The organism is Zeaxanthinibacter enoshimensis, assembly GCF_004362865.1.
GTDB classification, from domain to species: Bacteria; Bacteroidota; Bacteroidia; order Flavobacteriales; family Flavobacteriaceae; genus Zeaxanthinibacter; species Zeaxanthinibacter enoshimensis.
Genome location: NZ_SNYI01000002.1, coordinates 710,099 through 767,556, shown reverse-complemented (window position 1 = coordinate 767,556; position 57,458 = coordinate 710,099). Strand labels below are relative to the sequence as shown.

Genomic DNA, 57,458 nt, shown 5'->3' with positions numbered 1-57,458 from the left:
TCTTCCCGCTGGACGGGCAGGAGCATGCCCTGAAGGTTACCAACAGTGTACAGGAATGGTGCGGACAGGTATTCGCACAGATCAACAACAGGGAGCAGTACGAGGTAAGTGCCTATTCCTATTTTGAATCGGAAGGGGACCAGGAGCTGAAACTGGACAAGGATGTATTGGAAAATGAATTATGGACCCAACTCCGGGTTGACCCGGAAAGCCTCCCCACCGGGGAAATTTTGGCCATTCCGGCATTGGAATACCTGAGACTGGCCCACCGGGAATTAAAAGCATATCCCGCTAATGCCAGTCTGACTAAAAACAGAGAGTTCATGGTTTACGAACTGGAATACCCGGAACTACAACGCACGCTGAAGATCACGTACAACCCGGATTTCCCCTACGTGATAGAAGGTTGGTCTGAGACCTATAAAAGTGGTTTTGGTGATGCTGCTCAAATGATGACCTCCAGTGCAAAAAAAATAAAAACAATGAAAATCCCTTATTGGCAGAGAAACAGGAATAAGGATGTAATTTTGCGGGATAGCCTTGGATTAAAATAATTTATGAAAGAATTACTATTCACCTTTAAGAACGAATTAGCCAGTACGGGGGTCATCCTGTTGCTGGTGCTGGTCCTGAAATACGGAATTACAAAAACAGTACGCAAGGTTGGCAGGATCAGTGACATCCACGAGATCCGGACCCGCCTCATTATCAAATATCTTTCGTTCGGCATAACCTTCCTGGGTATTGTGGCTATAATATTCGTCTGGGGAGTTAACATCCGGGATATCGGGTTAGTATTCTCCTCCATTTTCGCGGTTATCGGGGTGGCACTTTTCGCTTCCTGGTCTATCATCAGTAATGTGACTGCAGGAGTTATCCTGTTTTTCACTTTCCCGTTCAAGATCGGCGACCGGATAAAGATCTTTGATAAGGAGATCGATTATGAAGGCAGCCTCCTGATAGAGGATATCCGTGCATACCACATCCACCTCAGGAAAGATAATGGCGAACTTATGACATACCCCAACAACCTCCTGCTCCAAAAGGCTGTTTCACTTATAGGTACATATGACCATTCCCGTGACGGCAGCGATGCCCTGTAACTGTTAAAGAAGTTTTAAATGAAAAAGCTTCGCTGTTAAAGTTTCTATATTTGATTACCAACAAAACCTGACCCAACATGCGCATTCTCCTGGTTTTCCTTTTTGGATTACATTGTCTATCTCTGCCTATCCTGGCCCAGGCACCCCCACCACAAGCTTCGTCCGATATTTACCAGAGCCTTAAAGAACTGAATTTCCTGGGAAGAGCCCTTTATATTGCTGCACACCCGGATGATGAGAATACCCGCCTGATCGCTTACCTGTCTAAGGAACAGAAGGCAAGGACAGCCTACCTTTCTGTTACCCGCGGAGATGGAGGGCAAAACCTGATAGGTCCGGAATTACGAGAACTGCTCGGGGTTTTAAGAACACAGGAATTACTGGCAGCCCGCCGCGTGGACGGTGGGGAACAATACTTCACCCGGGCCAATGATTTCGGTTATTCCAAGCATCCAGATGAGACATTGAGAATCTGGGATAAAGAAGCTGTTCTGGGTGATGTCGTATGGGTGATACGCAATTTTCAACCTGATGTCATTATCAACCGTTTTGATCACAGGACACCAGGATCTACCCACGGGCACCATACATCTTCCGCTATGTTAAGCACAGAAGCTTTTGACCTGGCAGGGGACCCATCATCATACCCTGATCAGTTGGATAAAGTAGACCCGTGGCAACCCAAAAGACTTTTCTTTAACACATCCTGGTGGTTTTACGGAAGCCAGGAGAATTTTGAAAAAGCGGATAAATCGAATATGATCACCTTTGATACCGGGATCTACTACCCGGTGCTAGGAAAATCCAACAACGAGATTGCAGCCCAGGCCAGCAGCCAACATCTCAGCCAGGGGTTTGGTCGGATGCTGCAACGCGGATCAGAAAACGAGTATATAGAATTACTGAAAGGGGATTCTTTCAGCTCAGCAAAGAACCTGTTCGAAGGAGTTGACACCAGTTGGTCCCGGATAGAAGGTGGCAGGGAAATTGGCGAGATATTGTACCCTGTTGAAGCGAATTTCAATTTCAAGGATCCATCAACCCATCTGCCGGAACTGATCAAAGCCCATAAATTATTGAGCAGCCTGGAAGAGGGCAGCTGGAAAACCCAAAAGCTAAAGGAGCTGGAAGCAATTATCCTTTCGGTAAGCGGATTGTTCCTGGAAGCTGTGGCCGATGAACCAAGCAGTTACCCCGGGGGAACAGTGGCCGTGGAACTGGAGGTCCTCAACCGCAGTAAGAACCGGGTTAGCCTGTCCTCAGTAGCCCTGACTTCGATCCCTGAAAAATCTTATAACAAACTCCTGGAAGACAACCAGAAATTCTCTGAAACCCTATCCCTGGAAATACCGGGAGATGCATCCTACACAAGTCCTTACTGGCTGAATGAGAAAGGGAGCCTCGGGATGTACAAGGTGGAAGACAGGTCAATGATCGGGCAACCCGAAACCCCGAGAGAATTCAAAGCAATTTTCACCCTCGATATTGAAGGATATCAGATCCGGGTAACCCGGCCCATTATTCACAAATACTCGGAACCGGATAAAGGTGAGATCTACAGGCCTTTTGAAATATTACCGGAAGTAACAGCCCGGTTCAGTGAACCTGTATTTATCTACACCAACGGGTACCCCCATTTGATCCCGGTACGAATCAGAGCCAACCGGGATAACCTGAAAGGCAGCATCGCGCTGGAAACTAAAGACGGTTGGAAAACAGAAGAAACAAGTATTCCCTTTGAAATAGCCAATAAAGGCGACGAGATCACAGTTAATTTTTCACTTAGCTCCCCAACCACGGAGAGTGAAAGCGAGATTAAACCTGTTATCAGTATCGAGGGGAAAAAGCTCAGCCGCGAACTGGTTACCATCGATTATGACCATATCCCCACCCAGTCTGTACTCTTACCTGCCAGTGCCAAAGTCGTACGATTGGATATCAGGAAAGCCGGTGAGAATATAGGGTATATTGAAGGGGCGGGCGACATGGTTCCCGAGAGCCTGCGACAGATCGGGTACAAGGTGAGTATGATAGATCCTGCAACCATTCAAACGGGTAGTCTAGATAAATATGACGCTATTGTGGTTGGTATCCGGGCGTACAATGTCGTGGATGAACTAAGGTTTAAGCAACCGTTTTTGTTTGATTATGTAAAGAAAGGAGGCAACCTTATCCTGCAGTATAACACAGCCGGGCGCAGGGATGCCGATATGGATTACTTAGCACCTTATCCCCTTCAGCTCTCCCGTGACCGTGTATCTGATGAAAATGCCCCGGTAGAGATCATCGCGCCGGAACATCCATTGGTCAATAAACCTAATACCATCAGTCAGAAAGATTTTGAAGGCTGGGTACAGGAACGAGGGCTCTACTTCCCGGGCTCATGGGACAAGGCCTTTACGCCTATCCTCTCCATGCATGATCCGGGGGAATCACCTAAAAAAGGTTCCCTATTGGTGGCCCCTTACGGAAAAGGCCATTATATTTACACTGGCTTGAGTTTCTTCAGGGAACTCCCCGCCGGCGTCCCCGGGGCCTACAAGTTATTTGCCAATATGTTATCACTGGGCAACAAGTCCAGGACTGAAAAACAGGCCACAAAAGGTTAGCATGGAAGAAAAATTCGTCTGGAAAAAAGCGTATAGCTGGGTATTGATACTAAACGCCGTATACATACTGATTTTCTATTACCTAATGACGACCTTCAGCTGATATGGCAACACTGGACTGGTTCATATTAGCGACAACCCTGATCTTCATCGTAGCCTACGGGGTATGGAAGACAAAGGGGAGTAAAGATGTAAAGGATTACGTTCTCGCCGGTAACACCTCCCGCTGGTGGACCATCGGTTTATCGGTAATGGCTACCCAGGCTAGTGCCATCACCTTCCTCTCTACCCCTGGACAGGCATTCCACGACGGGATGGGCTTTGTTCAATTCTATTTTGGGCTCCCCCTGGCAATGATCATCATCTGCATGGTCTTTATCCCTATTTATCACAGGCTTAAAGTATATACGGCCTACGAATTCCTCGAAAACCGTTTTGACCTTAAAACCAGGACCCTGGCCGCTATTCTTTTCCTGGTACAAAGAGGTATGGCTGCCGGGATCACCATCTTTGCCCCTTCTATTATCCTTTCGGCAGTCCTGGGATGGAACCTCAGAACTCTGAATATCATAATAGGTATCTTGGTGATCATATACACGGTTACGGGCGGTACAAGGGCAGTCAGTGTTACCCAGAAACAACAGATGTTCATCATCATGTCCGGGATGTTCGTAGCATTCTTCTTTATCCTCGGCTACCTGCCGGAGGATATCAGCTTTGGAAAGGCGCTAAAAATTGCCGGGGCCAATGGTAAATTACAGATCCTGAATTTTGACCTGGATACAGACAGCAGGTATACGATCTGGAGCGGTTTAACCGGTGGACTTTTCCTGATGCTGGCATATTTTGGAACCGACCAAAGCCAGGTACAGCGCTATCTCAGTGGGAAATCGGTTCGTGAAATGCAACTTGGACTGATCTTCAACGGGGTCTTAAAAATTCCGATGCAATTCTTTATACTCCTCGTCGGGATCATGGTGTTTGTTTTTTATCAATACAACAGTTCTCCCCTGAACTTTAACCCCGCCGCGACCAATGCTGTAATGGAATCTCCTTATGCAGAAGATTACCAAATGCTCATCGAGGGACACCGGGAGATAGAACAGGATAAGAAAATAGCCCAGGACCAATTTGCTTCGGCCCTGGAAATAAAAGAATACGCGGCGATCATGGAGGCCGAAAAAAGGATCTCCGAGATCAATGAAAAGGAAAAGAACAACCGGGCGGCTGCAAGGACGCTGATCAATAAGGCTGATAATGCGGTAGAGACCAATGATAAGGACTATGTGTTTATCCATTTTATCCTGCACCAGTTGCCAAGGGGACTGATCGGACTCTTATTGGCAGTTATCCTTTCGGCTGCCATGTCCTCTACAGCTTCCGAACTTAATGCACTGGGCACTATCAGTGCGCTGGATCTCTACAAGCGATATAAACCCGGTGAATTTACCCAGGAACACTTTGTAAAGGTGTCTAAATTCTTCACCCTGGTCTGGGGTATCATAGCCATAATAATCGCCTGCGTGGCCAACCTGTTCGACAACCTGATACAGTTAGTGAATATCATTGGTTCTATCTTCTACGGGAATGTACTGGGAATCTTCCTGCTTGCCTTCTTCTTTAAGTATGTTAAGGGGAACGCAGTATTTATTGCCGCCCTGGTGACCCAGGTGATCGTGATCGTCGGATGGTACTGGGACTGGATGTCTTACCTCTGGCTCAATGCCTTTGGATGTGCACTGGTGATACTGATTGCCTTCGTCCTGGAAGGATTTGATCGCCTGCTGAAGAACCCTCCCATAGAGACATAAAAAAACCCGGGCAAAACCCGGGCTTTTCAATGATTTTAGTGAAAGTTTACATTGCACCCCACTCCTTGAGCGAATCCTGGTTTAACTTCACGTAATCCTGATTTCCTGCTTTCTTAGCCACAGCAAGGGATTTCTTTGCAGCTTCTATAGCTTTGTCTTTCTTTCCTAACTTGGCATAGATAAGGGATTGTTTCCTCATGATCCAAAACCCGTCAGGATTCATTTCCACTGCCTTATCTATCCATTTGCTAGCCTTTTCCAGGTCTTTACCTTCTTCCAGGTAGTAGCTGGCAGCAGCGTAATAGTCATTCGCACCAGGTCCGTTCATTACCCGATCGATGCTGGCCATAGCCTTTTCCTGGGTTGGTACCGTGAAAGGAACTCCCACATAAGTATTATCCCAGATAATTCCCAGGGTAGCACCGTTGTTATGAAGGTCATCTAAAGTGATCGTAAACGTCTCAACATCCATTTCCATGCTATGAACCTCTGCAGTTGTTTTGGCAGCAACTTTTGCATCATCCCATGATTGGGGAGTACCCCAGTTGTTGGTATCCGAATAGAAAATAACTTCCCAGTTTTGTTCACCCGGTTTGGTGAAAATTGCATAGGTACCTGCTTTCAGGGTCTGGTCGCCGATCTTTACATCATCGCTGAAGGTGATCTTGGTATTTTCATTGGCACCGGTACGCCATAATTCGTTATAAGGAACCAGGTTCCCAAAAATAGTTCTGCCGCGCATCGAAGGACGGGAATATTCTACGGTGACATCGGTGAGTCCTACTTTCTGTTCAAGGGTAGAAGTCGGACTGGGCGCTGGTGCCGAGATCTGGGCACTCATGCCCAAGGTCAGTAGTACAGTGGACAGGAATAAAGTAATTCTTTTCATTTTGTTTGAAATTAGTTCGTATACCTACAAATCTAGTTATAATGCGAGGCTGCATTTGTTAAGGAATCCTTAAATAAAGGACGGGACCCTCCGCCAGATGTGGTGTTATGGGGCTTTGTGCAGACCATACAGGTTGGGAGCTGACCTACTACTCTTTTACTGCTAATTAATTGCTCCCTGCAGAACTGTCTTCGGTGTCTATCATATACAGGTTGGCATCAAAGGCGGTGAAATTTTCTGAAGAGAGATAGTAGCGGTTGGGTCCTGCAGTAGCTATCCCTTCAACTTGAGAAAAATTAATATCCAGTCTTTTTTTGCGGACCTCCCCTGCAAAAATGTCCTCCGCTTTCATACCGGAAACCCTGGCTACAAAAGGTTGTAACAATTGGGAATAACCGGAAAGGTATATGACGTCAGATTCAGCGTTGTACGTGGCTCCCGTGACCAACCCGTTAATAGTGAAGGTACCGACATGACTTGCAGTATGTTTGCCGGGTGAATTGGGAATAGTATATGCTCGGGTAGTTTCGGTTCTCCACGACTTGGTAAATACCAGGAGTTGGTCGTTAAATGCCACAATGGCTTCGGCATCCCAGTCACTGCGCCCTACTCTTTTTAAATCCGTGTGATCCTCATAGGTAAATTCAATGCGATCTGCAGTGATTTCGGACTGCCTCTCAAGATCCGTTTTGGCAACCCTGTAGATGACAAGGTCTTCCCGATCTCCAAAAGTATTCCCAATATCTGCAATGTAAACATAGTCCGTATCCTCATCCATGTCTTCCCAATCACGATTTTCAGCATTCAGAATATCCACTGCACGGATCACCTCCCCTGTCTTTTCATCTATCTGGTAGATTTGGGCTTTCCTGCCGGAATCATTATGGGTATACAATTTTCCGTCAAAATAAGCCAGGCCTGATGTTTCCTTTACTTGCGACGGCAGCTTTGCCACAAGCCGGGTAGGCTGCTGTAACTGCAGGGAAGTTACGATCCAGAGATAAACCAAAAATGGTAGCATAGCAGGCATTGGTCAAATTTGGGCAAAATTACGAATTCATCAACCAAGGTGCCAACAGCTACGCCCTTAGCACCTTATATTTAAGAGCAGTTTAACGACTTCTTACTGCAACCAGGAGTTCAACTTATACATATTTACTATTTGTTTAACATTTATTATTTTTTATTGAACAATAATCCTGTTAATTTTATTCCCAAATAGTGTTATGTACCAGATCAGATCCCTGCAGGCAGTACCCATCACCCCGGGCAAGGCCTGGGACTTTCTATCAGACCCGGCAAACCTCAAAAAACTCACCCCTGAACACATGGGGTTTCATATCCTGTCCGGATCTGAAAGGCCTATGTTTCCCGGACAGATAATCGAATATAAAATTTCACCCTTCCGGGGGATCACCACCCGCTGGGTAACCGAAATATCTCATGTGCAGGAGGCAGAATACTTCGTGGACGAGCAGCGTTTTGGACCTTATGCCTTCTGGCACCATAAACACATTATTCATCCCTCCCCGGAAGGAGTCCTGATGGAAGATATAGTGGATTATAAATTACCCCTGGGGCCACTCGGCAAGCTGGCCCATTCCCTACTGGTCAGGAAACAATTAAAGCGCATCTTCGATTACCGGTCAGAAAAGCTCATTGAAATGTTCGGATCTATCCCCGGACACTCAAGCACACTGGAATTAAAAACGATTTAAAGAAATGGAAAAGAAAATATTGATGATAGGTGGTTCACACGGGATCGGGAAATCGATCGTGGAAGAACTGCAGGGAGAAAATGAACTTCACGTAGCTTCAAGAAGCAATGATGGCCTGGAAGGTTTTGATATTCAATATCACAAGTTTGACGTACTGGAAGATGAACTGGATACTTCCTCCCTACCCGACCAATTTGACGGGTTCATTTACTGCCCGGGCAGTATCACCCTGAAACCTTTCAAAATGCTGAAAATGGAGGACTTCCGTTCAGAAATGGAACTTAATTTTTTTAGTTTGGTCAAGGTCTTACAGGATGTAATGCCTAAAATGGCCGAAGGGGGCTCAGTAGTACTTTTCAGTACCGTGGCCGTGGGAACAGGGATGCCGTACCATGCCAGTATTGCCGCCGCCAAAGGTGCTATCGAAGGATTTGCCAGGGCTATGGCTGCAGAGTACGCTCCGAAGATCCGGGTAAATGTGATCGCTCCCTCCCTCGTTGATACACCTTTATCCTCGAGATTGTTAAGCAACGAGAAAAAACAGGAGGCTATGGCAGACAGACATCCCCTGAAAAGATTCGGGAAACCTTCCGATATAGCTTCCATGGCCACCTTCCTGCTGAGTGATAACAGCAGTTGGATGACCGGGCAAACCCTTGGTGTGGATGGCGGAATGGGCGTATTAAATCTCAATTAAATGAATGAACCACTTTCCATATTCTGGTTCAGGCGAGACCTCAGGCTTGACGATAACATCGGTTTTTACCATGCCTTGAAATCCTCTAACCCTGTCTTGCCAGTATTTATCTTTGACGAGGAAATCATAGACAGCCTGCCAAAAGATGATGCCCGTGTAACCTTCATTTACGAGCGGCTTCAAAAAATGAGGAAGGAGCTACAGGAAGAATACGTCAGTTCTATTGCAATATTCCATGGCAACCCGCTACAGGTATTTAAAGAACTCCTCAGGGAATACCAGGTCAGGGAAGTATATACCAATCATGACTACGAGCCCTATGCGAAGAAGAGGGACAAAGAAATCGCTGATCTGCTCGAGGGACAGGAGATCCGGTTTCGGACTTTTAAGGACCAGGTGATCTTTGAAAAGGACGAAGTAGTGAAAGACGATGGTGATCCCTATGTGGTGTATACACCTTATATGAAAAAATGGAAATCCATCTTTGATGCGGATAAACACCTGGAAATATATTACACGAGTTCCTATATGGACAACCTTGTAAAACACAGCCGCTTGCCCAACCTTTCGCTGGGGGATATGGATTTTCAGACATCTGCCATACAAGTACCTGATTACGATGTCACCCCTACCCTTATCGATCAATACGAGGACACCCGGAATTACCCTGCAGAGGACGGCACCTCACACTTAGGACCCCACCTGAGGTTCGGAACGGTTTCGGTAAGGAAAATGGTTAAGAAGGCTTTGAACAGTAAAAACGAGACCTTCCTGAATGAACTCATCTGGCGGGAATTCTTTATGCAAATCCTGTGGCATTTTCCACATACGGCTACAGATGCATTTAAGAAAAAGTACGACAGGATCAAATGGCGCAACAATGAATCGGAATTCGAAAAATGGAAGAGCGGGCAAACCGGGTACCAACTCGTCGATGCCGGGATGCGACAGTTAAATAAGACCGGGTATATGCATAACCGGGTTCGAATGCTGGTCTCCAGTTTTCTATGCAAACATTTACTGATCGACTGGCGTTGGGGGGAAGCCTATTTCGCAGAAAAACTCCTGGATTACGAGATGAGCAGCAATGTCGGAAACTGGCAGTGGGCCGCAGGCAGCGGTGTTGATGCAGCACCTTACTTCCGTATCTTTAATCCTATGACACAGGTAGATAAATTTGATAAACAGCGGGAGTACATTCGGGAATTCGTCCCGGAAGTAGATACCGATAACTACCCGGAGAAGATGGTAGATCACAAGGTAGCCCGGGAGCGCTGCCTGGCGACCTACAAGGAGGCATTGGACTGATTTATTCAGCCACAGATATTTCAGCTTACCCAACCAGGCCTGATTTTTTCATCACAGATTTTAGTATATTTAAAATCCATAAATCCCCAAGGTTTCGGTATTATTGAGGTAAGATTCTCATTACCAGACAGAAGATTATTTTCTACCGGGATTCATGGAAAATAATACTTTACTAACTACTAACACTTTTATGTAAAACCGATGAAAAAAATAGTACTCCCTCTTTTGCTGTTGACGGCCTCCCTGGTCTCTGCACAAAAAATGTCTTCCAATAAAAAAGCAATCGTAGCTTCCGTTGAAAAACACAAAGCGGAATTGGTCAGGATCAGCGATTCGATCTGGGGGCTCGCCGAGACCGCTTTTGAAGAAGACCAATCCAGTAAGCTCCTCGCCGATTACGCAGAAAAGAATGGCTTTACCGTAGAACGCGGGGTGGCTGGGATGCCTACAGCTTTCGTAGCCACCTACGGATCAGGAAGTCCTGTTATCGGGGTTTTGGGCGAATTTGATGCGCTGCCCGGCATTTCCCAGAAAGCGCAACCCACGAAGGAGCCTTTGAATGAAGGGGCAGCAGGACATGGCTGCGGTCATAATCTATTCGGAGCAGGGAGCCTTGGGGCTGCCATAGCCGCAAAAGAACTGATCGAAGCAGGAAAACTCTCAGGAACCGTGAAATTCTTCGGAACCCCTTCTGAAGAAAAGTTCTTCGGAAAAATATGGATGGTCAGGGAAGGCCTGTGGGACGATGTCGATGTTAACCTGAGCTGGCACCCGGGCGCTAATACCGAAGCGGATGTTCAGAGTTCACTGGCACTGGTCGATTTTAAAGTTGAGTTTTTCGGCCAAGCGGCACATGCATCCGCAGACCCCTGGAACGGGCGCTCGGCCTCAGACGCTTTGGAGCTTTATACCACGGGGATCAACTACTACAGGGAGCACATAAAACCAACCGTGCGCATACATTACCATATCCAGGATGGCGGGCAGGTGGTAAACGTGGTGCCTGATTATTCCAAGTTATGGGTACGAGTGCGCGATACCAAGCGCAGCGGTATGATGCCGGTATACGAACAGGTTCGCAAAATGGCCGAAGGAGCCGCAATCATGGCTAATGTGGATTACAAGATCTCTTTGATCTCCGGGATCTACGAGGTCCTGGTAAACCGGGCCGGGGGCGAAGCAATGCAGAAGAACCTGGAACTGCTCGGTCCTATCAAGTATACGGAGGAAGAAGAAGCATTTGGAAAGAAAATACAAGAGGTCACCGGGAAACCACAACTGGGGATGGACAGTGAGATCAAGCCGCTGCTTGAAACCAAAGAACACCCGGGTGGGGGCTCTACCGATGTGGGTGATGTCAGCTGGAATGTACCTAACATTAACCTGAGTGTAACCACTGCGCCTAAGGATACTCCATGGCACTCATGGGCGGTTGTGGCCTGTGGTGGGATGAGCATCGGTCACAAGGGAATGGTATATGCTGCAAAAGCCATGGGCATGACCATGGTAGACCTGTTTGAGAATCCTAAGCTGGTAGAAGCTGTCAAAAAGGAGTATAAAGAGAGAAAAGGTGACGAGGTCTACGAGGCAATTGTTCCTGACGGACCGCCGCCAATCGATACAAAATAATATATATGCCTGACCAAGAAAGAGAGTTAATTAATAACCAGGACGCCGGGCGCTATGAATTTCATATAGATGGATCCACTCCCTTCGTGGAATACAACATGAAAGGCGATACTATCTTTCTAATGCATACCGAAGTGCCCGATGAACTGGAAGGACAGGGAATCGGATCAAAACTTGCAAAGGCCGTCCTTGAGGATATTCACAAAAAAGGTTTAAACATAAAAGTGGGATGCCCTTTCATCTCTCATTATATGCAGAAATCAAAACAATGAAGGTTCCGTTTTCTGCTGAAAATTAATTTTCAACAAAATACCAGATGAAAAAATTCATCCTCCTGCTGGTCTGCTTCTCTGCTTTTACAGCCTATTCGCAGACCTTCAGTTTTACGTATGATCATTATTCCTGCATTGTGGAAGATGTGAAAAAAACCGGGGATTTCTATGCGGATGTCCTCCAACTGAAAGAAATACCACACCCCGACAGGGCACCGGGTTTCAGATGGTTCCGAATCAACGGGAATACCCAGTTACACCTGATCCAGAAAGACAGCGTGATCAGAACGGATAGTAAAAGTGTCCATCTTTGCCTAGCCACACGTGAATTGGACGAATTTATAGCCTACCTGGAATCCAGGGATATTCCCTATTGGGATTGGCCGGGTGAAAAAGGTAAAGTAACCCTTCGTTCTGACGGAGTAAGGCAGATCTACCTTAAGGATCCCGAGGATAACTGGGTTGAGATAAATACCGCAGAACACTAATAAACCTGATCAAATATGTCCTCCAAGATAAAACGCATATACCCTATGGGATTTCCCTGGCAAACCCAGGACCCGTTCCTGTTCTGTGTATACCACCTGGATCATTATCCAAAAGGAAATGGTGAAATGGGACCTGATAGCTCCCTGCAGGGCAGGGACCTGGGCAACGATTTTGCCGGTAAAGACGGCTGGAGCATGTATCATGGGAAAACCATCCCGGGGTTTCCATACCACCCGCACCGCGGTTTTGAGACCATCACCATAGTCAACAAGGGATTTTGTGATCATTCAGATTCTCTTGGTGCAGCAGGCCGTTTTGGACAGGGAGATGTACAGTGGATGACTGCCGGGAAAGGGGTTAACCATTCAGAAATGTTTCCCCTGCTGCACGATGACCGGGATAATCCGCTTGAATTATTCCAGATATGGCTGAATCTTCCTCGCGAAAAAAAGTTTGTAGAGCCGCACTTTAAAATGCTCTGGCATGAGGAGATCCCGGTTATAGAAAGAAAAGGGTATAGTGTAAAAGTGATCAGTGGATCTTTTAATGATACTAAAGCTCCGGATCCTGCACCGGATTCCTGGGCTGCAGATCCTAATAACCATGTGGCAATATGGAATATCCACCTGGAACCCGGTGCAGAGTTCAGGCTGCCCGGTGCTGCGCAGGGGGTAAACAGGAACTTGTACTATTACGAAGGAGAGGGATTGGAAATAGATGGCGAACCGCACGAGAAAGGTAAAGCAGCAGAATTGGAACCGGAAGCCGAAATTCTGATCAGGAATGGTGATCAAAGCTCCTATTTACTCTTATTACAAGGCCGACCCATTGCTGAGCCGGTTGTTAAATATGGTCCTTTTGTCATGAACACCCAGGCCGAGATCCAGCAAGCCATGCAGGAGTATCGCCTGACCCAGTTCGGGGGTTGGCCCTGGCGGCATCCCGACCCGGTACATGGAAAGGAAGAGGGAAGATTTGCCCTCTACCCGGATGGAAAAAAGGTTGTGAAATAAATTAATAGATGTTGATCAGATCCTTGTGATCTTAGCACCGATAGCTCTTAACCTGCCTTCAATATCCTCGTACCCGCGATCTATCTGTTCAATGTTATGAATAGTCGATACCCCTTTGGCGGATAAAGCAGCTATCAGTAACGAGATTCCCGCCCTGATATCAGGTGAGGTCATGGTCGTAGCCTTTAGCGTGGATTTAAAGTTATGCCCGATCACTACTGCCCTGTGTGGATCGCATAAAATTATCTTAGCCCCCATATCCAGCAGTTTATCTACAAAGAATAAACGGCTTTCAAACATTTTCTGGTGAATGATCACTTCTCCTTTTGCTTGTGTGGCCATTACGAGGATAATACTCAGTAAGTCGGGCGTAAGTCCCGGCCAGGGAGCATCGGCGATAGTGAGGATAGAACCGTCAATATAATTCTGTATCTCGTACCCGTCCGGTTGCTCAGGTATATAAATATCATCTCCTTTCCGCTGCAGGTCGATTCCCAGTTTACGGAAAACATCAGGGATCTGTCCCAGGTCATCCCAGCTAACGTTTTTTATCGTCAGTTCGCTGCGGGTCATTGCTGCAAGGCCTATCCAGCTACCGATTTCTATCATATCCGGAAGCATGGTGTGCTCTGTGCCCCCTAAGGCTTTCACCCCTTCTATCTCGAGGAGGTTAGAACCGATTCCTTTGATCTTGGCACCCATACGGTTCAGCATCTTGCAAAGCTGCTGCAGGTAGGGTTCACAGGCTGCATTATATATGGTAGTGGTTCCCTCGGCAAGGACTGCGGCCATTACTATATTTGCCGTACCGGTGACTGAAGCTTCATCAAGGAGCATATACGTCCCTTTCAGTTTTTTTGCTTCTACCCCGTAGAAATGTTCTTCCTTGTTATAACGGAACTTTGCTCCGAGGTTGATAAAACCGGTAAAGTGGGTATCAAGTCGTCGGCGTCCGATCTTATCACCACCTGGTTTGGGGATATATCCCTTACCGAAACGGGCAAGCAATGGGCCTACTAACATGATGGAACCTCTTAAGCCCCTGCCGTCTATCTTGAATTGCTCGGACTGCAGGTAATCCAGGTTGATGTCATCAGCCACGAAAGAATATGACCCTTTACCTTTTTTCTGGATCTTGACCCCGAGGTCTTCCAGCAAAGCGATCAGTTTATTCACATCCACGATATCCGGAATGTTGTGAATAACTACTTTTTCAGGTGTCAGCAATACAGCACACAGTATTTGAAGCGCTTCGTTTTTGGCACCTTGGGGTGTTATCTCTCCATGGAGCTTAATCCCTCCTTCTATTCTGAAAGTTCCCATACGTTAGATGAAAATGTTGTTTAATACCGCTTTTTTCCGCGGCCACCGGTTCTTTGACTCTTTTTACCAGAGTTGTTGCTCCTGTTAGATTTTGTAGGCTTATTCTTTAAGAACTGACCGCTCTCGGTTAGGTTCTCCCCATCAGAGGCCAGGTCGATCTGCCCATCACTCAATTCGTAAAGATGGGCAAAAATAGCCTGGTCGTCTACCACGTCTTTGTTCCAGTTCAGGTAACATTTTTTCATGTGGTTGGCGATGGCATACTCAAGGCCGTCTCTCTTATCCCCTTTTTCCCAGCTTACAGCCACATCGATCATTCGCTTGATATTGTTCCCGTAGAAACGATATTTAGGATGATTCTGTGGGTATTCCAAGGGATCAGGACGTTGTTGCAACAGCTCTTTGGAGGTTATCGGGAAAGGAGAGTCCACATCCAGTTTAAAATCAGACATAATGAACAACTGATCCCATAGTTTGTGCTGAAAATCGGGCACATCCCTGAGGTGAGGCTGCAGGTTCCCCATCACACTGATGATCGCCTGCGCTACTTTATTCCGTTCTTCTTTATCTTCAATGGATACGGCATAGTCTACCATTTTCTGGAAATGACGACCATATTCTGGAATAATGAGCTGTGAGCGCTCAGTATTGTATTCTAAGTTTTCTACGAGATTCAAATTGTAAAATTTAAGCTTAAATTATTTGCCGGAAGTAATTCGACTGTTGCAAAGTAACAAAATAATACAAGAATTACCAGCTTATAAAGAGATTACCCCTTCTACTTCTCCGACTTCCTTGTATTTGCTGATCACCTCGTCCGGGTTTTGCAGATGTATGGTAACAGACAGGCTGGTGTATTTTCCTTTACTCGACTTCCTGGATTCTATTACAGCCCCCGTATTATCGAATATACGCTGGATGCGTTCTATCTTTTCCGGGTCACTCGGTACAATGAATTTATAGAGGTAATCGGTTGGCCAGGTGTGAGTTGTAGTTAATTCCTCTTTAAGCCTGCTGTAAAATTCTTCTGGATTATCCTTACTCATGCTTTTCTTTTTGCAAATATATCGATTCGCCCCCAATTTTTCCGGCTTGATACGTTTGATTACTTTTGCAGCGATATACCTACTACATTGAATCCAAAAAAAATAGTTATTACCGGAGCACCGGGCACGGGGAAATCTTCCGTGATCCACCAGTTGGAAGACTGGGGATACTTCTGTTTCCACGAGATCATCAGGAGTATGACCCTGGAGGCCAAGAAAGCCGGTAAAATCGATCAGCAGCTAACTAATCCGCTGGCCTTTGTTGACGATCCTTACCAATTTAACCTTCAGCTTTTGAAAGGGAGGTTATCTCACTATAAGGAAGGAGCTTTATTAGACCACAACCTTGTATTTTTCGACCGGGGAATCCCGGATGTCCTGGCGTATATGGATTACTTTGGACAGGAGTATGACAATCAGTTTTTAGAGACAGCCAGGAGTAATCGTTATGATACGGTCTTCCTTCTTCCCCCCTGGAAAGAAATTTATGTTACCGATAACGAACGCATGGAAACATTTGAAGAAGCCGTAGCTCTTCATCACGCGCTAAAAGACAGGTACCAGGCACTTGGATACGAAACCCGGATAGTTCCTGAAGGCAGCGTTAAGGAGCGTACAGAACTGATCCTGGATACCCTAAAGTCGGAGCACTGATGCCAACGCCGGGAGAATTACTCAAAACCTATTGGAATTACCCGGAATTCAGAGGATCCCAGGAGGCAATCATCAATGCTGTCCTCAGTGGGCATGATGTACTTGCGCTGCTCCCTACAGGTGGTGGCAAATCTGTATGTTACCAGGTACCTGCCCTTGCCTCGGAAGGGATCTGTATCGTAGTTTCCCCCCTTGTAGCGCTTATTCATGACCAGGTAGACAGCCTGAAGCGCAAAGGGATCAAAGCCTTATCCCTGACGGGCGGGCTGCCATTTGAAGAGGTAATAAACCGGCTGGACAATTGCCTGTACGGGAATTACAAGTTCTTATACCTCTCCCCTGAACGACTGCAGCAAGACCTGGTGATGGAACGTATTACCCAGATGAATGTAAGCCTGGTCGCCATAGATGAAGCACACTGTATTTCACAATGGGGAAACGATTTCAGGCCAGCGTACCTGGGATGCTCAGTAATCCGGGAACTGAAACCCGGTGTTCCCCTGATGGCCCTGACCGCTACGGCAACTCCAAGGGTAGCACAGGATATTATAACAAATCTTCAACTTTCCGATCACCGTGTATTTAAAGATAGTTTTTACAGGGAAAACATTATATACCGGGTATTGTGGGAAGAGGATAAACATTACAGGCTGAAACAACTCTGCCAGGACACCGGGGGCAGTGTGATCGTTTACGTCCGCAGCCGGAGACAGTCCGAGGAACTGTCGGCTTTCCTGAACGCTAACGGCCAGAGCAGCGGATTCTTCCACGGCGGCCTGCCCACCAAGGAGAAAACAGCAAAACTCAATGCGTGGTTACATGGACGAACGCGGATCATGGTGGCTACTAACGCATTCGGGATGGGGATCGATAAACCTGACGTATCCCTCGTGGTTCACTACCAACTCCCGGACAGTATCGAGAATTATTTCCAGGAGGCAGGCCGGGCCGGCAGAGATGGGAATATTGCCCATGCTGTACTGCTGACCAATAAGACGGATGAAAAACAGCTGAAACGACAATTCCTGGAGACACTCCCGGGCATCGATTTTTTAAAACACCTGTACCAGAAACTGAACAATTATTTCCAGATCCCCTATGGGGATGGCAGTAATACCACGCATAACTTTCAATTTAATTCGTTTTGCGAAACTTACAAGCTCAACCCGGGACTCACTTATAATGGATTACAGATCCTGGACCAGCAATCGGTGATCTCGTTGTCGCAGCATTTTAACAGGCAGACAGAGGTACAGTTTATCAGTTCCAAGGGACAGATCATGGCGTATATGGAGCAGCACCGGGGTCAGGCCGCTGTCATCCAGGTTATCCTCAGGACGTACGGTGGAATAACGGATTACAATACCAGGATCAACGAGGTACTCATTGGCAGGAAGGCAGGTGTGCCCGAAGGAATAGTGACAAAGATCCTGAAACAGTTATATACAGATGGACTCATAGAATACAAATCCATAGTGGGTGACTTGCAGCTCACCTTCCTGGTACCGAGAGAGGACGATCGTACCATCCATACCTTTGCTAAAGAAGTCAAGGAGCACCAGCAACAGAAAACACTGAATGTTGAAGCTATGCTCAGGTACGTAAATGACGATCGCCATTGCCGGAGCAGGCAGCTGTTGCATTATTTCGGGGAAAAGACAAAGACAAATTGTGGACAATGTGATGTTTGCTTGTCCAGGTCGCCTCGTAAGCAGTGGACTGATCGTGAGAAGATTGCCGACCAGATAAAACTACAGCTTCAGCAAAGTAATTTAACTTCACGTAGTCTCCTGCATCGTCTCAGCTTTGAGGAACAGGAAGTAATTGATACATTGCGGGAAATGCTGGAAGACGGTTTAATAGGCATTAATAATAAGAATCAATATTATTTACATTAAATGAATACACTGAAGATCATCTATATGGGCACCCCGGAATTCGCGGTTGCCCCTTTAGACCTTTTAATTAAGAATGGGCACAACATCTGCGCAGTGGTCACTGCACCGGACAGGCCGGCAGGCAGAGGCCGTAAAGTCCAGGAATCGGCTGTTAAAAAATATGCGCTGGAACAGGACATTAGGATATTACAACCGACTAATCTTAAAAGCGAAACGTTCATCCGGGAATTGAACGAGCTGGATGCAGACCTGCAGATCGTAGTGGCTTTCCGTATGCTGCCAAAAGTGGTATGGCAGCACCCCAGATATGGAACTTTTAACCTGCATGCCTCCCTCCTGCCCGATTACCGTGGAGCAGCTCCTATTAACTGGGCCGTAATGAACGGGGAAGAAAAAACAGGGGTAACCACTTTTTTTATCGATGAAGAAATAGATACCGGGGAGATCATCCTGCAGCAAGAAACCCCGATAGGACCTCATGAAAGTGCAGGTGAACTTCACGATCGATTAATGGACCTGGGAGCTAGCCTGGTACTTGAAACGGTTGAAGAGATCGAAAAAGGTTCAGTAAAAACTATCACCCAGAAAGCGGCTACAGAACTCAAAGAAGCCCCTAAGCTGAACAAAGAGAATACTCGTATTCAATGGACAGCACCAATTTATGACATCTATAATCACATCCGCGGGCTGAGTCCTTACCCGGCTGCATGGTCCCAACTGACGAACGGGGACGAGGTACTTAATGTAAAGATCTATGAAGCGGTCGCTGAAGAAGCGCAGCACAACCTGGATACCGGTACTGTAATTACGGATAAGAAAGAATTAAAGATAGCCGTTAAGGGGGGGTATATATCGGTACAGGAAATACAGATGCCGGGGAAGAAACGACTCCGAATCCAGGAGGTTCTCAATGGCTATAAATTCTATAAAAATGCCAAAATGAGCTAAAGTCCCGTACTCATTGACCTCAGAGAATATCGATGAAATGCTGACTTTATCAACAATGGCCCGAAGTTATTAACAAATACCGCGATTTACCCCCGTTTTACTTGCGTTAACCGCAAATCCGTATAAATTTGTTTAAGCTTTGATATTTTAACAACAATTAATTTCTTTAAATTATGAACAAGACAGAATTAATCGATGCAATGGCAGCAGATGCCGGTATTACTAAGGCAGCAGCAAAAAAAGCATTAGAATCCTTTTTAGGAAATGTAGAGAAGTCTCTTAAGAAAGGAAACAGAGTTTCTCTAGTTGGTTTTGGATCCTGGTCAGTATCCAGAAGAAATGCAAGAGAAGGAAGAAACCCTTCAACTGGTAAGACAATCCAGATTGCAGCCAAAAACGTAGTAAAGTTTAAAGCCGGTTCAGAACTGAGCGACGCTGTAAACTAAGCCATCCTCCAAAAAATATATAAAGCACTTCTTCCGGAAGTGCTTTTTTCGTTTAAGAGGGTTTGTGATAATTAAAGATTTTATCTTATTTTTAAAAAGTACATATACTGCAACCATGGTAGGACTTAAGCCGAATAAAGGAAATTTACTGATAGCGGAGCCGGCCCTGACCGGTGATGTATCCTTTAACAGGTCTGTCGTCCTGCTCGCTGAGCACAACGACCAGGGCTCTGTTGGTTTTATCCTGAACAAACCCCTGGACTACGACATCAGTGACCTTATTGCCGAGATCCATGTACCCTTCCAGGTATTTAATGGCGGCCCTGTAGAACAAGACAACCTGTACTTTATACACAAGGTTCCTCACCTGATAGAAAACAGTGTAGAGATATCTGACGGTATTTACTGGGGAGGAAATTTTGACACCACCGTGGAACTGATCAATAATAAAACCATCACCAGCAAGGATATCCGGTTCTTTCTTGGGTATTCGGGGTGGGCCTCCCTGCAACTGGACCAGGAATTACTGTCCAAATCCTGGATTGTACTTCCCAACCAGTACGAGGCAAGTATTATTGAAAAATCGACCAATGCCTTCTGGAGAGAGAAGATGATGGAATTAGGCGGCGACTATGTCTTATGGTCCAATGCCCCGGAAAACCCCAGTCTTAATTAGCCCAGGCGCGCAACAGCATTTAATTTCCCGATCAGGTCAGCGGCTACTTTATTACCGTATTCTGCTTTCCTGTATTTGGTGACTGGCCTGATGCCCATAATACTGTTCGTTATGAACAGCTCGTCAGCTTTCTGCAGCTCAAAGGGCGACACAGCCGACTCTTCCAGCTCGTAATCCTCCAATTTACCGATAAGCTCAATAAGTTTTTTACGGATAATCCCGTTCAGGCAACCATCTTCTAAAGGAGCGGTCTTTATAGTATTACCGTGTACCACGAACAGGTTCCCGTTCAGAGCTTCCACGATATGCTTGTGCTGGTTAATGATCAGACAATTGTCATAACCATTCTCTGAAGCGAAAACGCTTCCGACCACATTGAGAAGTTTATTAGCGGTCTTCAGGGTTGAAAGGGGATCAGCATTCAGGGTATAATCCTTGAACAATTCTATTTCATAGTCGCCTCCCGGCAAAACATAGAAAGGCTGCTCTAAGGTCTCGGCCTCTACCAGGAATGAAGTGTCGTTGTTATCAGGCAGGTATCTGCCACCATCTTTTCGGAAAACAGTAAGCCTCACCCGGGCAGGTGCCTTATCCAGGTCTTTTGATCTCAATGTTTTCTGGATCTCTTCTTCCAGGAATTCCATAGTGAAACTCATTGGAATTTCCATTCTTAACATGCGCATGGACGCCATCAGCCGGAGGTAGTGGTCTTCCCAGAAATAGAGTTTGCCGTTAACAGCCCTCATGGTTTCAAACAGCGCGTCCCCGTAACGAAGTCCTCGGTTGGTATGGGTAAGTATTTTAGATTCCTCGGGATGTAACTGCCCGTCAAAATTGAACATAAAAAAAGCCTTGAAAAAATTCAAGGCCAAAGATACGGCTAATTGAAGGATTTCCTATTTGGATCCAAGAACCTGTTTCAGGTCTGATACCAGGTTGGTCCAGAGTAATTTTGCCTCCTCCACCTCGTCTTCCTCGGCAAAATCGGTGATAAAGAGCGAAACATCTTTAGTGATCTCATCAACGATGATCTTCATCTCGAAAAAAGAATCGTCGTCGCTTTCTTCCCAGGCAAATTTCACAAACTCGTCACTCTTTCTTTTTAACAGTCGCGCTTCTTCTTCAGACCCGTCCCAAATAAAATTGAATACCTCTCCCCTGGAGTTCACGTTATCGGCAAACCACTCGGATAAACCTGAAGGTGTAGAAAGGTATTGATATAATAATTGAGGCGATGCCTGAATGACGAATTCAAGCTGGAATTTCTCCTTATCATTCATTGTATTGGCTGATTTACTTCGGGCAATATATAGAAATCTGTATGATAAAAAAATAATTAAATAGGAATATTTTTGCTTCCTTAAATTTTGATGAACAAAAAATTAACCTTTATATTTGCAGCCCTTTCGGCGAGGTAGCTCAGGTGGTTAGAGCGCAGGATTCATAACCCTGAGGTCGGGAGTTCAAGTCTCCCTCTCGCTACTGTAAAACGGATCACTTTTGTGGTCCGTTTTTTTTATGCATTGATGCAACCGTTTAAGATTCCGAGTGGGGGTAGACGGTATAATACGGTTAATTGAATAGAGCAGACAGGAACCAGGTGGCGCAACGATAAGATTCAAGGTGGTGGAAGGTCAGTTCGGGAGGGGTGAAAACAAGAAAACCTTCAGATTTCTCCAAAGGTTTTCTGACTTAGGTCTCAGTATTTTACTACTGAAGTTTAAGTCTTACTAAAGTAGTTCAAGGATTGAACATAAGCAAATGTTATTTGAACTTTAACACCGATTTAGGAAATGGTGACAGATGGACGGATAGCACACAGGCAGCTACCTCAACAAATGTTCTAACGTCAATCCAACCCTTAATATCATTACCCCACCTAGCCCCTCCTGGCTCATCTGTTTTCCCAAATTCGATTATATTAGTACCCATGCAACCAACCACTTCTGATTTGTCTTCTTCCTCAAGGGGACGGATCATGCTTCTGGATGTTTACCGAGGTTTTGCGCTACTAGGAATCTTCGTGGTAAATATCGTGATCATGAATTCCACCTACCTGAACCAGGACAATTTCCTATCGCAGTTTAATGGATTTTGGGACCAGGCAGCACAGCGGGCTCTTCAGTTGTTCTTTTATACCAAATTTTTCCCGATCTTCTCCCTGCTCTTTGGCCTGGGAATCTCAATGCAGGCATTACGATTGATTGAAAAAGAAGAATACACCTATACATTTTTCGCAAGAAGGATGTTCGGGCTTTTACTATTCGGTGTTTTACATATACTGTTGCTCTGGTCCGGGGATGTACTTCATATTTATGCCATTCTGGGTTTCTTCGTTCCTCTCCTGTTACGGCTTCCGGGCCGCCTGCTTTTGTTATCCGCATTAATCCTCCTGATCTATCCTAGTTATGACCCGATACTCGAACATATATTCAATAGTTTGGGAGTGCTGCCTGGCAGTATGATCGAGACGTATGATGCAGCTTCGGTAAGGGAGGTGATCCGCGAACAGGGTTTCGTAAGCCAGCTTTCACTGAGGTTAGCAGAGTATAAGGCAAACCTTCCCATGCTATTAGGTTTCCTGGCACCACTTGCATTTTCCATGTTCCTGCTAGGATTGTACCTGGGTAAAAAAAAGTGGCACACGGCCCTAGAAGAATTAGCCGAAAAAATTATGCACCCGATGCTTATTTTATTCCTGATCACCAATGGTTACAGGCTGCTTTTCCTGTTTGTCTTGCCTGGGTTGGATTTTTACCGGGATCCGGGGGTGAGACCATTATTGATCAAAGCGATGGTAGTTTCAGATGTATTTATGGGCTTGTTTTATCTTTGGCTAATAGGATGGTTATGGAAGTACGAGGTTACCAGAAGAATCCTGAGCCCATTAAGGTATGCGGGGAGAATGGCGCTTACAAATTACCTGTTTCAAAGTGTGATTGGCGTCTTCCTGTTTACATCCTTTGGACTAGGTTTATATGAAACCCTTAGCCCTTCCCAAACGCTGATCATCGCGATCCTCATTTTTGTAGTGCAGGTATTACTGAGTCGGTGGTGGTTAACTTTCTTTCGATATGGTCCGTTGGAATGGATCTGGAGGTGTTTTTCATACAGGGAGATATTAAGCTTGCGCAGGGTAAAAATCAAGACCATCCAGCGATAAGATTTTATAGTTACAAGGCTCACTATTGTCACGGGGTTACGACAGCAGGCTTTACAATCCGCAATGACCATTCCCTTTCAAACTATCAAAACTACTCAGACAGTTCTAAAGCAACTTAAAATTGATCGGGATACTGTACGGCACCTTTACCGGTCTGCCCCTTTGTTTACCGGGGGTCATCCGGGGCAGGGAAGCGATAATACGCTCCGCTTCCTTTTCCAGCAGCTTATCAGGACCCCTGCTGCGGATGTCGGTGACATAACCATCGGTATTAATAACAAACTGTACGTATACCCTGCCCTGAATTGCCATTTCCGCGGCAATTGGGGGATACTGGAAGTGTTTTCGGACATGTAGCTGTATCTTCTCCTGGAAGCACTGCCGGATCTCCTCCTTGGTACCTTCCTCGCATCCGGGGAATACCGGTACATCTTCGATCACTGCGAAAGGTACTGTGATCTCTTCCTCTTCTTCATCCACTATCACCTCGTCCACACTCATTACACGTTCGGCAACAGCGGTTTCCTGGTCCACTTCTGTACTCAGGATAAGTGTTTCTTCTATTTCCTTGGTATCCTCAACGATCTCGATCACCACCGGGGTTGCAGGCATTACAGGCGGTGGGGGTAACAGCAGGCTTTTGGTCACCGGCACCTCTTCGTCCAGGTCCGGTTCTTCCAGGTAAGACATGACTATTTCATTCTTGACAGTCTCATAACTTTTGTACTCCAGAGCCCTCCACACCACAAAGAGCACTATGGCAAGTCCTATCACAAAATAGAGCCCGCTGTAACGGTCCAGATCTGCCTTGGGATTCTTTTTAACTTGCATGACCTCAAAATTTGACATTTAAGTTAGTATGCAAATAGCTTTAAAACACTGATTTTGGTCAGTCCTGAACTGAGTTATATGCAAAACGGGGTAAAGCACCCTCCCCTCCCCGGTTATAAGGTACATGTGGCCCATGCAGGAAGCTTGCAGGGGCGGTTAAGTTTTTTTGTGAAAAGGAAGTGCCGGAATTATGAGCCGGGGTATAACACCCTCACCTCCCCGGTTGTAAGGTACATGGGGCCAATGCAGGAAGCTTGCAGGGGCGGTTAATAATTTTCCATGCCGAAAAAGGAGTACCTAGAATTCTTACCGGGGTAAAGTACCCTCCCCTCCCCGGTTATAAGGTACATGAGGCCAATGCAGGAAGCTTGCAGGGGCAGTTAGTAATTTTCCACGCCGAAAAAGGAGTACCTGGAATTCTTCCCGGGGTAAAGTACCCTCCCCTCCCCGGTTTTAAAATACAGTTGTCCAATGCAGCATGCATGCAGGGGTGTTTTATTTTTTTTTTGGTTTCCCTTCTTAATGGCAGTGTAGTTCTATTGTTGAATACTAGTGTAACTGAGGATTCACAATTAACCGCCCACCCACATGCTGCGATCCCCGGATATTTAATTGTCCGCATTTTATAAATAAAGTACCTTTATTCTATGAAGAATATCATCTCGGAGAGGGTAGCCGACTTCCTGAAAAAATACCCGCCGTTTAATGAACTCCACGAAAAGGACCTGCTGCTGCTATCACAGGAGGTGACCATCGTTCACAGGGACAAGGGCCAGGTTGTTTTTTCCGGGGGCGAAACAGCACATCCCCATTTTTACGTGGTGCATAAGGGCGCGGTAGAACTGAGGAACGAAGGCAATAACGAGGTGATCGACCTTTGCGATGAAGGAGATATCTTCGGACTCCGGCCTCTCCTTGCCCGGGAAGAATACATTTTGCAGGCCAAAGCTTACGAAGAAAGTATACTGTATGCCATTCCTATCGAGACCTTTAAACCCTATACCCAGACCTATGAAGAGATAGGCAACTTCCTGATCGAAAGCTTTGCCTCCAATACCCGAAGCCCATATGCTAAAATGAAGGCCGAACAGGTGGCAGTGGCAATCGGTGGCGACCAGACCTTGGACCAGTCGTCCCGCATGCTCGATTTTCAACCCATCAGTTTCACCAAGAAACCGGTCTGCTGTAAACCTAAGACGACTGCTAAGGAAGTGGCCGAAATCATGACCAGCAAGAAAGTTGGTTCCGTCCTGGTGGTCGAAGATAAATTACCCCTGGGAATCATCACCGATAAAGATCTCAGGAATAACATAGTCACAGGGAAGTTACCGGTTACGGCAGAAGCCAGTAAGATCATGAGCAGCCCGGTAATTACCTATCCCGCTAACCTCACCGTCACCCAGGCCCAGATGGCTATGATGAAGGCAGGGATAAGTCATTTATGCCTTACCGAGGACGGCACCCCGGATTCCAGGATAGTCGGGGTGATCTCAAAGAACGACCTGATCGTTGCACTAGGGAACAACCCGTCTGTTCTGATCAAAGCAGTAAAGAGAGCCACAAAGGTTAAACAAGTGAAGGCCGCGCATAAAGGGATCATGCGGTTGCTGCAGGGATACCTGGACAACAATATCCCCATGTCTATCACCCTCAAGATCATTTCTGAACTCAATGATGCATGTGTTAAACAACTCATCCATATCTGTCTTGAAAAGATGCACGCCCCTCCCCCAGTACCTTTTGCCTGGCTGGCCATGGGAAGCCAGGGCCGGCGGGAACAATTACTGAAGACAGACCAGGATAATGCTATCATTTACCAGGATACAGAACCGGGAAAGGAAGAGGCTACCCAAAATTACTTCCTTAAGTTCGCTTCCAAGGTAAATAAGGCACTGCAACAGCTGGGTTATGAATATTGCCCGGCAGAAATGATGGCTTCTAACAGTAACTGGTGTATGAGCCTCATGGCATGGAAAAGCACCGTAAGCGGCTGGATATCAAACCCCGGGAAGGAGCAGGTATTGCTATCCTCCATTTTTTTCGATTACAATACCGTTTATGGGGATACAAAATTGGCTGATCAATTATCCCAACACATTTTCGAAGCGACTAAAGATTATCCCAACTTCTTTTACCACCTGGCCGAGGGGGCCCTGCAGAACCCTTCACCCTCCGGGTTTTTCAGGGACTTCCTGGTAGAACAGGATGGGGCCCATAAAGATTTTTTCGACCTGAAGAGAAGGGCACTCATGCCCCTGACTGATGCTGCACGGGTGCTGATCCTTTCTCAGCATATCAAATCGATCAGCGGTACGGTAGAACGCTACGAGAAAATGGCCGAACTGGAGGAGAATAACAGGGAACTGTACCTTTCCTGTTCCTACGCCACCAAAGCCCTGCTTAAATTCCGGGCTAAGCAGGGGATGTTGCATCACGACTCCGGGCGATTCATCGCCCTGAACACCCTGACCAAGGAAGAAAAGATCAAGCTCAAGCGTACTTTTAAAACCATCAAGGAGATTCAGACCCTGATCGCTGTACGCTTTAAGGTTTCAAATAAGGTGGTATGAACAAGACCAGTTTCTCAAGGTTCTTTTACCGGCTCTGGCGATCCATCACAGAGGCCTACAGCGATGATCTATATCAGGACCCCTGGAAGTTTGAATACGTAGTCCTGGATACAGAAACCACGGGCTTTGATTACTATACGGACCGGATCTTATGCATCGGTGCCCTGAAACTGAGGGAAGACAGGATCAACGTGAACGACTGCCTGGAGATCTACCTGGAACAACAGCACTACAACCGTGATTCTACCGAAGTTCATGGGATACTGAAGAACGAGGGAAAGGATTGTCTCGGGGAAAAGGAAGCCATGATCAAACTGATCAATTATATAGGGGATGCCATTATTGTGGCGCATCACACCCGCTTTGATATGACCATGATCAATAAAGCACTTAAACGACAGGGATTGCCCACATTAAAAAACAGGACATTAGATACTTCAAAGATGTATCGAAAAACCCTGATCGCCTCCCCCTTGCTCAAAAAAAAACCATCATATTCCCTGGACGAACTAGCTGACAAATTCAATCTCTCTAAAAAAGACAGGCATACGGCATTGGGCGATGCTTACATCACGGCCCTGGCCTTCATCCGGATAGTTAAAATACTGAGAAAGAAATACCTGAACCTTACGGTCATGGACCTGATGTAATTTACAGACTGTTTAGTGCTTCAAGTAATTAAGCACATTTTTACGGATACGCTCCTGGATATCAGATACATTCGACTTCACAAAAGTCTCCCCGGTTATCTTTTCGTACAACTCGATATAACGTTCGGAGACCGTTTCGATATAGTCATCCGGCATTTCCGGTAAGGTCTGTCCTTCCAGTCCCTGGAAGTTATGGCTGATGAGCCACTGCCTGACAAATTCTTTAGAAAGCTGTTTTTGGGGTTCCCCTTTCGCCTGCCTTTCCTCGTAACCATCAGCATAAAAATAACGGGAAGAATCAGGGGTATGGATCTCGTCGATCAATAGAATACGCCCATCCTTAGCTTTCCCGAACTCGTACTTGGTATCTACCAGGATCAGTCCTCTTTCTGCAGCGATCTCCGTTCCCCGCTTAAATAATGCCCGGGTATATTCCTCTAATTGCTTGTAATCTTCTTCCGAGACAATTCCGCGTTGCAGTATGGCCTCCCTGCTGATATCCTCGTCATGATCTCCCTGTTCTGCCTTGGTGGCGGGTGTAATAATAGGCTCAGGGAAAGCGTCGTTCTCTTTCATCCCCTCGGGCATGGCAACCCCGCAGAGGATACGTTTCCCCGCCTTGTATTCCCGCGCTGCATGTCCCGAAAGGTAGCCCCGGATCACCATTTCTACCTTGAAAGGCTCACAGGCATGTCCTACGGCCACATTAGGATCTGGCGTTGCGAGCAGCCAGTTTGGAACAATGTCCTTTGTAGCATTCATCATCTTGGTAGCGATCTGGTTAAGGATCTGTCCTTTAAAGGGGATTCCTTTAGGCATCACTACATCAAATGCTGATAACCTGTCCGTGGCGATCATTACCAGGATGTCTTTCTCTAATTGGTATACTTCCCGGACCTTGCCCTTATAAACCGAAACCTGACCTGGAAACTTGTAATCTGTAGAGGTAAGCGTATGTTTCATCAGTTCTGGTGCTCAATATTCTTATAGGCATCAATTACCTTTTTAACCAGTTTATGACGGATGACGTCCTTGTCGTCTAATTGGATCATCCCTATGCCTTCTACGTCTTTCAGGATCAGCAAGGCCTCTTTAAGACCAGAGATCACCCTGCGGGGCAGGTCGATCTGGCCGGGATCTCCCGTAATGATGAACTTGGCATCTTTTCCCATCCGGGTCAGGAACATCTTCATTTGGGCGTGAGTGGTATTCTGTGCCTCGTCTAGGATGACGAAGGCGTGATCCAGGGTACGACCTCGCATAAATGCCATTGGGGCTATCTGTATGGTACCGTTCTCAATGTACTGGGTCAGCCTTTCCGCTGGGATCATATCCCGGAGGGCGTCGTACAAGGGTTGCATGTATGGGTCCAATTTCTCCTTGAGGTCACCAGGAAGGAATCCCAGGTTCTCCCCGGCTTCTACGGCCGGTCTTGTAAGAATGATACGTTTTACCTGTTTATTTTTTAAAGCTCTGACTGCCAGGGCGACCCCGGTATAGGTTTTCCCGGTTCCTGCAGGACCGGTAGCAAAGACCATATCGTTCTTCATACTCAGATCAACCAGTTTACGCTGGTTTGCAGTCTCGGCCTTTATCATCCTGCCGTTCACACCATGTACGAGAATATCCCCGCTTCTGGCAGACGATTCGTAATCCTCTTTCCCTTCAGCCGTCAGTACACGCTCAATGACATTCTCATCGATCTTGTTGTACTTGGCAAAATGGGTGGTTAGCATGTGGAAACGCTTGTCAAATTCATCCAGGCGTTCTTCATCCCCGTATACTTTAATCTTACTTCCTCGCGCCACGATCTTCAGCTGTGGAAAATGCTTTTTCAGTAAGTTAATGTTCTCATTCTGGTGCCCGAAAAACTCTCTGGGACTGATCTCGGTAAGTTCTAAGCTAAGTTCGTTCAAAGATGGATTTTTTATAGATAGTTACCCACAAATAATATTTCGCGCAGCACTATATTTGTGTAATTTTGTTAAAACAAACTTAACCAAATTTTGGTTTGAATCACCAAAAAAATATCAACAGTCTTGCATGGCAATCATTACATTAACAACTGATTTTGGAACTAAAGATCATTTTGTAGGAGCCATAAAAGGAACCATATACAGGGAACTTGAAGATGCAAAAATTGTAGATATTTCTCATAACATCAGCCCCTTCAACATACAGGAGTGTGCCTATATCCTTAAAAACTCTTATAAAGCCTTCCCGGAAGGAACTATCCATATCGTTGGAGTTGACTCTGAACCGACCACGGAGAACAAACACCTGGCGGTGCTGGTAGACGGTCATTACTTTATCGCTGCCAATAACGGGGTGATCAGCCTGATCACGGCCAGTATCAAACCAGATAAAGTGGTTGAAATTAAAATTCCCAATCCCGCTCATGGCTCCTTCCCGGTACTCGATGTCTTTGTGCAGGTGGCATGCCATATAGCAAGGGGTGGCACCCTGGACGTTGTTGGAAAGAATTTCAACGAACTGAGAGAGCTAAAGGAATTCTCGCCGAGAATAACCAATGATGGTAAGACTATCGTGGGCAGTGTAATTTATATTGATAACTACGGGAACGTGATCAGCAACATACAACGCAGCCTCTTTGATGCCTACCGGGCAGGCCGTAAATTTGAATTGCAGGCACGCAACAAACGCCTGTACGAAGTTCATAACAAATACAGTGATATAATAAACTTTGAGCTGGAACCACAGAGCCGGAAAGGCCCGGGAGACCTGCTTGCCCTGTTTAATTCTGCCGGTTACATTGAACTTGCGATCTATAAGAGCGACCTGAATACCGTGGGTGGGGCATCCAGCCTGCTGGGTCTCAACTACAGGGATACCATCATTGTAAACTTTTTATAAATGTTCATTAGGATAGTAAAACTGACATTCAAGAAGGAAAATATTGCTAGTTTTGAGCAACTTTTTGAACAGACAAAGCACCGGATCAGGAACTTTGAGGGTTGTCTTTTCCTGGAACTGTACAGGGACAAGGAAAAAGAAGGGGTTTTCTTTACCTACAGCAAGTGGGAAAGCCCTGCCCACCTGGAACAATACAGGAAATCTGATTTTTTTAAACAAGTCTGGGGCCAGACAAAGCCCCTGTTCAGGGAAAAGGCCGAGGCCTGGAGTGTTGACCCTGTCAAAACGTTAACTTAAGTTCATGCTCGCTATCTTTAAACGGGAAATATTCTCTTTTTTCACCACCCCGGTCGCCTACCTGGTAATCGGGCTGTTCCTCCTGCTCAATGGCTTGTTCCTTTGGGTGTTTGGTGGCTCCTACAATATTTTTGAATATGGCTTTGCAGATCTGAGCCCATTCTTCCTGCTCTCCCCATGGGTGCTCCTATTACTGATCCCGGCTATCACCATGAAGAGTTTCGCGGAAGAGAAAAAACTGGGAACCCTGGAACTGCTGTACATTAAACCCATTTCCTTAAGCCAGATTGTACTGGGTAAATTCTCAGGTGCCCTGGCCCTCGTTATCCTGGCGCTTCTCCCCACCCTCTTGTACGTCGCTGCCATTTCTGAATTGAGTATAGACGGCAGCAGTCCGGATACCGGGGTGTTAACCGGCTCCTATATCGGGCTTTTATTACTGGCTGCGAATTACACCGCCATCGGGATGTTCACCTCTACCCTCACCGAAAACCAGGTTGTTGCTTTTATACTAGGCCTGGCCTTGTGTTTCCTGGCTTACTACGGATTTGAAGGCCTGGCGGGCTTGTTTAGTGAAGGCGATTCCGTTCTCGCCATTCAACAGCTTGGCATGCAGGCACATTTTGACAGTATGGCCAGGGGCGTTCTCGATTCCAGGGATCTATTGTATTTCCTGGCTGCAACATTTCTATTCCTGTCTTTAGCTATTGTGCGACTCCAAAACCAGAGAAAATAATGGTAAAAAGTAAATGGAACCTGGCCCTTACAGCCCTCGTGATCTTCGTACTGGTGCTTATCCTGGGTAATTTCTGGCATTTCAGGATCGATATGACAGAAGACCAGCGTTTTACGCTTTCCCAACCCTCGCTTGATCGGGTAAGGGCATTTGAGGGGCCCGTTGTTGTAGATGTGCTGCTGAGCGGCAACCTGCCCCCGGAATTTGCCCGTCTACAGGTCGAAACCCGGCAGGTGCTGGAGTCTTTTGCCTCCGAGAACCCGCAGGTAAAATTCAACTTTGTCGATCCTCTCGAAGATCCCGGAACTGCCGAAGCAACCCTGGCCAATTTACAGGGACTTGGATTAACCCCGGTCAATGTCACGGTCGAAGACGGTAGTAAGATGTCGCAGGAATTAGTATTCCCGTGGGCTATGGTGAATTACAAAGAGAAGACCGTAAGGGTCCCTCTATTAAAGAACAAACTGGGAGCGGATATGGAACAGCGGATCACGGGCTCGGTGCAGAACCTCGAATACGCATTTGCTGATGCTTTCACCAAACTTCTTGTAAAGGATAAAAAACGGATCGCGGTACTTAAGGGGAACGGGGAGTCGGCAGACATGAGGATCGCAGACCTCCTGGGAAACTTAAGAGAATATTACAACCTGGCAGCTATCACCCTTGATTCTGTTGCTACAAATCCCCAGGCTACCCTGGACGAACTCCGCAATTATGACCTCGCCCTGGTAGCAAAACCCAGGGAGCCCTTCACGGATGCTGAAAAATATGTTTTAGATCAATACATCGTAGGCGGGGGAAAATCACTGTGGTTAATTGACCCTGTAGCGATGGAGCTTGACAGTCTGTTCAATGAACAGGGCACTGCTATTGCCATTCCCAGGGACCTGAACCTGGACGATCTCTTTTTCAGGTACGGGGTACGACTCAACCCTGTGCTGGTGAACGACCTGTACTTTACCCAGATCGTCCTGGCGAGCGGGGAAGGATCCGGGTCCCAGTATAATCCAGTGCCCTGGTATTATAATCCTATGGTCTTCTCGGCCAACGATCATCCTGTTAACACCAACCTGGAGGCACTCCGCATGCAATTCGCCAGTACTATTGATACCCTGGCCACCGGGCCAGAAAAGACCATACTCTACAGCAGCTCTCCCCTCTCCAGGATTGACGGCGCGCCCTTGCAGATCAGCCTGGATATGATCAATACCCCCCCGGACAAGGATCGATATCTTCCCGGGAACTTCCCCTTGGCTGTATTGCTCGAAGGTGAATTCCCTTCTGCCTACGCCAACCGGGTGAAGCCTGTGGAACTGAATAATCCGGTTACCCGAGGAGGACAAAGTAAAATGATCGTCATCGCCGACGGGGACCTCGTAGAAAACCAGGTACGCAACGGGAGACCCCTGGAACTCGGTTATGATAAGTGGACCAATAATTTCTACGGGAACAAGGATTTCCTGATTAACAGTGTGAATTACCTGCTCGATGACAGCGGACTTATAAACATCCGAAGCAAGAAAATAGAGATCCCCATCCTCGACCAGGAGCAGGTTGCAGAACAGAAAGCCAGGTGGCAGCTCATAAACATCGGACTTCCCATCGGCATCATCCTGTTGCTCGGACTGGGAGGCAACTGGCTGCGGAGAAAAAAATACAGTCGCTAAGTGTTGATAAGTTTGTTTTACACACTAACACAATTGGGATATATTTGCTTAATTGCAATTCCAAAAAATATAACGGTACATACTTCGTATTCGCAATATTTGAATTAAAAATCACTCATGAAATTTCTTGTTTCCAGTACTTATTTATTAAAACAACTACAAGTTTTAGGAGGCGTTATTAACAATAGTAACACCCTGCCCATTCTCGATAATTTCCTATTTGATCTCAAGGGTAACCAGCTTACAGTCTCCGCTTCGGACCTGGAAACTACCATGAGTACCATCCTGGAAGTAGAATCTGATTCTGAAGGAGTGATCGCGGTACCGGCACGACTGCTGTTAGACACCCTGAAAACCTTTCCGGAACAGCCTTTGTCGTTCGTAGTAGAGGACAACAATACGGTAGAGATCAGCAGCAACCACGGTAAGTATGCCCTGGCTTATGCTGATGGGGCCGAATTCCCGAAAGCAGTTGAGCTATCTAACCCGAGTTCCACTACCATTATGGGGGATATCCTGGCAACAGCGATAACAAAAACCCTTTTTGCTGCAGGAAACGATGATCTGCGCCCGGTGATGAGCGGAGTATTCTTCCAGTTCTCCACCGAAAGTCTCACCTTTGTGGCTACAGACGCCCATAAACTGGTAAAATACCAGCGGAAAGATGTAACAGCATCAGAGGTGGCCGAATTCATTATGCCTAAGAAACCATTAAACCTGCTGAAAGGTATACTGGCCGGCAGCGAAGAAGAGGTAAAAATAGAATACAACGACAGTAACGCGAAGTTCAGTTTTGAGAATACTGAACTTATCTGCAGGCTGATCGATGGAAAGTATCCGAATTACGAAGCGGTTATCCCAAAAGAGAACCCGAACAAGCTGACCATCTCCAGGAACCAATTCCTGAGCTCGGTAAGAAGGGTTTCTATTTTCTCCAATAAGACCACCCACCAGATCCGTTTGAAGATCGCCGGGGCCGAACTGAATATTTCAGCCGAGGATATAGATTACAGCAACAAGGCCGAAGAACGCCTTACCTGTACCTACCAGGGTGACGACATGCAGATCGGGTTCAATTCGCGCTTCCTCGTAGAAATGCTGGGGAACCTCAGCGCAGACGAAGTGTCACTGGAAATGAGCCTCCCGAACCGGGCGGGTATCCTTACCCCAATTGACGGACTGGATGAAGGGGAGCACGTAACCATGCTTGTAATGCCAGTAATGCTCAACAATTAAGAGAAGTCCCGGATAAAATATAAAATCCTGTTCATGGTGTATGAACTGGATTTTTTGCTTTAAGAAATGAAGGGGATCGTCAGGAAATAGGTGGGTTCTTCCCCATTGCTGGCTCGTACCGCGTTTACTATAGGGAGTATAAATCCTAGGATAGCAGCTCCTATTAATGTCAGTATTCCTAATCCCAACAAAAGGATCGCGGGGATACTCAGGATCACATACAGCAATAAACTCAATTGCAGGTTCACAGCGGCCTTCCCGTGTACATCCATCCCTTCTACCTTATCCGTGCTGGTCAGCCAAATGATCAAAGGAACAATCAGCCCGCCAAACCCGATCACGTAACATAACAATTGTGTTAAATGGGTGATCACAAGTAAAGAGGTGTCTTTTCTAAGCCCGGTTTGGTTAACAACTTCCATTTTGATAAGTATTAAGTGAATAATCAGTTACTTATATGACGCAGCTGTTGCAGTTTTGTTACAAGCTATGCCCGATTTCACCGCTGAATGCTTTTCCCTACTTTTGTGTAAAATTTATTTTATGGTGCAGAATGATACAATTGTCGCATTAGCTACTCCTTCCGGGGCCGGGGCAATTGCCGTGATCCGGGTTTCTGGGAGCGATTCTCTGGCTATAGCTTCAGGGCTTTTCCGATCTGTCAGCGGGAAGAAGCTCGCTGTACAGAAAACCCATACCATTCATCTGGGACATATCGTGGACGGGAACCGCACCATAGACCAGGTCCTGGTCTCTGTTTTCAAAAACCCGAATTCCTATACCGGGGAAGATGTGGTAGAGATCTCCTGCCATGGTTCTCCCTATATCCAGCAGGAGATCCTGCAGTTATTTCTCAGGAATGGATGCAGGATGGCACAAGCCGGGGAATTCACCCTGAGAGCCTTCCTTAACGGCAAAATGGACCTCAGCCAGGCAGAGGCGGTGGCAGACCTGATCGCCTCGGAGAACGAGGCCTCGCACCAGGTGGCCATACAGCAGATGCGTGGAGGTTTCAGCAACGAGATCGCAATGCTGAGGGAAGAGTTGCTCAATTTTGCTTCCCTGATGGAACTGGAGCTCGATTTTGCAGAAGAAGATGTGGAATTCGCCGATCGTAGCCAGTTTAAAGCCCTCATTAGTAAAATAGAAGAAGTGCTGAAGCGGTTGATCGATTCGTTTGCTGTAGGCAACGTGATCAAGAATGGAATTCCTATTGCCATAGTTGGTGCTCCCAATGTCGGGAAGTCAACGCTTCTCAATGCCTTGTTGAAAGAAGAGCGCGCCATAGTATCTGAGATCGCGGGTACCACCAGGGACACCATAGAAGACGAGATCTCTATTGGCGGGATCGGTTTCCGTTTTATAGATACCGCGGGGATCCGGGAGACTACCGATGTAGTTGAAGGAATCGGGATACAGAGAACCTTTGAAAAGGTCGATAAGGCACAGGTAGTCATTTACCTGTTCGACAGTTCAGATACCGATGAAAATGCAAAGGTAGAAGTGGAAAAGATCAGGAATAAATACCCGCAGAAACCGCTGATCGTGATCATGAACAAATCAGACCTGCTCAGTGAAGAGCAGAAAAAGCATTGGAAACAGCAGGTACCTGAAGGTCATTTTATGTCGGCCAGTACAGGCGAGGGGGTTGAAGAACTAAAAGAGCAATTGCTCAATTTTGTCAATACCGGTGCCTTGCGGAATAACGAGACCATTGTCACCAATAGCAGGCATTACGATGCCTTGTTAAAGGCCTTGGAAGCAACCCAGAAGGTGCGTATGGGCATGGAAGACGACTTACCCGGCGATCTGCTCGCCATCGATATCCGGCAGGTCCTCTACCATTTTGGGGAGATCACCGGGGAGATCAGCACGGACGACCTGCTCGGGAATATTTTTGCAAACTTCTGTATCGGGAAGTAATATCTCCACTATTCTAATTATTATAAATTGATTCGAACGCTTTCCAGGCCTTCCAGGATCCTTCTTCGTTTTGGGCCGGCCTTTTCGGCCAGGGTGTACTGGACTTCAGCCTCGGAATACCTGCCCCTGGCGACTAACCAGTCTGCATAAAGCTCCCGGGTAGGTTTCTGGATTGGAGGCGGACCATAGTTATAACTGATACTCTCCTCAAGTTCTATGGATCTCAGCAGGTGTTCTTCAGCCTCTGTATGACTTCCGGCCAGATCTTCCCGTAATGCCAGGAGCTGTTGTTGCCTGGCCTGGGCGGAAACAATATCTGACGGCGTTGCCTCAGCCCGTGTAACGTTAGAACACAGAGTGGAAGCCGCATTTCCCTGTACATAGGTTTCCCGCTTTATATCGTATTCCATTAATGTAATGATACTATCCATGAGCATCGTATCCTTTGCACCATATCCTTTCATCCCTTCTAAGAAGTTGTACTGGGTCCGGACAGATATATTCAGGTCGGAAATTTGTACCGGGATACCTGCTATGGGACTATCCCATTCATCGGTCTCATTCAGGTAAGTCCCTTTTAAGAAGACCATATGTACCCGTGCCCTGGGCGAAGGTTTTTCATTCATGTATTGCTGCATGTCCAGGACCATCTTCCGGGCTTCTGCCCTGTTATCCTGCTGTAAATACCCATACTCCAGCCAGTGGTAGGCATGGTATCCCCGGGCGTCATTATCCAACTGCTTCCGCTTCATCCTGTTCAAACTGGCCTGGTAGGAGTCGATATTAGACGATACAACCCGGTCCCACATCCCCATGGCCACGTAAATATGGGAAGGCATATGCAAGGCGTGACTGGCATCAGGGGCTACCTTCGCATAGGCATTAGCAGCTTCCAGGGCCAGGGCGGCGTGTTTAGGGTCATCGTAAGAGTGGATCGTATAATGCAAGGCTCCCGGGTGTTCAGGATTTTCAGCCAGGATCCCCAGCGCAATCTTAGCTCCCTTCCCGTAGAGTTCTTCATCGCGCCCGTCCGGAACAGAACCCAGCAGTGATAAGGCATAAAACGCAGCGACCTCATGGTTGTCAGGATATTTTTTCAACAAGCGTTCCATATATTGCGAATAGGCCACATCCCGTTCTGCTTTTTCTTTATTTGCAGCAAACAGGATCTTTACGGCCTGAATGAAATCCTGCTCTAGTTCTGATGCATCGTTATAAGTTCTGATGGAATCTAATCTCTTTAATACCCCTACCCCCTGCTCATAGTCCTGTTCGGACCAAAGGCTGTGGTTATAGGTCATCACTTCTCCCCAATAAGCCATGGGCATTTCTGGATCCAGTCTTTGTGCTTCGCGGAAGGATTCCCGGGCATCCTCGTATTCGAATGAATGCAATAACAGGAGTCCCCTTTCAAATTCAGAAACGGCTTCTGAGCTCCCGCTGACTTCGAGATTAACCATCCCGAGGAATTCTGTTTTAGGTGTATCTCTTTTACAGCTTAAAAAGAGTATTGCAGCAGTGAGTATTACAATGAATTTCATGGCCCTGGACTTTATTCAGCTGAAGAACTGATTATTACCATAAAGTTACTGATTTATTCAGGAGAAAAACACCAGTTCACCCCACGGAACTCAGAGTAAAGGCAGGTTAAGATTTGTTGATTCCAGGTGATGAGGTTGAAGAGCTGAAAGAACAACTGCCAATTTTGTAAATACCGGTGCCTTGCGGAATACCAAAACCATAAATCATAGATTCGATCGAAGGACACGCTTACCTCCATCACTCGTAACTATAACCTGGTTACCTAATCACGAATAATATCGTGGCAGGCCTAAAATAAAAACCCCCGGCTATTAGCCAGGGGATGTATAATTAGTTTTGTTAAAGGTTTAATTGCCTTGGCTCAGTGAAAAACTACCGTCACCTGAAAAATTAGTAAGGGTAATAGTAACGCTCCAGATTCCGGATACTCCGGCTTCAGTAACTCCTGAGAAGGAATCCTGGTCAGCGTTTCCGCTGAGGTTACGGTCCAAGACGATCATACCTTCTGCATCTTGTACAACCATTCGGAAACTTCCGTCAACTCCAGCAGTGATATCTGCATTGTACTCTGCGGTGGCACTGGAGTTGTTCCAGATAAAGGTTCGGTCTGCATTGCCGCCGGTACCGGTGAAATCACCATCTACATCGCCGTTAAAGTCATCACCGTCTTCAAAGAGAACGGTACCATTAACTCGCACTTGAGCCATGGCGTCATCTTCTTTGCTGCAGCTCACCGATGTTACGGCCAGAGCGCCAACAAATAATACTAAGTAAAATTTTAAAAATCGCATAATGGGTTAATTTGGGGTTTAAGCAATAACAACTAAAACGAAAAAAACCCTACTAAATTGCACTAATAAATTTCCTTAAACTGTATTATCACAATATTTGTGATGACCTAATTCAGCATCCGGAAATCCTTGGGGGACTGTCCCACCCGCTTTTTAAAAAGCCTGCTGAAATGTTGCGGATATTTAAATCCCAGTTCGTATGCGATCTCGCTGACCGACTTGCTGTGATCAAAAACCTTTTCCTTGGCCACCTCGATAAGTTTGGTTTGAATGTATTCCTGGGCAGACTTTTCAGTTTCCTTTTTCACCAAGTCACCAAAGTAATTGGGAGACAAGTGTAGTTTGTCGGCAAAATAGCGTACGGAAGGCAGTCCGTGGGTTTTAGGTTTCTCCGAAGAAAGATACTCGTTCAGCAGAACATCAAATTTTTTCAAAGAACCTTGGTTCACAACTTCGCGCGTCAAAAACTGCCGATCATAGAACCGAAGGCAATAATCCAAGAATAGTTCTATGTTGGCCACGATCAGTTTTTTGCTATGCTTGTCCAGGTTCTGTTCCAGTTCGAACTGGATCTTGTCCAAAACGCTTAAAATTACCTTTCGTTCCTTAGTGGATAGGTGCAAGGCCTCGTGAGTGGAATACGAAAAAAAATTGTACTGGTGCATTTTCTTGGCCAATTCGGTACCCAATAATAGGTCGGGATGAAAGAGCAGCGCATATCCCTTAGGAACATAATCGGGATCGTAGTCGCCCAGTTCCACTAGTTGTCCCGGTCCCATGAAGACTAGTGTGCCCTCATCATAATCATAGTCCTTGCCACCATATTGTAGCTTACAGCCCTTGGCATCCTTTAGAAAAACGGCATAACAATGATAACGAAAGGCCTCATAAGGTTCATTGGTATATTTGGTTAGGTCCACTTTATCAAAATCCACAATACTAACCAAAGGATGTAACACTTCATAATGTCGCAATTTGCAATAGTCCGATACTGCTTTGATTTCCAAAATGTTATTCATTTCACTTTCGATTTTAAACTAAAGATAAGCGATTGATTTACAATAAATCAAGAGGCTTAGCGAAAAGCCGTAATAATGGTATGATTATCCGTAATCTAGGTACTTAAATTTGACCTTGACGGTCTTACTTTCGTGTCATGGAATACAAAACCTGTAGAGTATAACAAAGAAAGTATGAAAACAATATTGATTATAACATCGAAATATGATAGGTCAACCGTATTGTTGACTTTCCTTGCTTTTTTTCTGGCAATGGCACATTTGCAGAGCCAGATAATCACTGAAAGCACGGAAACCAAAAAGTATCAAGCAAAGGCGCCCTCGACACAGGCTTTTGGAGCGGAGGCCTTTGATCCGTCTGACAAAACCACCTTGCGATGGCTTGGCATGGGGGGCTTTTTCATAAACAGTAGGGGCACTACCATGATGGTTGACCCACTCCTCAAAGGTTTTGATATGCCTGTAATGATAGAATATCCAATAAAAACCGAAGAGGTTCCCAATTTAGATGCCGTATTGGTCACCCATGCGGATAATGATCATTATAGTGTACCAACAACTAACGATTTGTCAGAAGTTACCAAGTCTTACCACAGTACCCAATTTGTCGGCTCGTTGTTAAGAAATGAAGGGTTGCCGGGCATGGGCCATGATATTGGCGCTGTTTTTAAGGTTGGACCCGTACAGATAACGGTAACCCCTGTAGACCACGCATGGCAAAATGCCTATCCGGGTACAAGCCCAAGAAATTTTAAGGATGAGGATTCCTGTGGATTTTGGATAGAAACCCCTGACGGGACCATTTGGGCAACCGGAGATTCCAAATTGATGCCCGAACACCTAACCATGCCCACACCCGATGCAATTCTATTTGATTGGTCGGATAGCGAATGGCATTTTACCTTTAAAGGTGCCGTAAAATTGGCAAATGCCTACCCGAATACCATCTTGCTTCTCAATCATTGGGGGTCGGTTGACGCTCCCGATTTCCCTCCCTTTAATGCCGATCCGAAAGACCTGAATGACGTGGTGGTTAATCCGGAAAGGATTGTGGTATTGGCGCCCGGGGAACCATTTACCCTCGAACGCATAAAAAAGTAATAATGATGAAGTATTTTCTTTTGCTTGCATTTGGTATTTTATTTGCAGCCTGCGATGGTTCAAACTCTGTGCAACAGGTCAATATGAAAGCTGACACGGTATTGATGGGCGTTTTTAAAACCGGGGATGTTGATAAGCTAGATAGAATCATTGCCGATGACATTTTAAATCATTCAAGAGGGGGGCAAGTTGGCCTCGATAACCTAAAGCTTTTAATAAACGGCTTTCATCTGAACATGAAGAATCCTAAGATGGAGGTAATAAGAAAAATGGCCAATGATGACTATGTTTCGGATTCGGTGCGTTTTATCGGTGGCAACCCTACTGTTGTAATCGAAAGTATTGAGGTTACACGTTCTTACGATGGTTTGGCGAAATGGACATTGGTTTTTTCCAAGCTTGCAGGATAAGCCGTAAAAATGAAAAACACTTTACACATACTACTATTCTTATTTTTGGGGATAGCCATCGGAAAAGCTCAAAAAGAGGGCGGGAAATTCCTTGATGATTTTCGGGGAACGGCCAGCGTCACCCATAACGGTATCTCTTTGGTACCCTCTTTTTCCTTGGGCGATCCGGCTTTGCTTTTCGATTTAAAGTCTACCAAAGGAAGATTGAGTTTTGAACCAGATATGCGTTTTGCCCTTGAAGGTAAACCCTGGTCATTCCTATTCTGGTTTCGTTACAAAGCCATTGAAAAGGACCGGTTCTCCTTCCGCATCGGAGCTCACCCCGCACTGAATTTCAGAACAGTCTCAGTTCTCAGGGACGGGCAGTCCGAAGACATCCTGGAATCCCGACGTTACCTTGCGCTCGAATTAGTACCGAATTATAAGATTTCCGAGCAGGTAAGTTTCGGTGTATACTATTTACGTGGCCAGGGATTTGACGCGGGAATTAAAACCACTAATTTTTTGGTACTGAATACGACACTGACTTATATTTCTATCACGGATGACCTCTATTTAAATATATCACCCCAGGTATATTACCTGACGACCGATGCCTTAAAAGGGTTTTATACAGTCGCTTTTCTGACCCTGGGCAAAAGAGATTTTCCTTTCTCCCTTTCCGCCATTCTGAACAAGGCAATCGATACCGAAATTGCACCTGAAGAAAGTTTCACTTGGAATGTATCCTTGAATTATAGTTTTGGAGGGACAGGGAGGAAAATTACCGGAAATCAAAACCAATAAGTTTGAAGGCTAAAAAATTACCTTATTGCTAATCTTATAGCTCATATTCATGAGTCTTAAAATTAATCAGATAGTAAACGAAGCGACTCCCTTTTAGTTTCATAAGCGTTTTGTAAACCTTTATATTTATACTATGAGGCAGTAATTGACATATCACCAGGATTATCTGTAATTAGGGTAGACAAAACCGTAATCAGGGTAAACATAGCGGTTTCAACAATCCTTATTTTTATGGATGCACAAGCATTATGCTTTTGTATTAGATGAATAGACTTAAAATATTTCATATGAAATATCTAAAACCAATACTGTGTCTGTTATTCTTTTCAGCGCTATTTGGGTTTTCTGAGAACTTGAAAGCGCAAGACGGTACAGAATCCACCTCCCAAATAGATAGTAAACAACGTTCGTTAATAACCATTGCTTCATTGACTGCAAAGGGCGACCTGGACGACCTGGAAGCTGCCCTGACTACAGGACTTGAGACCGGGATGACCGTAAACGAGATCAAAGAGGTCATGGTACATCTCTATGCCTATTGCGGCTTTCCCCGCAGTTTGCGAGGTTTACGGACTTTTATAAAAGTCCTGGAGGAACGGAAAGCCAGGGGTATCGAAGATAGAATGGGAGCCGAGGCCTCACCTGTACAGGACGACCGCACTAAATATGAGCGGGGAAAAGCCAATCTGGAAGCCTTATTAAAGACAAAACTGGATGGCCCTGGTACTGATTATGCACAATTTGCTCCTATCATCGAAGTCTTTTTAAAAGAACATCTATTTGCCGATATTTTTGATCGAGATGTGCTGAATTACCAGCAAAGAGAACTAGTCACCATTTCTGTTTTGATGACCATAGGTGGGGTGGAACCCATGTTGCGCTCCCATATGAATATATGTCTGATACAGGGGCTTACTCCTTATCAATTAGAAGAAGCAATAAACTTACTTGAGCAACACCTGGAGAAAGAGAAGATCCAATCGGCCCGGGAAGTCTTAAGCTCTTTATTAAAATAATTTTAAGCCTCGTTTTATGAGAAGCAAATTACTGTTACCTGTCGCCCTAATCGCTATGATGCTCATCTCCTGTAAACAAGAAGAAGATGCAAACCTGGCCGAAAATGACACGACCGAGATCTTTCCGAAAGGAGAAAAAATTACCAATAGTAATTTCGTAGGTGATGCCTGGGTACAAATGCTTATTACTGCCGATAGCATTAATCGGAATTCCGTTGGCAATGTAACCTTTGCCCCCGGAGCCCGTACAAACTGGCATTCCCATCCCAACGGGCAAATTATCCTGGCTCTAGAGGGTACAGGATATTACCAGGAAAAAGGTAGCAAAAAGAGGATACTTCGTAAAGGAGATGTCGTAAAGTGCCCGGCAAACCTCCCTCATTGGCACGGCGCCGGTCCTGATTCGGAATTTGTTCAATTAGCCATCACCAGCCGGGTAAGCGGACCCACTGAATGGCTGGAGGCTGTTACGGACGAGCAATACAGATCAGATCATACCAAAGATTAAATAAAATTAATTCCCGCAATGAAAAAGAACAGGTACAACACCCCGGTACAACAAAAAAAACGGGCCATTGCGTTTGGCGCATTATTATTGTGCGTGTTCTTGGGAAATGCCCAAACACAACCCATCAGCATACATGAACAAGGCAGCTTTGCAGTTGGGGGTAAGGTAAAGACCAGCCCCGGTAGCTTTGACCCTATTGCCCATGGGGCATTCAACCCCGCGGATCAAAGCACAGAAGGACAGACCCTTCACGGCGACCACGCCACGGTCCTCTACCAAATACCAGTAAATGCTAATGAATTGCCCATGGTTTTCTGGCACGGCTATGGCCAGTCTATGCGTACCTGGCAGACCACCCCTGATGGCAGGGAAGGTTTTCAAAGTATATTTTTACGTCGTGGTTTCCCGGTCTATTTGCTGGACCAGCCTCGAAGAGGTCTTTCCGGACGGAGTACAGAACCCACAACCATTAATGCTTCGACAGATGACCAGCTTTGGTTTGGTATTTTCAGGTTGGGTATGGGTACGGAATTCTATCCGGACGTCCAGTTTTCTAAGGATCCGGAAGCACTAAACCAGTATTTTAGGCAAATTACTCCTGATACGGGTCCGCTGGACATTAATGTTAACATTGACGCAGTATCCGCACTCTTCGATAAAATCGGCGAGGGTATCCTGGTAACCCACTCCCACAGCGGAGGGCAGGGATGGATGACCGCAATTAAAACCCCGAATATCAAGGCAATTGTATCTTATGAGCCCGGAAGTAATTTTGTATTTCCCGAGGGCGAGGTGCCGGAAACCATTCCGTATATGGGAGGTGCATTGAGTGCCAGAGGAGTACCACTACGCGATTTTAAAAAACTGACCGAAATACCCATCGTAATCTATTACGGCGATAATATTCCTAATGAACCCGTGGAAAACCCGGCACAGGAACAATGGCGCGCTGCGGTCACCATGGCCAAATTATGGAGGGATACCGTCAATAAACACGGTGGTGATGTGACCCTGGTGCAACTTCCGGATGTCGGTCTTAAAGGTAATACCCATTTCCCTATGTCGGATCTGAATAATCAAGAAGTGGCTGAGCTGTTGTCCGGTTGGTTGAAGGAAAAGGGGCTCGATAAGCATTAAAATGTTGTATAAATTAAAAATGAAGCAAATGAAAAGAATATCTTATTTCTTGATATTATTAATAGCAATCGGTCAATCCTTACTGGCCCAGGAATCCATTTTTCCCAGGGGTATAAAAGCCCCGAACGTTCACCATACCGGCGATATCTGGCTTAGCCATTTAATTGATGCTGATGACACTTTTGACTGGAATGTTGCCCAGGCGGTATCCGCCCCCGGGGCAAAGCTGGACTGGCACCTGCATCCCAAAGGGCAGCAATTATTGATCACCCATGGAGTAGGATATTATCAGGAAAAAGGAAAAGAGGTACAGGTGGTTCGCGCTGGCGATGTGGTCAAATGCCTACCTGGTGTGGAGCACTGGCACGGAGCAGCTCCAAACAGCCCGGTTACATATTTAGCCATCAGTGGGAATGCACCTACGCAATGGACGGAGAAATTGACTGACGAAGCCTATAATGCCATTCCGGTACCCGAAGAGAGAAGTGCAGGCGTAAAAGAAAAAATCAAGAATTTGTCCAAACAGAAATGGCAGTGGATGGCGGATAAAAATGTCGATAGCTTGGCTGTACTTTTTCCACGATAAGTCAAAGTTTGTGCACATGAGCGGATCCTGGAAAAAGGAAAGGGAATTGGAAATTATTGAATCCGGTAGTATCTGGTATAAAAATGCAGAGGTGCATGATGTTGCAGTAGAGATTTTCGGAGATGACACTGCCGTACTCTGGAACCGGATCACGCTCACGGCCAACGTAAGGGGAAATGATGTTGAGAACGAGTTTACCGTAACGGAATTCTATCGAAAGGAAGGTGAAGATTGGAAATTACTGGACCTGACCTTCAGCAGTGTACGGGACACCCATGAAATTGAACATTAATTAAAAAACACTATGATGAATAAAAACCTGATTTTAGGTGCCCTTATGGCTTTTTTAAGCATAACAGTCGCTATGGCGCAATCCACGGACATTGAACAGGAAATCAAAGAACTCTCCGCCCAAAAATGGCAATGGATGGCCGACAAGGATGCGGACAAGCTTGCCGAACTGTTTCATGATAAGGCAAAATTCGTACACATGGGCGGTACCTGGGGAAAGGACCGGGAAGTGGACATCATCCGAAGTGGTGGAATACATTATAAAAAGGCGGAGATCCATGAGACCATGGTAGAAGTGTTGAATGACAAGACCGCTATTCTTTGGAATCGAATTACTTTGTTGGCTGTCGTGGGTAATAATGAAGTAACCAACCCTTTTATGGTTACGGAGGTCTATGTAAAGGAAAATGGCACATGGAAATTGGCCGACCTGACCTTCAGCAAAATCCTTCAAACCAGCGAATGATATACACGTGCTGAAGAAGATCCATTTTCTGATATACTTATTGGTCACTATCTCTTTTTTCGCACAGAACAAAGGGGTAATCTCAGAAGATATTCTGATCGTTTACCTGTCTCGTACCAATAATACTAAAGCAATAGCAGAACTTATACAGGAACAGTTGGGTGGAGATCTCGTGGCCATTGAATTAGAGACGCCCTACCCCGAGGACTACGATGCCATCGTAAAGCAGGTAGCAAGGGAAAATGCCACTGGTTACTTACCTCCCCTGAAAACCAGGATAGATTTGGATAAGTATTCCACCATTTTTATTGGATTTCCCACCTGGGGCATGCAGTTACCACCTCCTGTGAAATCCTTTTTGGTTAATAACGATCTAGGAGGGAAAACGGTGGTTCCCTTTAATACAAACGCCGGTTATGGTGTTGGCAGTAGTTTCAGGACGGTAAATGAACTTTGTGTGGACTGCAAAATCCTTAAAGGCTTCCAAATAAAAGGGGGTGTAGAACGCGATGGAATTTTGCTGGCAATTAAAGATGAGAAAAGAGAACAGGCCAGGAAGCTGGTACAGGCATGGCTGGCTGAAATCAGTCCTGGTATCCCGAGGTAATACTCATGAAATAATTTAACATTATTTACCTCAAATTCAATAGCTTATCTGCGCTGACCTTTAAGAAAAATTCATAATTTAATAGAAACAATTACAACCATGGCAAACTACACCTTAAACATCAACGGGAAATCCCGGGAAGTGGACGTTGATCCCTCAACACCCATGCTCTGGGTATTGCGAGACCATGTGAAACTGGTCGGCACAAAATACGGATGTGGGATCGCGCAATGCGGCGCCTGTACCGTTCATCTGGACGACACCGCTGTCAGATCCTGCCAAATTCCTGTTTCGGCAGTTGGAGACAAGAAGATCACCACCATAGAAGGCTTATCAGAAAACGGGGACCACCCGGTACAGCAAGCCTGGCTGGAGATTGATGTTCCCCAATGCGGCTACTGCCAGGCCGGGCAGATCATGTCTGCCAGTGCCCTGTTAAAAAGAAATCCCAGTCCTACAGACTCCGAGATTGACACCGCCATGGATGGAAACATTTGTCGCTGCGGCACCTATACCCGTATCAAAAAAGCTATCAAAACAGCTGCCGGGAACCTATCCTGATCCACTTAAAAAACAACCATCATGACATTAATTAAAACACATATCGGACGAAGGGCATTTATTAGGAATACCAGCCTTGCCGGCGGTGGACTGGTTCTTGGATTCAGTTTCCTGAATTCCTGCAAGCAGGGACAGGCAGAAACAATGGCCGTAAGAGACATGCCCAAGGAGTGGTTCGAGATTAATGGCTACCTCAAAATAGGTGAAAATGGCCTGGTTACCATTATGTCTCCTAACCCGGAGATCGGGCAGAATGTTAAAACCTCAATGCCCATGATCGTTGCTGATGAGCTCGAGGTCGACTGGAATGATGTGATCGTGGAACAGGCTCCTCTTAATACCAATCTCTACAGTTGGCAGGTAGCCGGCGGCAGCAGGTCTATCAGCAGTTCCTGGCAGAACCTGAGAATGGCCGGTGCCACGGCGAGGCATATGCTGAAAGAAGCAGCCGCTAAGGCCTGGCAGGTCCCTGTAGATGAAATAGAAGCCAAATCAGGGGTGCTTTCCCATGAGGCCAGCGGAAAATCTGCAGGATACGGGGAAATGGCTTCGGCTGCCTCCCTTGAAGAAGTGCCGGAGGAGGTTGAACTGAAAGACAGGTCCGAATTCTCGATCATCGGATCGTCCAGGAAGAATGTCGACGGGAAAAAAATTGTCACAGGACAGCCCTTATTTGGGATAGATGTTCAAAGAGAAGGAATGCTGATCGCTACCCTGGCGCACCCCCCTGCTTTTGGAATGCAGTTAAAATCACTTGATGCTGAAGCAGCTAAAAAAATGCCCGGCATTCGTGATGTTTTTGCGATAAAACTATTTGATGACGATTTTAAACGCAGTGCCTTTCACCATACCGCTTTTAATTCGGTTGTCGCCGTTGTAGGAGAAAGCACCTGGGAGGTCATGCAGGCTAAAAAAGCATTAAATATTGAATGGGAGAAGGCCCCCAGTACTTCGGTAGAAATGTCGATGTTCGGGAACGATATGAAAGTCAATTACCCGGCCGGACTGGAAAGTACTGCCAGCCATCGCCAGCAAATGGAAGAGCTGAATTCCAAAAAAGGAAGAGTCGTCCGTAAAGATGGAAAGCCCGAAGCAGCTTTTAAAAATGCCGCTAAAATTATAGAAAGAAGTTATACCTGTCCCTTCCTTGCACACAATACTATGGAGCCGATGAACTTCTTTGCACATGTCACAGAAGACCATGCAGAACTGCTGGGCCCTACCCAGACTCCTGAATGGATGGAACCAGCTATTGCCGAACTCCTAGGACTCCCACTGGAAAATATCGATATTAATATGACCCGGCAGGGAGGTGGATTTGGTCGCAGGCTTTATGGACACTTTATGATCGAAGCCGCAGCCATTTCCCAAAAAGCAAAAGCCCCAGTAAAACTGGTATACAGCCGGGAAGATGATATGTCTCAGGGCACTTACAGGCCTGCCTATTATGCCACGTACCGGGCTGCACTTGATGCCGATAACAATCTGACAGCACTACATGTGAAGACCGGTGGCATCCCCGAAAGTCCGTTGTTTGCCAACCGGTTCCCGGCCGGCGCATTGGATAATTACCTGGCGGAAGACTGGACAATAGAATCCAATATTACTACCGGTGCTTTCAGGGCACCGAGATCTAATTTCATCGCCGGGGCCGAACAGTCATTTCTTGACGAAGTGGCTGAAGCGGCAGGGAAGGATCCTATCGAATTCAGGTTAGAACTATTGAAAAAAGCACAGGAAGATCCAGTTGGCGAAAATAACGATTATGATCCTGCACGCTATGCCGGGGTACTGGAACTTGTAAGGGAAAAATCGAACTGGAATACCTCCCGGGATATGCATCGCGGGGTCTCCGCTTATTTCTGCCACAACAGTTATGTGGCCCAGGTTCTGGATATCGCCATGGAGAATGATAAGCCGGTAGTACAAAAGGTCACTACCGCCATAGATTGTGGTATCGTGGTCAACCCGGATGCTGCGAAGAATTTAGCCGAAGGTGGCGTGGTAGATGGTATAGGACATGCGATGTACAGCGCCATTACCTTTAAGGACGGAGCCCCTGAACAGACAAATTTTGACAAGTACCGGTTGATCAGGCACAGTGAAGCCCCAAGGGAAATCGAAACTTACTTCGTGGATAACGGAATTGACCCGACCGGCCTGGGTGAACCTCCCTTCCCTCCTGTTATGGGTGCTTTAGCTAATGCCTTGTACAAAGCGACCGGCAGAAGACATTATCATCAGCCGTTTATTACGGATAAACCACCAATTGTGGGGTAAAATAATGAGATCGACCCGGTTCATTTAAAGCTATTCTTTAATAAATGAAGGTAACTAGCTATTAGTCAATTATTTAACAGGATAAAGAGGCTGTAAAAAAATCGATTGACGGGAACTAGTATCCTGCTAGTTTTGTGAAAGGGGGATGCAGATACGGAATTCAGTACCCTGCCCTTCTTCACTGCTGGCGCTGATCACCCCGTTGTGGTTTTCCACGATCTTCTTAACAATAGAAAGCCCGATCCCAGTACCAATATACCTGTCTTTCGGATGAAGTCGCTGGAATACCTCGAAAATGCGGTCTGCGTACTTCTGTTCAAACCCGATCCCGTTGTCCCTGACCATGATGCAACAATATTCCGATTCCGGCTCAGCCTTGTTGTGGTTTAATTTTTTGCCTTTAATGACAGTACCTTCAATGTGAATTTCCGGAGTTCTATCCGGGCTACGGAATTTAAGGGAATTGGAAATTAAATTAAAGAGTAATTGCTGGAATTGGAATGGAATGACGGGTGCAGTAGGTAATTCCCCGATCACTATTCTGGCGTCCTGTGCTTCCAGTTCTTCCTGCAGGGTTCCTGTAACTTGTTCTGCCAGTTCAGCCAGATCTGTCCGTTCAAAGTTCCTTTCTTCGGTACTGGTCCTGGAATAAGCCAGAAGATCCTGGATAAGGGCCTGCATCCGCTCCGCAGCCTGCTGCATCCTGTTAAATTTATCCTTACTTTTATCGGTCAGGTTCTCAAAGTCCAATGACATGATCTGGGAACTGAAGGTCTGGATCTTCCTTAAAGGTTCCTGCAGGTCATGACTGGAGATATATGCAAATGCCTCCAGTTCTTTGTTCATTTCACCCAGGACCTTGTTGGATTCTGCCAGGGCCTTTGTTCTTTCGGCCACTTCATCCTCAAGTTTCCGGGTAAAAGCTTTCTGGTCATCAATATTGACTCCTGTGCCAATATAACCCGCAAGTTTATCATCTTCATACCTGGGAACTGCCCTGATGTGGAACCAGTTATATTCCCCGGTAGCAGCTTCTTTAACCCGGTGTTCGTATTCAAAGGGTTCCCTGGACTGGCTGGCCTCCTGGAAGGTCTTTACGATCACAGGCAGGTCATCCGGATGCACAACATCTTGCCATACCTTACCGAGGAATTGTGATAGATCACTCAGCCCGATATAATTGAGCATTTGCCCGTTCGCATATTCTACATTAAGACCGGTATCAGCCATCCATACCCAGACAGGGGATTGTTCTGCGAGCAGCCGGAATCTCAGTTCACTTGCCATCAGCAGGTTTTCAGCTTTCCTGCGTTCAGAAATATCCCTGGCAATTGCGTGCATATAAGCTTTACCACCCAGGGTGATCCCTGTAAGCGTAACCTCTACGGGATATGTCTCCCCCTGCTTGTTGATATGCGTGGTTTCGAACAGGGGAATCGAATTCTTTTGTGCCTCTTTGAATAATTCTCGGAATCCCTCCAGGTCAAATACAGTATCAACATCGGGAACTTTCAGAGTTCTGGCTTCCTCTTCAGTATATCCCCATTTTTCTAATGCCGCCTCGTTCAGGTATTTAAAAGAGCCGTCTTCCCTCATCAGGATAAAGGGATCGATAGCGTTTTCAGCTATGATCTTAAAGAGTTCGAAGCTATGCTCTATCTCTTTTCTTTCCGTAATATCCGTAAATATCCCGATATAGCCCGCAAAGCTGCCGTCAGGTTTAAAACGGGGTGTGGCATTGGCTAAAATCCAGCGATAATTACCATCTGCGGATTTGACTCTGACTTCCCCGTAAAAGGAGCTCTTTTCTCAAAGGAACCAAAATACAATGATGAAAAAGGCTCAAGATCTTCCGGGTGCACGAAATTTGTCCATCCTGTCCCGGTAAGCTCATCCATTTCTGCACCAGTAAGTTTGGTCCATGCAGGGTTAAAATAGGTAGCTTCACCAGTCTCATCCCCAGTGACGATATACAAATCCGTATCCTCGGCCATACTGCGGAAACGTCGCTCACTGTTCCTGAGATCTTGCTGGCGTTGAACCAAAGCGGTAGTTTCACTACATACGGTCAATACCGCCGTAATCTCCCCTTTCTCATTGTGAACAGGCGAGTAACTGAAGGTCCAGTACATGTTTTCCACTACCCCGTTCCGGTAAAACGGGATCAATTGATTTTCACGGTATACTTTCCCTTCCCCCTTACTTACTTGTCGTAATAAAGGTTCGATTTCCGGCCATATTTCGGGCCAGGCCTCTTTCCCCTTCATTCCCAGGATAGAGGGATGTTTTCCAGTCTTCCCGAGGCTTGGTCTGTATGCATCATTATAGAAGCATAAATAATCATCTCCCCAGAAAAGGAACATAGGAAATTCTGAATTCAGCACTATATCCAGGGTCACTTTAAGCTCATTAGGCCATTGTTCAGGATCACCTAAACCGGTTTTTTCCCAATCCAGGGACCTGGTAAGCCTGGCCATCTCACCTTCACCATGTAAAAAATAAGGGGTGTTAGTTGTTTCAGACATAATTCGCTAACTGGGAGATTTATTTAAAGAAATATTGAAAGACATTTTGGGGTGTTGTCAAATTTTACAGCTTATTAAAAATACTTCCAAGGATTATACCCTTTACAGTGTTAATGACAAGATTGTAAACATACTAAAATACGAAGTCTGTAATACTTCCCGTAAAGCTGTCCCATTGAAAATTGACACGATAGAATAATATTTTATTGGTTTCTAAAATAGTAACCTTGAATCGATGAACCCATTAAGCTTTTGAGTCCTTAGCTTCATGTTGGTCAAAGATGTACTTTTTAATAATATTTTACGTCCAATGAATTAGGTAGAATTATGGTGAACTGGGTTCCTTGTTTGAGACGCGTATTGGCAAGGATGCGGCCGTTATGGAGCTCGACAATCTTCTTACAATAAGCCAGTCCCAATCCTCTCCCACTGTTTTCATGAAATTTTTGCAACAAACCAAAGATCCGATCATTAACGTTCGGCGGGAATCCTGAGGCATTATCTTTGAACTGGATTTGTAGAAAATCAATATAACGGTAGGCTCCAGTAAGTGATTTGTAGTAATTATCGGTTACGATCTCCGATTTTATCTCTACTTCGACAGGCCGGTCCGGGTCCCTGAACTGCCATGCATTGGCGAGCAATTCCCGGAAAACCCGTGTGAGTAAGGTGATATCCCCGAATACCCTGCTCTCCTTGATGCCCTCGAGGTTCACTTTAATTTCATCGTTACCTATCCTGCTGTGAGCCGCACCAATAATTTCTTCGAGATCACCTTCGGCGGCATCATTCATCCTGTCTTCCAGGGAATGAAAACTTTGTAAGCGGGCGATCAGTTCATGGGCGTATTCTGACAACCTGAGAAGTTTTACCAGGTAGGTCTGTAATTCAGGATTTAGTTCTTTCTTATCGATCTTGCCTTCTAAAAGACCGGCAAAGAGCCGGACTTTCCTCATAGGCTCCTGCAGATCATGTGATAAGATCTTATTGAATTCCACATGTTCCCGGTTAATACGCTTTAAGTCATGGAGTTGGCGCTCCAGTAGGTCCTGGTTCCTTTCGAGCTTGGACTTCATATCCAGCAACAGTACATTTTCCTTAAGTGCCGTCTCGGCGGCTTCTTTGGCCTCTATAATACTTTTCTCGAATTTATTACGCTTCTCGATCTGGATTCCCGCAGCGTGGATCACGCGTTTACCTTCCTTTTCTTCTAAGGTAAGATTGATCAGTACCGGAAAATCCTGTTCTTGCTTGGTGTTGAAGGATAAAAACATCTCGTTCACCTTATGCTGCATCATCAGCATCGGCAAAAAATGTGTTTTAAAAAAAATACGGCTGCCTTTGGTCAGTATATCTTCAAACCTGAAATCAGGAATCAGTTCATCCCGTTCATAACCTAACGATCTTAAAAGAATATCGTTTATGTCCGTTAAATAACCGTCTACCGTAAAGCTGAATAAATAACAGGGGAATTGTGTCGAAGCTTCATTCATGAGATCGCCAGCTCCGTTTCCAGGTAACGCGAAATACATTCGATCGTTTCCTCGGGATGACTCATGTGAGGGCAGTGCCCGGTAGCATCCATATAATAAATTGTACTGTTTTCTAACTTATCATTTACGTACTCACCCACCTCTTTGGGGGCAATATCATCCTCGGAGCATTGGAGTACCAGGCTTGGTACCTTGACTTTGGACAGGTCTTCTCGGTTGTCTGAGAAAAAGGTGATCCTGGCAAAATTCTGGGTGATCTCTTTGTCCATTGAACAGAAACTTTTTTCAAGTTCTTCGGTCAGGCCGGGTTGCTCCTGGTTCTTCATCACCACAGGGGCCAGGAAACTTGCCCACCCAACATAATTATTATCCATAACTTCCATCAGCCCTTCAAGATCTTTCTCTTCAAATCCACCACGATAGCCCGGTTTATTAATATAACATGGAGATGGACAAACCAGTATTAATGAGCGGAAATAATCCGGTCGCTTTATAGAAGCCAGCATTCCTACCATAGAGCTGACGGAATGACCGACGAGAATAACATCCTTTAAATTGAGACTTTCACAAATTTCGATAATATCCTGGGCATAGCCGTGCAGCGAACTGTAGCGCTCCTCGGTGAACTGGGATATATCTGACTTTCCACATCCCACGTAATCAAAGAGAACGATCTTGTAATCTTTTTCATAAGCAGGAATTATGTAACGCCACATGGTCTGATCACATCCGAAACCATGCGCAAACATCAGTACCTGGGTACCTTCACCCAGCACTCTCACATTATTTCTTTTAATTACATCCATCGCCTGTCATTTAGAATATTAAAGATAATAGATTACCTAATTTAAGGATTCTTCAAAGTTCATTTTTTTAAACAAAATTTCAAGATTTGCGACCAAATATATTTACAATCTTACATTAAACAGAAGATATCTCTTACATATCACTATGAAAGTCGCAAAACGGAAAAATTTATTCAACTTTTAGCTCCATTGAGCCATGTTAATTACTTGTGGATTAATGCTTTACACCTGAAGCCACTTTTGAACCTTTCGGTCCAAACCAAAAATCAGCTATTATTGATCTCTACTCGCAGCTTTATCAAGGATCCGAATTCTTCGTTCGTATATCATAAAAAAAGAGGGCAACTGCCCTCTTTAAATATTGCAGGTAATCAGGGATTACCGTGTACCGTCTTTACTCATATGTGGCTGAAGTGATGCTTCGTACTCTTCCATATCTTTACGGATCATCATTTTCATCTCTTCATCCTCCATCATTCTTCTAAGGATCTCTTTCCTGAATTCAGAATCTTCGGACATTCTGACTATGACCATGTCAACCATTTCCGGGTCATTAGCGAAGTCATCCCTGAGGTCGGCCATAACGGCTTCCCTGAAATCCTGATCCTCCATCAGTTTGTCTTTTACGTTAAGGCATAACTGTGGGTTCTCATTTAGTTTCTCCTGCATCAGAGCTTTCATTCGCTGTTGCAGTTCCGGTTGATCGGCAACCAGGGATTTTACTTTTCCGCTCTCCATCATATCCAGGTGATCTTTGATAAGGATCAGTTCGGCCTGTCTTATATTATGAGCTTTTTCCAACAGGTCTGTAAAATTATCTTCATCCGAGACAATGGTCTGGAACATCCTGTTCTTATAATCCTCGTCTTCTAATTGCTCTGCGGTCGATTTGTTCGCACCACAGCTCGCCATTAATAAGGCGGTACCTGAGATCAATAAAGTATTTCTGAATAGTTTCATTTTTATAATTTTAGGTTAATAGAATTCCGGGACACCTTACAGCATCCTTGATCAGTGCACGGGTTTTAACCAGTGCTCAGTTTGTCCTTGTAAACGAAGTTTACACAGGAAAAAATATTTTAACTCTTTGGTGTGATTGTTTCTTTAATGGATCCACAGTTGGCCATCTTTTCCCCGAAATAAGGGTTTCGGATTTCTTTGGAATCTGAAAGCCAGTAGCCTCCCTTATTATTGAATGCCATAGGACAGTACTGCTTATAGATCTGGCCATTCTGCAGGTTGTCGTAGATCAGTGGCTCCAGTTCATGGGTAAATTCGGAGAACAGCTGTCGTTGTGTGTCTATATCCTTTGCCCTGGAGATATCTGCAGCAAGATTTTCAAGTTCGGGTTGCTGTTCATCAAATCCTCTTGCCATGTTCGCCGCAGCTACAGAAACGGCATCCTGGTCTCCCTCGAAAAGAGCGTTTTTCACCTCGAGGTAATGATGAAAGACAGCACCATCTAAGCCTGTATCAAAAGAAGTTTCGGCCATGTCTGTAGTCATTTCCCCCATGGTGTCAATTTCTGATTCTTCAACCGTCACTTTTTTTTCATCCTTCTCCTCTTTACAAGATAATACTGTGAGAGGGATCAATAAGAATAAAGCGAGTCGCGATACTGTTTTCATGTGTTCTTTTTATTTGATGGCAATATGTTGAAATTATACCAGGAGTACGTTCTTTATTGGCGCAAATCTTAATGGTATATAAAGACACCTCTTTTTTTTAAGGGTTTTTAACAATTGAGACTTACAGCAAGAAAACCTATTTTTGCAGCTGAATTGCAACCACCATGATTCACTTATTCAGTAAAAAGCATTTCCTGGTCGACCAGCTGGAAAATTTTGTTGATATACACAACCATATTCTCCCGGGGATAGATGACGGTGCTAAGACTGTAGAAGATTCCCTGGCGCTTATTAAAGGGTTCTCAGAATTTGGAGTTAAAAACTTCGTGGCCACCCCGCACATCATGCACAACTACTACCCCAATACAAAAGAGAGTATTGAGAAGGCGCATGGTAAGGTGAAAAATGAGTTGGTGGAAATGGGTATGGATGATATTGAGCTTGGCTTTGCCGCCGAGCATATGATCGATGAGAACTTTATTCCCCTGGTAGAGAAAGGAGATATTCTGCCCCTGAGAAAAGGTTATCTGCTGGTAGAGATGTCTTACCTGCAGCCGCCTATTCATTTTGACGAGGCTATCGTTAAGGTAGCCAGCAACCACCAGTTTCCAGTACTCGCACATCCGGAGCGATATGCCTTTTTGCATCAACGGTTCGGGAAGTATAAAAAATTCAGGGCCGAGGGCATTTTATTCCAGCTGAACCTCTTAAGCTTAAGTAATTACTACGGTAAGGAAATACCGAAAATCGCTCACAGGCTGTTGGAAGAAAATATGATCGATTTTATTGGGTCTGATGTTCACAATATGCAGCAATTACAGTCTTTAAAAGAAGTGACCATTTCCAGGAAGATCCAGAAAATGGTCACGCCGGTGATTCACAAGACTATTGAAACCTTTTATTAGAATTATTTCTTTACCACCAATTGTTTATAGAATGAATTCCCATCTTCCGTAAGGAATTGCAGGTGGTAGGTTCCTTCTTCCAGGCCATCCACTTTAACTTCATGTTGTTGAATTCCGGTTCCGGCCCTCCCATTTAACTTCTGTGTTCTCACTAATCGCCCTGATGCGTCAAAGATCAGGATTTGTTCCAGTCGTGGGATATTCTGATCGAGAACTACATTGGCTAACTCAGACGTCGGGTTCGGATACAGTTCCAGCTTGTATATGTCCTTATTGAGGGTGATGATCAGGGGATCTGTCACAGCGGATTTGGCTGCATTATTATTACAGTTAGAGGCTGCATTACCTGTCCCATTGGGCACACTACCTGTCTTGGTGACGTACACTTTATCCAGGCCAACCCCATCTTCACGATGGCCAAAATCGATGGTGTTTATTCCATCCACCAGGTTATAGGTTACAAAATTTGTACGCTGTTCCTGGTTATGCACCTGGTGCCAGCTGAAGAAATCACCTCCAGGAAT

Annotated in this window: 59 protein-coding genes and 1 tRNA gene (1 of these 60 cut by a window edge); 39 read left to right on the top strand and 21 right to left on the bottom strand. The window is 45.7% G+C overall.

What is annotated here, in order from left to right:
- From CLV82_RS09555 to CLV82_RS09540, 4 genes are all read left to right on the top strand, one after another.
- Window positions 1-554: the 3' portion of a septum formation inhibitor Maf gene (locus CLV82_RS09555; protein ID WP_243744181.1), read on the top strand. It extends 406 nt beyond the left edge of the window; the window shows 554 of its 960 coding nt (coding positions 407-960); its start codon lies beyond the left edge, outside the window; its stop codon occupies window positions 552-554.
- Between the two features lie 3 nt (window positions 555-557).
- A complete protein-coding gene (locus CLV82_RS09550; protein WP_133644076.1) occupies window positions 558-1,103 on the top strand; it encodes a mechanosensitive ion channel domain-containing protein in 546 nt (181 codons plus the stop codon).
- Between the two features lie 77 nt (window positions 1,104-1,180).
- Entirely contained in the window at window positions 1,181-3,712 is a 2,532-nt protein-coding gene (locus CLV82_RS09545; protein WP_133644075.1) for a PIG-L family deacetylase, read from the top strand.
- A 104-nt stretch (window positions 3,713-3,816) separates the two neighbouring features.
- The gene (locus CLV82_RS09540) at window positions 3,817-5,523 is read left to right on the top strand and encodes a sodium:solute symporter family transporter (RefSeq protein WP_133644074.1); all 1,707 of its coding nucleotides are present in this window, start codon (window positions 3,817-3,819) and stop codon (window positions 5,521-5,523) included.
- Between the two features lie 46 nt (window positions 5,524-5,569).
- Here CLV82_RS09540 and CLV82_RS09535 read toward each other — a convergent pair whose 3' ends face one another.
- Entirely contained in the window at window positions 5,570-6,412 is an 843-nt protein-coding gene (locus CLV82_RS09535; protein ID WP_133644073.1) for a DUF2911 domain-containing protein, read from the bottom strand.
- Between the two features lie 166 nt (window positions 6,413-6,578).
- Window positions 6,579-7,433: a hypothetical protein gene (locus CLV82_RS09530; protein WP_133644072.1), complete on the bottom strand. Its 855-nt coding sequence runs from the start codon at window positions 7,431-7,433 to the stop codon at window positions 6,579-6,581.
- Window positions 7,434-7,638: 205 nt separating this feature from the next.
- Between CLV82_RS09530 and CLV82_RS09525 the strand changes: the two genes are divergently transcribed.
- From CLV82_RS09525 to CLV82_RS09495, 7 genes are all read left to right on the top strand, one after another.
- On the top strand, window positions 7,639-8,130 hold the full coding sequence (locus CLV82_RS09525; RefSeq protein ID WP_133644071.1) for an SRPBCC family protein: 492 nt from the start codon (window positions 7,639-7,641) through the stop codon (window positions 8,128-8,130).
- 4 nt (window positions 8,131-8,134) lie between these two features.
- On the top strand, window positions 8,135-8,827 hold the full coding sequence (locus CLV82_RS09520; protein ID WP_133644070.1) for an SDR family NAD(P)-dependent oxidoreductase: 693 nt from the start codon (window positions 8,135-8,137) through the stop codon (window positions 8,825-8,827).
- On the top strand, window positions 8,828-10,135 hold the full coding sequence (locus tag CLV82_RS09515) for a cryptochrome/photolyase family protein (protein ID WP_133644069.1): 1,308 nt from the start codon (window positions 8,828-8,830) through the stop codon (window positions 10,133-10,135).
- A 201-nt stretch (window positions 10,136-10,336) separates the two neighbouring features.
- On the top strand, window positions 10,337-11,764 hold the full coding sequence (locus tag CLV82_RS09510) for an amidohydrolase (protein WP_133644068.1): 1,428 nt from the start codon (window positions 10,337-10,339) through the stop codon (window positions 11,762-11,764).
- Window positions 11,765-11,769: 5 nt separating this feature from the next.
- Window positions 11,770-12,036: a GNAT family N-acetyltransferase gene (locus CLV82_RS09505; RefSeq protein ID WP_133644067.1), complete on the top strand. Its 267-nt coding sequence runs from the start codon at window positions 11,770-11,772 to the stop codon at window positions 12,034-12,036.
- A gap of 44 nt (window positions 12,037-12,080) precedes the next feature.
- The gene (locus CLV82_RS09500) at window positions 12,081-12,524 is read left to right on the top strand and encodes a VOC family protein (RefSeq protein WP_133644066.1); all 444 of its coding nucleotides are present in this window, start codon (window positions 12,081-12,083) and stop codon (window positions 12,522-12,524) included.
- A gap of 15 nt (window positions 12,525-12,539) precedes the next feature.
- Window positions 12,540-13,538, top strand: a complete 999-nt coding sequence (locus CLV82_RS09495; protein ID WP_133644065.1) for a pirin family protein — start codon at window positions 12,540-12,542, stop codon at window positions 13,536-13,538.
- Between the two features lie 15 nt (window positions 13,539-13,553).
- Here CLV82_RS09495 and murA read toward each other — a convergent pair whose 3' ends face one another.
- The 3 genes from murA to CLV82_RS09480 all read right to left on the bottom strand — a co-directional run bounded on the left by murA (window position 13,554) and on the right by CLV82_RS09480 (window position 15,907).
- On the bottom strand, window positions 13,554-14,861 hold the full coding sequence (gene murA / locus CLV82_RS09490; protein WP_133644064.1) for a UDP-N-acetylglucosamine 1-carboxyvinyltransferase: 1,308 nt from the start codon (window positions 14,859-14,861) through the stop codon (window positions 13,554-13,556).
- A gap of 20 nt (window positions 14,862-14,881) precedes the next feature.
- Window positions 14,882-15,538, bottom strand: a complete 657-nt coding sequence (locus CLV82_RS09485) for a DUF4290 domain-containing protein (RefSeq protein ID WP_133644063.1) — start codon at window positions 15,536-15,538, stop codon at window positions 14,882-14,884.
- A gap of 81 nt (window positions 15,539-15,619) precedes the next feature.
- Entirely contained in the window at window positions 15,620-15,907 is a 288-nt protein-coding gene (locus CLV82_RS09480) for a DUF493 domain-containing protein (protein ID WP_133644062.1), read from the bottom strand.
- Between the two features lie 87 nt (window positions 15,908-15,994).
- On the opposite strand from CLV82_RS09480, the gene CLV82_RS09475 reads away from it, so the two are divergent.
- From CLV82_RS09475 to CLV82_RS09455, 5 genes are all read left to right on the top strand, one after another.
- Window positions 15,995-16,561, top strand: coding sequence for an AAA family ATPase (locus CLV82_RS09475; protein ID WP_133644061.1), 567 nt, complete (start codon window positions 15,995-15,997; stop codon window positions 16,559-16,561).
- Entirely contained in the window at window positions 16,561-18,459 is a 1,899-nt protein-coding gene (locus CLV82_RS09470) for a RecQ family ATP-dependent DNA helicase (protein WP_133644060.1), read from the top strand. Before CLV82_RS09475 ends, CLV82_RS09470 begins: the two co-directional genes overlap by 1 nt.
- Window positions 18,460-19,407: a methionyl-tRNA formyltransferase gene (gene fmt / locus CLV82_RS09465; protein ID WP_133644059.1), complete on the top strand. Its 948-nt coding sequence runs from the start codon at window positions 18,460-18,462 to the stop codon at window positions 19,405-19,407.
- A gap of 173 nt (window positions 19,408-19,580) precedes the next feature.
- A complete protein-coding gene (locus CLV82_RS09460; RefSeq protein WP_133644058.1) occupies window positions 19,581-19,853 on the top strand; it encodes an HU family DNA-binding protein in 273 nt (90 codons plus the stop codon).
- 115 nt (window positions 19,854-19,968) lie between these two features.
- On the top strand, window positions 19,969-20,529 hold the full coding sequence (locus CLV82_RS09455) for a YqgE/AlgH family protein (protein ID WP_133644057.1): 561 nt from the start codon (window positions 19,969-19,971) through the stop codon (window positions 20,527-20,529).
- Here the strand turns inward: CLV82_RS09455 and CLV82_RS09450 are convergent.
- Both CLV82_RS09450 and CLV82_RS09445 read right to left on the bottom strand, forming a co-directional pair.
- Entirely contained in the window at window positions 20,526-21,371 is an 846-nt protein-coding gene (locus tag CLV82_RS09450; RefSeq protein WP_133644056.1) for an aminotransferase class IV, read from the bottom strand. The two genes, CLV82_RS09455 and CLV82_RS09450, sit on opposite strands and share 4 nt — an antisense overlap.
- A 54-nt stretch (window positions 21,372-21,425) precedes the next feature.
- Entirely contained in the window at window positions 21,426-21,809 is a 384-nt protein-coding gene (locus tag CLV82_RS09445; RefSeq protein ID WP_133644055.1) for an START-like domain-containing protein, read from the bottom strand.
- Between the two features lie 128 nt (window positions 21,810-21,937).
- Here CLV82_RS09445 and CLV82_RS09440 point away from each other — a divergent pair.
- Window positions 21,938-22,011, top strand: a tRNA-Met gene (locus CLV82_RS09440).
- Between the two features lie 448 nt (window positions 22,012-22,459).
- On the top strand, window positions 22,460-23,692 hold the full coding sequence (locus tag CLV82_RS09435) for a DUF418 domain-containing protein (RefSeq protein WP_133644054.1): 1,233 nt from the start codon (window positions 22,460-22,462) through the stop codon (window positions 23,690-23,692).
- 105 nt (window positions 23,693-23,797) lie between these two features.
- Here CLV82_RS09435 and CLV82_RS09430 read toward each other — a convergent pair whose 3' ends face one another.
- Entirely contained in the window at window positions 23,798-24,523 is a 726-nt protein-coding gene (locus CLV82_RS09430) for an energy transducer TonB (RefSeq protein WP_133644053.1), read from the bottom strand.
- A 647-nt stretch (window positions 24,524-25,170) separates the two neighbouring features.
- Here CLV82_RS09430 and CLV82_RS09425 point away from each other — a divergent pair.
- Together CLV82_RS09425 and CLV82_RS09420 are read left to right on the top strand one after the other, a co-directional pair.
- The gene (locus tag CLV82_RS09425) at window positions 25,171-27,093 is read left to right on the top strand and encodes a DUF294 nucleotidyltransferase-like domain-containing protein (RefSeq protein WP_133644052.1); all 1,923 of its coding nucleotides are present in this window, start codon (window positions 25,171-25,173) and stop codon (window positions 27,091-27,093) included.
- Window positions 27,090-27,743 (top strand): 3'-5' exonuclease, encoded by a 654-nt coding sequence (locus CLV82_RS09420; protein ID WP_133644051.1) that lies wholly within the window; start codon window positions 27,090-27,092, stop codon window positions 27,741-27,743. The genes CLV82_RS09425 and CLV82_RS09420 overlap by 4 nt, the downstream gene beginning before the upstream one ends.
- Before the next feature lie 12 nt (window positions 27,744-27,755).
- Here the strand turns inward: CLV82_RS09420 and CLV82_RS09415 are convergent, their stop codons facing one another.
- Entirely contained in the window at window positions 27,756-28,706 is a 951-nt protein-coding gene (locus CLV82_RS09415; protein ID WP_133644050.1) for a phosphoribosylaminoimidazolesuccinocarboxamide synthase, read from the bottom strand.
- A complete protein-coding gene (locus CLV82_RS09410; protein ID WP_133644049.1) occupies window positions 28,706-29,659 on the bottom strand; it encodes a PhoH family protein in 954 nt (317 codons plus the stop codon). The genes CLV82_RS09415 and CLV82_RS09410 overlap by 1 nt, the downstream gene beginning before the upstream one ends.
- A gap of 127 nt (window positions 29,660-29,786) precedes the next feature.
- Here CLV82_RS09410 and CLV82_RS09405 point away from each other — a divergent pair, with 127 nt between their 5' ends.
- The 5 genes from CLV82_RS09405 (at window position 29,787) to dnaN (ending at window position 34,553) form a co-directional block, all read left to right on the top strand.
- Window positions 29,787-30,617 carry an SAM hydrolase/SAM-dependent halogenase family protein gene (locus CLV82_RS09405; RefSeq protein WP_133644048.1) on the top strand — a complete coding sequence of 277 codons (831 nt, stop codon included), beginning with the start codon at window positions 29,787-29,789 and terminating at the stop codon, window positions 30,615-30,617.
- Window positions 30,618-30,914, top strand: a complete 297-nt coding sequence (locus CLV82_RS09400) for a putative quinol monooxygenase (RefSeq protein ID WP_133644047.1) — start codon at window positions 30,618-30,620, stop codon at window positions 30,912-30,914.
- Window positions 30,915-30,918: 4 nt separating this feature from the next.
- On the top strand, window positions 30,919-31,650 hold the full coding sequence (gldF, locus tag CLV82_RS09395; RefSeq protein ID WP_133644046.1) for a gliding motility-associated ABC transporter permease subunit GldF: 732 nt from the start codon (window positions 30,919-30,921) through the stop codon (window positions 31,648-31,650).
- On the top strand, window positions 31,650-33,317 hold the full coding sequence (gene gldG, locus CLV82_RS09390; protein ID WP_133644045.1) for a gliding motility-associated ABC transporter substrate-binding protein GldG: 1,668 nt from the start codon (window positions 31,650-31,652) through the stop codon (window positions 33,315-33,317). The genes gldF and gldG overlap by 1 nt, the downstream gene beginning before the upstream one ends.
- Before the next feature lie 117 nt (window positions 33,318-33,434).
- Entirely contained in the window at window positions 33,435-34,553 is a 1,119-nt protein-coding gene (dnaN, locus tag CLV82_RS09385; RefSeq protein WP_133644044.1) for a DNA polymerase III subunit beta, read from the top strand.
- A 59-nt stretch (window positions 34,554-34,612) separates the two neighbouring features.
- Here dnaN and CLV82_RS09380 read toward each other — a convergent pair whose 3' ends face one another.
- Complete coding sequence (locus tag CLV82_RS09380) at window positions 34,613-34,975, bottom strand: DUF4870 domain-containing protein (RefSeq protein WP_133644043.1); 363 nt, start codon at window positions 34,973-34,975, stop codon at window positions 34,613-34,615.
- A gap of 121 nt (window positions 34,976-35,096) precedes the next feature.
- Between CLV82_RS09380 and mnmE the strand changes: the two genes are divergently transcribed.
- Window positions 35,097-36,476, top strand: a complete 1,380-nt coding sequence (gene mnmE, locus CLV82_RS09375; RefSeq protein WP_133644042.1) for a tRNA uridine-5-carboxymethylaminomethyl(34) synthesis GTPase MnmE — start codon at window positions 35,097-35,099, stop codon at window positions 36,474-36,476.
- A 20-nt stretch (window positions 36,477-36,496) separates the two neighbouring features.
- Here the strand turns inward: mnmE and CLV82_RS09370 are convergent, their stop codons facing one another.
- The 3 genes from CLV82_RS09370 to CLV82_RS09360 all read right to left on the bottom strand — a co-directional run bounded on the left by CLV82_RS09370 (window position 36,497) and on the right by CLV82_RS09360 (window position 39,828).
- Window positions 36,497-38,017: a tetratricopeptide repeat protein gene (locus CLV82_RS09370; protein ID WP_133644041.1), complete on the bottom strand. Its 1,521-nt coding sequence runs from the start codon at window positions 38,015-38,017 to the stop codon at window positions 36,497-36,499.
- A 348-nt stretch (window positions 38,018-38,365) separates the two neighbouring features.
- Window positions 38,366-38,809, bottom strand: coding sequence for a hypothetical protein (locus tag CLV82_RS09365; protein ID WP_133644040.1), 444 nt, complete (start codon window positions 38,807-38,809; stop codon window positions 38,366-38,368).
- A gap of 107 nt (window positions 38,810-38,916) precedes the next feature.
- Window positions 38,917-39,828, bottom strand: coding sequence for a helix-turn-helix domain-containing protein (locus CLV82_RS09360; RefSeq protein WP_133644039.1), 912 nt, complete (start codon window positions 39,826-39,828; stop codon window positions 38,917-38,919).
- Window positions 39,829-40,002: 174 nt separating this feature from the next.
- Between CLV82_RS09360 and CLV82_RS09355 the strand changes: the two genes are divergently transcribed.
- The 12 genes from CLV82_RS09355 to CLV82_RS09305 all read left to right on the top strand — a co-directional run bounded on the left by CLV82_RS09355 (window position 40,003) and on the right by CLV82_RS09305 (window position 49,577).
- On the top strand, window positions 40,003-40,929 hold the full coding sequence (locus CLV82_RS09355) for an MBL fold metallo-hydrolase (protein ID WP_208107976.1): 927 nt from the start codon (window positions 40,003-40,005) through the stop codon (window positions 40,927-40,929).
- Between the two features lie 2 nt (window positions 40,930-40,931).
- Window positions 40,932-41,339, top strand: coding sequence for a nuclear transport factor 2 family protein (locus CLV82_RS09350; protein ID WP_133644038.1), 408 nt, complete (start codon window positions 40,932-40,934; stop codon window positions 41,337-41,339).
- 9 nt (window positions 41,340-41,348) lie between these two features.
- Window positions 41,349-42,125: a hypothetical protein gene (locus CLV82_RS09345; RefSeq protein WP_208107975.1), complete on the top strand. Its 777-nt coding sequence runs from the start codon at window positions 41,349-41,351 to the stop codon at window positions 42,123-42,125.
- Between the two features lie 287 nt (window positions 42,126-42,412).
- Window positions 42,413-43,141, top strand: coding sequence for a carboxymuconolactone decarboxylase family protein (locus CLV82_RS09340; RefSeq protein ID WP_133644037.1), 729 nt, complete (start codon window positions 42,413-42,415; stop codon window positions 43,139-43,141).
- Between the two features lie 16 nt (window positions 43,142-43,157).
- The gene (locus CLV82_RS09335; RefSeq protein WP_133644036.1) at window positions 43,158-43,649 is read left to right on the top strand and encodes a cupin domain-containing protein; all 492 of its coding nucleotides are present in this window, start codon (window positions 43,158-43,160) and stop codon (window positions 43,647-43,649) included.
- Between the two features lie 18 nt (window positions 43,650-43,667).
- Complete coding sequence (locus tag CLV82_RS09330) at window positions 43,668-44,786, top strand: alpha/beta hydrolase (protein ID WP_133644035.1); 1,119 nt, start codon at window positions 43,668-43,670, stop codon at window positions 44,784-44,786.
- A 28-nt stretch (window positions 44,787-44,814) separates the two neighbouring features.
- Window positions 44,815-45,372: a cupin domain-containing protein gene (locus tag CLV82_RS14855; protein WP_243744180.1), complete on the top strand. Its 558-nt coding sequence runs from the start codon at window positions 44,815-44,817 to the stop codon at window positions 45,370-45,372.
- Between the two features lie 16 nt (window positions 45,373-45,388).
- On the top strand, window positions 45,389-45,664 hold the full coding sequence (locus CLV82_RS14850) for a nuclear transport factor 2 family protein (protein WP_243744179.1): 276 nt from the start codon (window positions 45,389-45,391) through the stop codon (window positions 45,662-45,664).
- Window positions 45,665-45,736: 72 nt separating this feature from the next.
- Complete coding sequence (locus tag CLV82_RS09320) at window positions 45,737-46,129, top strand: nuclear transport factor 2 family protein (RefSeq protein WP_243744178.1); 393 nt, start codon at window positions 45,737-45,739, stop codon at window positions 46,127-46,129.
- 7 nt (window positions 46,130-46,136) lie between these two features.
- On the top strand, window positions 46,137-46,736 hold the full coding sequence (locus CLV82_RS09315) for a flavodoxin family protein (RefSeq protein WP_208107974.1): 600 nt from the start codon (window positions 46,137-46,139) through the stop codon (window positions 46,734-46,736).
- 99 nt (window positions 46,737-46,835) lie between these two features.
- Window positions 46,836-47,297, top strand: a complete 462-nt coding sequence (locus tag CLV82_RS09310) for a (2Fe-2S)-binding protein (protein ID WP_133644034.1) — start codon at window positions 46,836-46,838, stop codon at window positions 47,295-47,297.
- Between the two features lie 21 nt (window positions 47,298-47,318).
- Window positions 47,319-49,577, top strand: coding sequence for a xanthine dehydrogenase family protein molybdopterin-binding subunit (locus tag CLV82_RS09305; RefSeq protein WP_133644033.1), 2,259 nt, complete (start codon window positions 47,319-47,321; stop codon window positions 49,575-49,577).
- A 126-nt stretch (window positions 49,578-49,703) separates the two neighbouring features.
- Here the strand turns inward: CLV82_RS09305 and CLV82_RS09300 are convergent, their stop codons facing one another.
- The 6 genes from CLV82_RS09300 to CLV82_RS09270 all read right to left on the bottom strand — a co-directional run bounded on the left by CLV82_RS09300 (window position 49,704) and on the right by CLV82_RS09270 (window position 56,029).
- The gene (locus tag CLV82_RS09300) at window positions 49,704-51,326 is read right to left on the bottom strand and encodes a sensor histidine kinase (protein ID WP_394346162.1); all 1,623 of its coding nucleotides are present in this window, start codon (window positions 51,324-51,326) and stop codon (window positions 49,704-49,706) included.
- Window positions 51,320-52,102: a PAS domain-containing protein gene (locus CLV82_RS09290; protein WP_133644031.1), complete on the bottom strand. Its 783-nt coding sequence runs from the start codon at window positions 52,100-52,102 to the stop codon at window positions 51,320-51,322. The genes CLV82_RS09300 and CLV82_RS09290 overlap by 7 nt, the downstream gene beginning before the upstream one ends.
- Window positions 52,103-52,392: 290 nt before the next feature.
- On the bottom strand, window positions 52,393-53,595 hold the full coding sequence (locus CLV82_RS09285; protein ID WP_166636700.1) for a sensor histidine kinase: 1,203 nt from the start codon (window positions 53,593-53,595) through the stop codon (window positions 52,393-52,395).
- Window positions 53,592-54,401: an alpha/beta fold hydrolase gene (locus CLV82_RS09280; protein WP_133644029.1), complete on the bottom strand. Its 810-nt coding sequence runs from the start codon at window positions 54,399-54,401 to the stop codon at window positions 53,592-53,594. Before CLV82_RS09280 ends, CLV82_RS09285 begins: the two co-directional genes overlap by 4 nt.
- A gap of 378 nt (window positions 54,402-54,779) precedes the next feature.
- Window positions 54,780-55,361 (bottom strand): hypothetical protein, encoded by a 582-nt coding sequence (locus CLV82_RS09275; RefSeq protein WP_133644028.1) that lies wholly within the window; start codon window positions 55,359-55,361, stop codon window positions 54,780-54,782.
- 119 nt (window positions 55,362-55,480) lie between these two features.
- Entirely contained in the window at window positions 55,481-56,029 is a 549-nt protein-coding gene (locus tag CLV82_RS09270) for a DUF3347 domain-containing protein (RefSeq protein WP_133644027.1), read from the bottom strand.
- Window positions 56,030-56,193: 164 nt separating this feature from the next.
- Here CLV82_RS09270 and CLV82_RS09265 point away from each other — a divergent pair, with 164 nt between their 5' ends.
- A complete protein-coding gene (locus CLV82_RS09265; RefSeq protein WP_133644026.1) occupies window positions 56,194-56,934 on the top strand; it encodes a tyrosine-protein phosphatase in 741 nt (246 codons plus the stop codon).
- A 2-nt stretch (window positions 56,935-56,936) separates the two neighbouring features.
- Here CLV82_RS09265 and CLV82_RS14720 read toward each other — a convergent pair.
- Window positions 56,937-57,458 (bottom strand): T9SS type A sorting domain-containing protein (locus CLV82_RS14720; protein ID WP_166636699.1); only part of this gene is annotated, 522 nt, incomplete at its 5' end.

Excerpts from the sequence above, each read along its gene's own strand:
- CLV82_RS09550 (WP_133644076.1), top strand. The coding sequence starts at position 558 with ATGAAAGAATTACTATTCACCTTTAAGAACGAATTAGCCAGTACGGGG.
- CLV82_RS09545 (WP_133644075.1), top strand. The coding sequence starts at position 1,181 with ATGCGCATTCTCCTGGTTTTCCTTTTTGGATTACATTGTCTATCTCTG.
- CLV82_RS09540 (WP_133644074.1), top strand. The coding sequence starts at position 3,817 with ATGGCAACACTGGACTGGTTCATATTAGCGACAACCCTGATCTTCATC.
- CLV82_RS09535 (WP_133644073.1), bottom strand. The coding sequence starts at position 6,412 with ATGAAAAGAATTACTTTATTCCTGTCCACTGTACTACTGACCTTGGGC.
- CLV82_RS09530 (WP_133644072.1), bottom strand. The coding sequence starts at position 7,433 with ATGCTACCATTTTTGGTTTATCTCTGGATCGTAACTTCCCTGCAGTTA.
- CLV82_RS09525 (WP_133644071.1), top strand. The coding sequence starts at position 7,639 with ATGTACCAGATCAGATCCCTGCAGGCAGTACCCATCACCCCGGGCAAG.
- CLV82_RS09520 (WP_133644070.1), top strand. The coding sequence starts at position 8,135 with ATGGAAAAGAAAATATTGATGATAGGTGGTTCACACGGGATCGGGAAA.
- CLV82_RS09515 (WP_133644069.1), top strand. The coding sequence starts at position 8,828 with ATGAATGAACCACTTTCCATATTCTGGTTCAGGCGAGACCTCAGGCTT.
- CLV82_RS09510 (WP_133644068.1), top strand. The coding sequence starts at position 10,337 with ATGAAAAAAATAGTACTCCCTCTTTTGCTGTTGACGGCCTCCCTGGTC.
- CLV82_RS09505 (WP_133644067.1), top strand. The coding sequence starts at position 11,770 with ATGCCTGACCAAGAAAGAGAGTTAATTAATAACCAGGACGCCGGGCGC.
- CLV82_RS09500 (WP_133644066.1), top strand. The coding sequence starts at position 12,081 with ATGAAAAAATTCATCCTCCTGCTGGTCTGCTTCTCTGCTTTTACAGCC.
- CLV82_RS09495 (WP_133644065.1), top strand. The coding sequence starts at position 12,540 with ATGTCCTCCAAGATAAAACGCATATACCCTATGGGATTTCCCTGGCAA.
- murA (WP_133644064.1), bottom strand. The coding sequence starts at position 14,861 with ATGGGAACTTTCAGAATAGAAGGAGGGATTAAGCTCCATGGAGAGATA.
- CLV82_RS09480 (WP_133644062.1), bottom strand. The coding sequence starts at position 15,907 with ATGAGTAAGGATAATCCAGAAGAATTTTACAGCAGGCTTAAAGAGGAA.
- CLV82_RS09470 (WP_133644060.1), top strand. The coding sequence starts at position 16,561 with ATGCCAACGCCGGGAGAATTACTCAAAACCTATTGGAATTACCCGGAA.
- fmt (WP_133644059.1), top strand. The coding sequence starts at position 18,460 with ATGAATACACTGAAGATCATCTATATGGGCACCCCGGAATTCGCGGTT.
- CLV82_RS09460 (WP_133644058.1), top strand. The coding sequence starts at position 19,581 with ATGAACAAGACAGAATTAATCGATGCAATGGCAGCAGATGCCGGTATT.
- CLV82_RS09455 (WP_133644057.1), top strand. The coding sequence starts at position 19,969 with ATGGTAGGACTTAAGCCGAATAAAGGAAATTTACTGATAGCGGAGCCG.
- CLV82_RS09450 (WP_133644056.1), bottom strand. The coding sequence starts at position 21,371 with ATGTTCAATTTTGACGGGCAGTTACATCCCGAGGAATCTAAAATACTT.
- CLV82_RS09445 (WP_133644055.1), bottom strand. The coding sequence starts at position 21,809 with ATGAATGATAAGGAGAAATTCCAGCTTGAATTCGTCATTCAGGCATCG.
- CLV82_RS09435 (WP_133644054.1), top strand. The coding sequence starts at position 22,460 with ATGCAACCAACCACTTCTGATTTGTCTTCTTCCTCAAGGGGACGGATC.
- CLV82_RS09430 (WP_133644053.1), bottom strand. The coding sequence starts at position 24,523 with ATGCAAGTTAAAAAGAATCCCAAGGCAGATCTGGACCGTTACAGCGGG.
- CLV82_RS09425 (WP_133644052.1), top strand. The coding sequence starts at position 25,171 with ATGAAGAATATCATCTCGGAGAGGGTAGCCGACTTCCTGAAAAAATAC.
- CLV82_RS09420 (WP_133644051.1), top strand. The coding sequence starts at position 27,090 with ATGAACAAGACCAGTTTCTCAAGGTTCTTTTACCGGCTCTGGCGATCC.
- CLV82_RS09415 (WP_133644050.1), bottom strand. The coding sequence starts at position 28,706 with ATGAAACATACGCTTACCTCTACAGATTACAAGTTTCCAGGTCAGGTT.
- CLV82_RS09405 (WP_133644048.1), top strand. The coding sequence starts at position 29,787 with ATGGCAATCATTACATTAACAACTGATTTTGGAACTAAAGATCATTTT.
- CLV82_RS09400 (WP_133644047.1), top strand. The coding sequence starts at position 30,618 with ATGTTCATTAGGATAGTAAAACTGACATTCAAGAAGGAAAATATTGCT.
- gldF (WP_133644046.1), top strand. The coding sequence starts at position 30,919 with ATGCTCGCTATCTTTAAACGGGAAATATTCTCTTTTTTCACCACCCCG.
- gldG (WP_133644045.1), top strand. The coding sequence starts at position 31,650 with ATGGTAAAAAGTAAATGGAACCTGGCCCTTACAGCCCTCGTGATCTTC.
- dnaN (WP_133644044.1), top strand. The coding sequence starts at position 33,435 with ATGAAATTTCTTGTTTCCAGTACTTATTTATTAAAACAACTACAAGTT.
- CLV82_RS09380 (WP_133644043.1), bottom strand. The coding sequence starts at position 34,975 with ATGGAAGTTGTTAACCAAACCGGGCTTAGAAAAGACACCTCTTTACTT.
- mnmE (WP_133644042.1), top strand. The coding sequence starts at position 35,097 with ATGGTGCAGAATGATACAATTGTCGCATTAGCTACTCCTTCCGGGGCC.
- CLV82_RS09370 (WP_133644041.1), bottom strand. The coding sequence starts at position 38,017 with ATGAAATTCATTGTAATACTCACTGCTGCAATACTCTTTTTAAGCTGT.
- CLV82_RS09365 (WP_133644040.1), bottom strand. The coding sequence starts at position 38,809 with ATGCGATTTTTAAAATTTTACTTAGTATTATTTGTTGGCGCTCTGGCC.
- CLV82_RS09360 (WP_133644039.1), bottom strand. The coding sequence starts at position 39,828 with ATGAATAACATTTTGGAAATCAAAGCAGTATCGGACTATTGCAAATTG.
- CLV82_RS09355 (WP_208107976.1), top strand. The coding sequence starts at position 40,003 with ATGAAAACAATATTGATTATAACATCGAAATATGATAGGTCAACCGTA.
- CLV82_RS09350 (WP_133644038.1), top strand. The coding sequence starts at position 40,932 with ATGATGAAGTATTTTCTTTTGCTTGCATTTGGTATTTTATTTGCAGCC.
- CLV82_RS09345 (WP_208107975.1), top strand. The coding sequence starts at position 41,349 with ATGAAAAACACTTTACACATACTACTATTCTTATTTTTGGGGATAGCC.
- CLV82_RS09340 (WP_133644037.1), top strand. The coding sequence starts at position 42,413 with ATGAAATATCTAAAACCAATACTGTGTCTGTTATTCTTTTCAGCGCTA.
- CLV82_RS09335 (WP_133644036.1), top strand. The coding sequence starts at position 43,158 with ATGAGAAGCAAATTACTGTTACCTGTCGCCCTAATCGCTATGATGCTC.
- CLV82_RS09330 (WP_133644035.1), top strand. The coding sequence starts at position 43,668 with ATGAAAAAGAACAGGTACAACACCCCGGTACAACAAAAAAAACGGGCC.
- CLV82_RS14855 (WP_243744180.1), top strand. The coding sequence starts at position 44,815 with ATGAAAAGAATATCTTATTTCTTGATATTATTAATAGCAATCGGTCAA.
- CLV82_RS14850 (WP_243744179.1), top strand. The coding sequence starts at position 45,389 with ATGAGCGGATCCTGGAAAAAGGAAAGGGAATTGGAAATTATTGAATCC.
- CLV82_RS09320 (WP_243744178.1), top strand. The coding sequence starts at position 45,737 with ATGGCGCAATCCACGGACATTGAACAGGAAATCAAAGAACTCTCCGCC.
- CLV82_RS09310 (WP_133644034.1), top strand. The coding sequence starts at position 46,836 with ATGGCAAACTACACCTTAAACATCAACGGGAAATCCCGGGAAGTGGAC.
- CLV82_RS09305 (WP_133644033.1), top strand. The coding sequence starts at position 47,319 with ATGACATTAATTAAAACACATATCGGACGAAGGGCATTTATTAGGAAT.
- CLV82_RS09290 (WP_133644031.1), bottom strand. The coding sequence starts at position 52,102 with ATGTCTGAAACAACTAACACCCCTTATTTTTTACATGGTGAAGGTGAG.
- CLV82_RS09285 (WP_166636700.1), bottom strand. The coding sequence starts at position 53,595 with ATGAATGAAGCTTCGACACAATTCCCCTGTTATTTATTCAGCTTTACG.
- CLV82_RS09280 (WP_133644029.1), bottom strand. The coding sequence starts at position 54,401 with ATGGATGTAATTAAAAGAAATAATGTGAGAGTGCTGGGTGAAGGTACC.
- CLV82_RS09275 (WP_133644028.1), bottom strand. The coding sequence starts at position 55,361 with ATGAAACTATTCAGAAATACTTTATTGATCTCAGGTACCGCCTTATTA.
- CLV82_RS09270 (WP_133644027.1), bottom strand. The coding sequence starts at position 56,029 with ATGAAAACAGTATCGCGACTCGCTTTATTCTTATTGATCCCTCTCACA.
- CLV82_RS09265 (WP_133644026.1), top strand. The coding sequence starts at position 56,194 with ATGATTCACTTATTCAGTAAAAAGCATTTCCTGGTCGACCAGCTGGAA.